This window comes from Rouxiella sp. Mn2063 (assembly GCF_049319665.1).
Classification (GTDB): Bacteria; Pseudomonadota; Gammaproteobacteria; order Enterobacterales; family Enterobacteriaceae; genus JBMOUD01.
Genome location: NZ_JBMOUD010000020.1, coordinates 1 through 57,671, shown reverse-complemented (window position 1 = coordinate 57,671; position 57,671 = coordinate 1). Strand labels below are relative to the sequence as shown.

At 42.7% G+C, this 57,671-nt stretch carries 46 protein-coding genes and 1 pseudogene (1 of these 47 running past the window's edge); 27 read left to right on the top strand and 20 right to left on the bottom strand.

Annotation, left to right across the window (positions count from 1 at the left end; translation table 11 throughout):
* From tssM to tssH, 12 genes are all read right to left on the bottom strand, one after another.
* Positions 1 to 2,260: the 5' portion of a type VI secretion system membrane subunit TssM gene (gene tssM, locus ACL9RG_RS20695; protein ID WP_422794539.1), read on the bottom strand. It extends 1,595 nt beyond the left edge of the window; 2,260 of the gene's 3,855 nt are visible here — the first part of the coding sequence; the start codon lies at positions 2,258 to 2,260; its stop codon lies off the left edge, out of view.
* Between the two features lie 11 nt (positions 2,261 to 2,271).
* On the bottom strand, positions 2,272 to 3,645 hold the full coding sequence (gene tssL / locus ACL9RG_RS20690; RefSeq protein WP_422794538.1) for a type VI secretion system protein TssL, long form: 1,374 nt from the start codon (positions 3,643 to 3,645) through the stop codon (positions 2,272 to 2,274).
* The gene (gene tssK / locus ACL9RG_RS20685; protein ID WP_422794537.1) at positions 3,645 to 4,991 is read right to left on the bottom strand and encodes a type VI secretion system baseplate subunit TssK; all 1,347 of its coding nucleotides are present in this window, start codon (positions 4,989 to 4,991) and stop codon (positions 3,645 to 3,647) included. Before tssK ends, tssL begins: the two co-directional genes overlap by 1 nt.
* Before the next feature lie 3 nt (positions 4,992 to 4,994).
* On the bottom strand, positions 4,995 to 5,537 hold the full coding sequence (tssJ, locus tag ACL9RG_RS20680; protein ID WP_422794536.1) for a type VI secretion system lipoprotein TssJ: 543 nt from the start codon (positions 5,535 to 5,537) through the stop codon (positions 4,995 to 4,997).
* Positions 5,538 to 5,813: 276 nt separating this feature from the next.
* Complete coding sequence (locus ACL9RG_RS20675; protein ID WP_422794535.1) at positions 5,814 to 6,299, bottom strand: Hcp family type VI secretion system effector; 486 nt, start codon at positions 6,297 to 6,299, stop codon at positions 5,814 to 5,816.
* Between the two features lie 181 nt (positions 6,300 to 6,480).
* Entirely contained in the window at positions 6,481 to 7,980 is a 1,500-nt protein-coding gene (gene tssC, locus ACL9RG_RS20670; RefSeq protein WP_422794534.1) for a type VI secretion system contractile sheath large subunit, read from the bottom strand.
* Between the two features lie 17 nt (positions 7,981 to 7,997).
* Positions 7,998 to 8,531 (bottom strand): type VI secretion system contractile sheath small subunit, encoded by a 534-nt coding sequence (tssB, locus tag ACL9RG_RS20665; protein WP_422794533.1) that lies wholly within the window; start codon positions 8,529 to 8,531, stop codon positions 7,998 to 8,000.
* Between the two features lie 151 nt (positions 8,532 to 8,682).
* Complete coding sequence (locus tag ACL9RG_RS20660; RefSeq protein WP_422794532.1) at positions 8,683 to 9,270, bottom strand: fimbrial protein; 588 nt, start codon at positions 9,268 to 9,270, stop codon at positions 8,683 to 8,685.
* Positions 9,258 to 11,894 (bottom strand): fimbria/pilus outer membrane usher protein, encoded by a 2,637-nt coding sequence (locus tag ACL9RG_RS20655; protein ID WP_422794531.1) that lies wholly within the window; start codon positions 11,892 to 11,894, stop codon positions 9,258 to 9,260. The genes ACL9RG_RS20660 and ACL9RG_RS20655 overlap by 13 nt, the downstream gene beginning before the upstream one ends.
* A gap of 86 nt (positions 11,895 to 11,980) precedes the next feature.
* On the bottom strand, positions 11,981 to 12,739 hold the full coding sequence (locus tag ACL9RG_RS20650; RefSeq protein WP_422794530.1) for a fimbria/pilus periplasmic chaperone: 759 nt from the start codon (positions 12,737 to 12,739) through the stop codon (positions 11,981 to 11,983).
* A gap of 138 nt (positions 12,740 to 12,877) precedes the next feature.
* Positions 12,878 to 13,456, bottom strand: a complete 579-nt coding sequence (locus ACL9RG_RS20645) for a fimbrial protein (protein ID WP_422794529.1) — start codon at positions 13,454 to 13,456, stop codon at positions 12,878 to 12,880.
* Between the two features lie 85 nt (positions 13,457 to 13,541).
* Positions 13,542 to 16,187: a type VI secretion system ATPase TssH gene (gene tssH / locus ACL9RG_RS20640; protein WP_422794528.1), complete on the bottom strand. Its 2,646-nt coding sequence runs from the start codon at positions 16,185 to 16,187 to the stop codon at positions 13,542 to 13,544.
* Between the two features lie 553 nt (positions 16,188 to 16,740).
* Between tssH and tssF the strand changes: the two genes are divergently transcribed.
* The 8 genes from tssF to ACL9RG_RS20600 all read left to right on the top strand — a co-directional run bounded on the left by tssF (position 16,741) and on the right by ACL9RG_RS20600 (position 25,817).
* The gene (gene tssF / locus ACL9RG_RS20635; protein ID WP_422794527.1) at positions 16,741 to 18,627 is read left to right on the top strand and encodes a type VI secretion system baseplate subunit TssF; all 1,887 of its coding nucleotides are present in this window, start codon (positions 16,741 to 16,743) and stop codon (positions 18,625 to 18,627) included.
* 2 nt (positions 18,628 to 18,629) lie between these two features.
* Complete coding sequence (gene tssG / locus ACL9RG_RS20630; protein WP_422794526.1) at positions 18,630 to 19,646, top strand: type VI secretion system baseplate subunit TssG; 1,017 nt, start codon at positions 18,630 to 18,632, stop codon at positions 19,644 to 19,646.
* A gap of 116 nt (positions 19,647 to 19,762) precedes the next feature.
* A complete protein-coding gene (locus ACL9RG_RS20625) occupies positions 19,763 to 20,836 on the top strand; it encodes an ImpA family type VI secretion system protein (RefSeq protein ID WP_422794525.1) in 1,074 nt (357 codons plus the stop codon).
* 6 nt (positions 20,837 to 20,842) lie between these two features.
* Complete coding sequence (locus ACL9RG_RS20620) at positions 20,843 to 21,841, top strand: fimbrial protein (RefSeq protein ID WP_422794524.1); 999 nt, start codon at positions 20,843 to 20,845, stop codon at positions 21,839 to 21,841.
* Between the two features lie 17 nt (positions 21,842 to 21,858).
* Positions 21,859 to 23,202: a GlcNAc-transferase family protein gene (locus ACL9RG_RS20615; RefSeq protein ID WP_422794523.1), complete on the top strand. Its 1,344-nt coding sequence runs from the start codon at positions 21,859 to 21,861 to the stop codon at positions 23,200 to 23,202.
* A complete protein-coding gene (locus ACL9RG_RS20610; protein ID WP_422794522.1) occupies positions 23,196 to 23,828 on the top strand; it encodes a hypothetical protein in 633 nt (210 codons plus the stop codon). The genes ACL9RG_RS20615 and ACL9RG_RS20610 overlap by 7 nt, the downstream gene beginning before the upstream one ends.
* 9 nt (positions 23,829 to 23,837) lie before the next feature.
* Positions 23,838 to 25,310: an OmpA family protein gene (locus tag ACL9RG_RS20605; RefSeq protein WP_422794521.1), complete on the top strand. Its 1,473-nt coding sequence runs from the start codon at positions 23,838 to 23,840 to the stop codon at positions 25,308 to 25,310.
* A gap of 12 nt (positions 25,311 to 25,322) precedes the next feature.
* Positions 25,323 to 25,817 (top strand): DcrB-related protein, encoded by a 495-nt coding sequence (locus ACL9RG_RS20600; protein ID WP_422794520.1) that lies wholly within the window; start codon positions 25,323 to 25,325, stop codon positions 25,815 to 25,817.
* A 128-nt stretch (positions 25,818 to 25,945) separates the two neighbouring features.
* On the opposite strand, the gene ACL9RG_RS20595 is transcribed toward ACL9RG_RS20600, so the two are convergent.
* The 3 genes from ACL9RG_RS20595 to ACL9RG_RS20585 form a co-directional block, all read right to left on the bottom strand.
* Positions 25,946 to 26,545 (bottom strand): LuxR C-terminal-related transcriptional regulator, encoded by a 600-nt coding sequence (locus ACL9RG_RS20595; protein WP_422794518.1) that lies wholly within the window; start codon positions 26,543 to 26,545, stop codon positions 25,946 to 25,948.
* A 351-nt stretch (positions 26,546 to 26,896) separates the two neighbouring features.
* On the bottom strand, positions 26,897 to 27,244 hold the full coding sequence (locus tag ACL9RG_RS20590) for a hypothetical protein (protein ID WP_422794517.1): 348 nt from the start codon (positions 27,242 to 27,244) through the stop codon (positions 26,897 to 26,899).
* A gap of 1,058 nt (positions 27,245 to 28,302) precedes the next feature.
* Positions 28,303 to 29,658, bottom strand: coding sequence for a 2-hydroxycarboxylate transporter family protein (locus tag ACL9RG_RS20585; protein WP_422794516.1), 1,356 nt, complete (start codon positions 29,656 to 29,658; stop codon positions 28,303 to 28,305).
* 414 nt (positions 29,659 to 30,072) lie between these two features.
* Here ACL9RG_RS20585 and ACL9RG_RS20580 point away from each other — a divergent pair, with 414 nt between their 5' ends.
* Both ACL9RG_RS20580 and ACL9RG_RS20575 read left to right on the top strand, forming a co-directional pair.
* Positions 30,073 to 31,725, top strand: coding sequence for an ATP-binding protein (locus ACL9RG_RS20580; protein WP_422794515.1), 1,653 nt, complete (start codon positions 30,073 to 30,075; stop codon positions 31,723 to 31,725).
* Complete coding sequence (locus ACL9RG_RS20575) at positions 31,725 to 32,417, top strand: response regulator (protein ID WP_422794514.1); 693 nt, start codon at positions 31,725 to 31,727, stop codon at positions 32,415 to 32,417. The genes ACL9RG_RS20580 and ACL9RG_RS20575 overlap by 1 nt, the downstream gene beginning before the upstream one ends.
* 252 nt (positions 32,418 to 32,669) lie before the next feature.
* Here ACL9RG_RS20575 and ACL9RG_RS20570 read toward each other — a convergent pair whose 3' ends face one another.
* Positions 32,670 to 33,515: an ion transporter gene (locus ACL9RG_RS20570; protein ID WP_422794513.1), complete on the bottom strand. Its 846-nt coding sequence runs from the start codon at positions 33,513 to 33,515 to the stop codon at positions 32,670 to 32,672.
* A gap of 210 nt (positions 33,516 to 33,725) precedes the next feature.
* On the opposite strand from ACL9RG_RS20570, the pseudogene ACL9RG_RS20565 reads away from it, so the two are divergent.
* The 12 genes and pseudogenes from ACL9RG_RS20565 to emrB all read left to right on the top strand — a co-directional run.
* Positions 33,726 to 33,950: pseudogene (locus tag ACL9RG_RS20565) on the top strand (response regulator); the annotation flags it as partial.
* A 526-nt stretch (positions 33,951 to 34,476) separates the two neighbouring features.
* On the top strand, positions 34,477 to 35,676 hold the full coding sequence (gene proV, locus ACL9RG_RS20560; RefSeq protein ID WP_422794512.1) for a glycine betaine/L-proline ABC transporter ATP-binding protein ProV: 1,200 nt from the start codon (positions 34,477 to 34,479) through the stop codon (positions 35,674 to 35,676).
* Positions 35,673 to 36,887: a glycine betaine/L-proline ABC transporter permease ProW gene (gene proW / locus ACL9RG_RS20555; RefSeq protein ID WP_422794511.1), complete on the top strand. Its 1,215-nt coding sequence runs from the start codon at positions 35,673 to 35,675 to the stop codon at positions 36,885 to 36,887. The genes proV and proW overlap by 4 nt, the downstream gene beginning before the upstream one ends.
* A gap of 29 nt (positions 36,888 to 36,916) precedes the next feature.
* Positions 36,917 to 37,924 carry a glycine betaine/L-proline ABC transporter substrate-binding protein ProX gene (proX, locus tag ACL9RG_RS20550; protein ID WP_422794543.1) on the top strand — a complete coding sequence of 336 codons (1,008 nt, stop codon included), beginning with the start codon at positions 36,917 to 36,919 and terminating at the stop codon, positions 37,922 to 37,924.
* A gap of 34 nt (positions 37,925 to 37,958) precedes the next feature.
* Positions 37,959 to 38,954, top strand: coding sequence for a glycine betaine/L-proline ABC transporter substrate-binding protein ProX (gene proX / locus ACL9RG_RS20545; protein WP_422794510.1), 996 nt, complete (start codon positions 37,959 to 37,961; stop codon positions 38,952 to 38,954).
* A gap of 294 nt (positions 38,955 to 39,248) precedes the next feature.
* The gene (locus ACL9RG_RS20540) at positions 39,249 to 40,451 is read left to right on the top strand and encodes an MFS transporter (RefSeq protein WP_422794509.1); all 1,203 of its coding nucleotides are present in this window, start codon (positions 39,249 to 39,251) and stop codon (positions 40,449 to 40,451) included.
* A 184-nt stretch (positions 40,452 to 40,635) separates the two neighbouring features.
* Positions 40,636 to 41,391, top strand: coding sequence for an AzlC family ABC transporter permease (locus ACL9RG_RS20535; protein ID WP_422794508.1), 756 nt, complete (start codon positions 40,636 to 40,638; stop codon positions 41,389 to 41,391).
* On the top strand, positions 41,384 to 41,722 hold the full coding sequence (ygaH, locus tag ACL9RG_RS20530) for an L-valine transporter subunit YgaH (RefSeq protein WP_422794507.1): 339 nt from the start codon (positions 41,384 to 41,386) through the stop codon (positions 41,720 to 41,722). Before ACL9RG_RS20535 ends, ygaH begins: the two co-directional genes overlap by 8 nt.
* Before the next feature lie 150 nt (positions 41,723 to 41,872).
* Complete coding sequence (gene mprA / locus ACL9RG_RS20525; protein ID WP_422794506.1) at positions 41,873 to 42,394, top strand: transcriptional repressor MprA; 522 nt, start codon at positions 41,873 to 41,875, stop codon at positions 42,392 to 42,394.
* Between the two features lie 22 nt (positions 42,395 to 42,416).
* Complete coding sequence (locus ACL9RG_RS20520) at positions 42,417 to 43,865, top strand: efflux transporter outer membrane subunit (protein WP_422794505.1); 1,449 nt, start codon at positions 42,417 to 42,419, stop codon at positions 43,863 to 43,865.
* 89 nt (positions 43,866 to 43,954) lie between these two features.
* Positions 43,955 to 45,130: a multidrug efflux MFS transporter periplasmic adaptor subunit EmrA gene (gene emrA, locus ACL9RG_RS20515; RefSeq protein ID WP_422794504.1), complete on the top strand. Its 1,176-nt coding sequence runs from the start codon at positions 43,955 to 43,957 to the stop codon at positions 45,128 to 45,130.
* A 14-nt stretch (positions 45,131 to 45,144) separates the two neighbouring features.
* Positions 45,145 to 46,683 (top strand): multidrug efflux MFS transporter permease subunit EmrB, encoded by a 1,539-nt coding sequence (emrB, locus tag ACL9RG_RS20510; RefSeq protein WP_422794542.1) that lies wholly within the window; start codon positions 45,145 to 45,147, stop codon positions 46,681 to 46,683.
* A gap of 78 nt (positions 46,684 to 46,761) precedes the next feature.
* Here emrB and ACL9RG_RS20505 read toward each other — a convergent pair whose 3' ends face one another.
* Entirely contained in the window at positions 46,762 to 47,775 is a 1,014-nt protein-coding gene (locus ACL9RG_RS20505; protein ID WP_422794503.1) for a zinc-dependent alcohol dehydrogenase family protein, read from the bottom strand.
* 110 nt (positions 47,776 to 47,885) lie between these two features.
* On the opposite strand from ACL9RG_RS20505, the gene ACL9RG_RS20500 reads away from it, so the two are divergent.
* Complete coding sequence (locus tag ACL9RG_RS20500; RefSeq protein WP_422794502.1) at positions 47,886 to 48,797, top strand: AraC family transcriptional regulator; 912 nt, start codon at positions 47,886 to 47,888, stop codon at positions 48,795 to 48,797.
* A 48-nt stretch (positions 48,798 to 48,845) separates the two neighbouring features.
* On the opposite strand, the gene ACL9RG_RS20495 is transcribed toward ACL9RG_RS20500, so the two are convergent.
* On the bottom strand, positions 48,846 to 49,967 hold the full coding sequence (locus tag ACL9RG_RS20495; RefSeq protein WP_422794501.1) for a tRNA/rRNA methyltransferase: 1,122 nt from the start codon (positions 49,965 to 49,967) through the stop codon (positions 48,846 to 48,848).
* Positions 49,968 to 50,201: 234 nt separating this feature from the next.
* Between ACL9RG_RS20495 and trxC the strand changes: the two genes are divergently transcribed.
* The 4 genes from trxC (at position 50,202) to pssA (ending at position 55,669) form a co-directional block, all read left to right on the top strand.
* Positions 50,202 to 50,621 carry a thioredoxin TrxC gene (trxC, locus tag ACL9RG_RS20490; protein ID WP_422794500.1) on the top strand — a complete coding sequence of 140 codons (420 nt, stop codon included), beginning with the start codon at positions 50,202 to 50,204 and terminating at the stop codon, positions 50,619 to 50,621.
* A 145-nt stretch (positions 50,622 to 50,766) separates the two neighbouring features.
* Positions 50,767 to 51,471 (top strand): tRNA-uridine aminocarboxypropyltransferase, encoded by a 705-nt coding sequence (locus ACL9RG_RS20485; RefSeq protein WP_422794499.1) that lies wholly within the window; start codon positions 50,767 to 50,769, stop codon positions 51,469 to 51,471.
* Positions 51,472 to 51,502: 31 nt separating this feature from the next.
* Positions 51,503 to 54,151, top strand: coding sequence for a GNAT family N-acetyltransferase (locus ACL9RG_RS20480; protein ID WP_422794498.1), 2,649 nt, complete (start codon positions 51,503 to 51,505; stop codon positions 54,149 to 54,151).
* Positions 54,152 to 54,313: 162 nt separating this feature from the next.
* Positions 54,314 to 55,669 (top strand): CDP-diacylglycerol--serine O-phosphatidyltransferase, encoded by a 1,356-nt coding sequence (pssA, locus tag ACL9RG_RS20475; protein ID WP_422794497.1) that lies wholly within the window; start codon positions 54,314 to 54,316, stop codon positions 55,667 to 55,669.
* Positions 55,670 to 55,734: 65 nt separating this feature from the next.
* Here pssA and ACL9RG_RS20470 read toward each other — a convergent pair whose 3' ends face one another.
* Entirely contained in the window at positions 55,735 to 57,033 is a 1,299-nt protein-coding gene (locus tag ACL9RG_RS20470) for an MFS family transporter (RefSeq protein ID WP_422794496.1), read from the bottom strand.
* Between the two features lie 292 nt (positions 57,034 to 57,325).
* A partial coding sequence (locus tag ACL9RG_RS20465) for a hypothetical protein (protein ID WP_422794495.1) occupies positions 57,326 to 57,671 on the bottom strand: 346 nt, incomplete at its 5' end.

The following is a 57,671-nucleotide window of genomic DNA, read 5'->3' as shown; positions in this document are numbered from 1 at the left end:
GCGCATCGGCTTCCGAAATGACTTTGATTCTTTCATAAAGCCTCGTTGCCAACGTCTTTTTGTCTATAACATTTCTGACATATTTAACCAATTCGGGATCCATAGGTTGCCCATAAATGTCCCAATTAGGATGACCAAATAAATTATTTAAATGCGAAACAAAAATGCTCTTCTCTTCGTATGGTTCTATTTTCCCTGATGTTTCCCATTGTTGGGTGATGTTATTGACCATGTAATTTTGATCAAATTTCCCATCATTGAAAACCATTAAATACAGTTTAAACTTTTCATATATATCAGCGCTATTATCCCCTTCAAATACGGAGTTCTGCAGAAAATCGCTCGCACTTTTTTGAATCAATGGAAATAGCAAACGCTGTAAAAGATAGTGATATAAACCATCAGAGTCTTTTACGACATCTGAACCGGCGTATAAACCGTATCTAAAGGCCAGGTCAGGGTTAAGTACATTCAAGCCAGTAAACTCTGGCAAGCTCATAGACATTTTTAACAGAGAAGGTAATAGACTCTCATTAGATTTTTTAACAAATCCTTGTAGTCCATCATTAAGGTCATCAACTTTAATGTCAACCGCTCGAAGATAACGGGTATTATTGTAGTAGCTATTAACTATGCCATATAACAAAAAAATAGCTGCCGCGATACAAGCAGCATGCCCAAAGATGTTTTGGAATCTATATTGTGATTCAACTTTTAAATTATAACGTGCAAGTCCAGCATCTTTGATGATGATTTCTGAGAAAAGTTTTTTAAGAAAATATTGCCGACCATAAGCAACACCCGTTACTAACATCTCTGTATCATCAACCTGTTGGGATAAAGATGCTATTGAAGACGTTTTCTTATGATCCGCATAATTACGCCACTTTTGGATCAGCGTGCTATTATTTAATAAAGAAAGGTTGGCAGGTTGGTTACTGCTGGTAAAGTATATGCCTCGCAAAGTAGTATAACGCTGGGTTTCGTCATACCGGGATACAGAAAATATATTTTGTAGTACATCAGCAACACCTTGCGATAAAGCCCTAAAGTCCTGCGGTAGTGAATACATTTTTTTTCTGTCCGCAGTTTCATACTCTTCTTGCTGGCGCACATTCATATCATTTTCGATACGATTCTCTAATAGAGTAAGCTCTGCAACTACATGCTCTCTAAGTTCTGCGACCGAAGCTGTCATTTCCTCACCATATGGGAAGGTAACGCCCCAGATTTGCTCACGGTCTTCAGAAGTTAATGTTCTAAAATATTCAACAAATCCTGGAATTTGGTCCAACTTTGTCATTAAAACATAAACAGGAAAACGAACACCTAGCACGTTGCGGAGATCATCCAAACGCGCTCTTATTTTTGAAGAGAGATCGACCAATTCTGTCTTATTTCGCCCCATGACATCTGAGGCTGAAATGGTCACAATAACACCATTAATTGCCTTTATTGGACGATATTTTTTAATAGATTTAACTAATGTATCCCACTCAGGTTTATTTTCTTGAGTGTTATCCAAGTACTTTCCGGCCGTATCAATAAAGAGGGCATCATTGGCAAACCAGCATTCACAGTTTTTGGTTGGTAAGCTTTCTTTGCAAACTCGATTTAACTGCTCTGGCAACGGGAAATCTTGCCCTGACGACAAAATAACGGATGTTTTTCCTGCACCTTCAGGGCCAATAACCATGTACCATGGCAATTCATTTAATGAACCTTTTGATGTGAAAAAAAACCGCCATCTTGAAACATTTTTATGAATGCTCTTGATATATTTAGCTGCATTACGAATCATGGCAGCAACTTCTGTTACATGCTGTTCTGATTTATTGCCTTTATCGATAATATAACTATCTAATAATTTTGGGTTTTTTCTTATTGCCAGCAATAATCTCCAACATCCATAAAGTAATGTAATAAAAATTATACAAGAAATTGCAATGACTCTTGGCATAACTCCAATGAACGGGTAATGATTTCCAATTAACAAAAATGGAGTAATAACCCACGTCAAGCCACTGAGGATAATCGCCGCTAAGATGAATACAGGCACACTGAACCAGCGTCCGATTAGACATATTAGCGCAAGTGCAATGAATACAACTCGGGCATCAATTTTTTCTAAAGGACGTGTTTGACCGAAACCAAAAAAAGGTCCAAGAAACCAGATCGACGCAATGATTAATAGATAACATGCGATGATCATCAACTTCTTAGTGAATCGTATTGAAAATAACCTATTTAAAGAAGACATATTTAAACTCATTAATAAGTAACAAAAATTTCCACACGCCGATTCTTCGCACGTCCCTGATTATCATTATTACTACTCACAGGCTGAGCATCTCCAGCTCCCTGAATTTTTATTCTATCTTTTGGAATTCCTTCCTCGATAAAGTATTGAGCGACATCTGCAGCACGTTTTTCTGAAAGAACTTTATTGTTAGGAAATTCTGGCTTATGAATAGGCATTGAGTCAGTATGTCCAATAATTAATACGCTTCCATTTACGCGACGTACTTCCTTAGATACACGCTTTAAAACCTCTTCCATTTCTGGCTTTATTTGTGCTGAACCGACTAAGAATGTTGAATCCCCTTTAAATGTGATTTTCCCGTGACCTTTCTTTTCATCAACACTCAATAGCTGCTTTTGTATTTCATTTTTGAGTAATACAGACAATCGTAATCTTTGAGCAATATTCGGTTTAGCTACATTTAAATTCTGCATTGCATAAACATCTTGCCCTATTTTTCTTTCGTTGACAGAGATCCAATATTTACACCAAATAAAAGCAGTAACGACCAGAATGCCAGAAAATAAGGCAGTAACGCGAACTGGCATGCTAAATCGTTCTTTTCTCTTTCCGATTCGAGTTGCCAGCCCATTAGGAGACAGTATCGAAGGAGTCGTATCCCTTGTGCTTTGAATTATAATCAATAAACGTTGGCGAATTTTTGTCAATTGCCTATCACCATCATCGATGATGCTATAACGCCCTTCAAAGCCTAGGCCAAGAATTCTAAGCAAGACCTCAAGTACATCCACATATTCATGTGGATTCATAGACAAACGGCCAATAAGTAAAAAAAACTTATTGCCCCCATCATTATCGCCTTCAAAATGGTTTAACAAATTACTTTGTGACCAGCCAGCTAACAGTCCCCATTGTGTTGTATGGGCAGCCTCGTCTAAGGCTGTACATATACAATAACGGACGATAGCCATTTTCTTCCAAGATATATCCACTTCATCACATACGACGCCAAATAAATTTATTTCATTCATGAGGCTTTTTTTTAATATTTCGACATTCTCAATAATAGGTATTTCTTCAGGCATATCGCTTAAAGCACGTAATAAAGGTTGCGCCGCTTCTAACAGTGGGTTTTCTGCTGTTTTAACACTCAATGCTCTCTGCTGAACCCCCTCGGTCTTAAAAACATACTTATTACGTGGGTTTTTCTCTGCAGACGTGAAACCAGCAAGATCGTCAATATCAGAGATTTCAGGCGTCTGATGATAGTTATTCTGCTCATCAAGCAAGAATTTCCCCAGAGCTTGAGGATTATCATTCTGAGTGAAACCTTGCTCAGTCCCTAATGGGCTCTCTTGGCCGAGCTCATCGCTATCTTTCATTAGTTTCTTACTCCCCAAAGCTCCATTTTCAAGGCAGGGAAGTCACCCGCCACATGCAGTGCCATTGCGCCGGTATTAGCAATTTTTTCCCAAAACTGCCCATCCTTCACCAGCTCAAAATAGACATAACCAGAGCTATAAGGTATTTGTCTTGGTGGAACGGGCAGACTCTGCAAGACCAAACCTGGTAGATGTGAACGAACCAATTCGTGTAATTGTTGTGGTGCACTTATTTTGGTTTGTGCAGAGAAGTGCTGCTGCAAAACATCCATTGGTAGCTGTGCATGTACAGCCAAAACCAAATTAGAAAATGAACGCAATTCGCTTGGTAAAACAGATGCCGACCACACTCCGTTTCCTTTGGTGTGTAGCGGGATCATTTGCCCAGCGCGGACCAATATCTGGTTCAATAAGTCATTAACTTCATCAACCAATGGACGGATAGATTGATAAAGCTCTGCATGAACATAACCTGGCGCTGGTTTTGGCCTACGTGTCTTAGTGCGAATAAATGTTGATAGTTCTCCAGAGAATTTGGCTAATTCTTGATACAACATAATGGGTGGCAACTCAGGGATTTGCCTTAAATGATCTAAAATGGGTTCATATTTATTGAAAATTTGCAGCAGTAGATAATCCACAATTTCTGCACTAGCACTCGCCTTGCCATCACTACTAGACAAACGGCTGGCCAACATTTCGGCTCTCATTTTCACTAACCCATTCAAATGGGTTAGCCACTCTCCTAGCAATGCATTCGCAGCATAACCAGTGACAGGGGGGATATAATCGTCAAAATGCAGTAATACACTTCCATCAGGCTGTATAGCGCGTACTTTAGTCAGCGGTAAACCTATCCATGACTCTGTCATTTCGCTTTCAGAAACGAGTTTCAACCTTAGCTTTGCAAGCTGCACAGGCTTTGGCCCCTGACGAATTGAGTTGGTATCGTTAAGGTCAGTTTCAAATGCATTAAATCTTGCTAACGAGCTCATATCACGATCATTAAAAATCGTTTCATCGCTATTATCCAAGCGCAACGGGACGGCTAAGTAAATCAGCTTACCGATGTGCTCGGGCGCAATAGTCAGCGGCTCGGGAAAGTCAGCATGACCAGGAATATCGAAAGGAGTGCCATCTGACAACACACCACGCCCGGAACGTAATACTAATTTCCCATAAGATAATGCTTCTCTATCAATCTCATATTGTGCAAACCCCCAAAAAAATGGATTTATCGTTGCAGCTCTTTTATGTGCGTAATATTCTAAATAACGCTCTTGTTGTTGAAAAAGCTGTGGACGTAAAAATAGTCCTTCACTCCATACGACCTTGTTTGTTCTCACGTATTAGTCCATTTTTTCGATTGAAATCGCAAGTTTATGAATACTTACCTGTAATCTTCTCTCATTTTTAGGGAGTATTTTTTTATACCAGACTCGATTTACCTTTACTGGCAACATATAAACCTTATTCCAATCGGATTTATTTATTTCCCTATATGCTGCAACAACGCCAATAGCAATAGTATCGGCCCCCGGTTTGATATCGAGATTTTTTGATTCTCCTGGGCGTAATATGAATTCATTCATCTTCGCTATATCATTATTAACCAAGGGATCATCCCCGCCTGAAATCGTAAAAAAATCACTATTTTTAAAATTATCAACAGATTTCAGTTCATAAATATATACATTTATAGGTGCAGGCTGCCCATTAGTATTCGGATTTACATCCTCAGCAGTTACAATAACCGCCCTCATAGCGCTAGTATCCACCTGTGCAGAGTTAGTCTGACTCCCACATGCACTTAGCATCAACACCGTTAACATTATCAGTATGCAATGTAGAATATGGTCTTGATATATTTCTATTTTATTAATTATTAACATGCAATCACCATAATCAAAGAAATCCCGATAAACAACATCCGCAATGGATCATGATTATTGCAAACCATTGAGCGATATCGCCTATTTAAGTAGACATAAGTCAAAGAGAAAACCTGCCACAAAATAGTGGCAAGCTTTTATATATACCCTTCGTATTTGAAATGTATTGCTATGCCAGCTAACCATAATGACTTAGCTGAACGACTTACTTTAGTAAGTTCATCGAGATACGTATCACGAATAACACTTCAATTACTTTGATATAGTTTTTATTTATTACCCATGCAAGTTGGCTTTCACGTCATAGCTTGCAGAAATAACACCACACTTGTGGCCTTCTGCATTTTGCATTACGTAATCTTGTGTCATCTTGGTAAAGGAGAATTTCACATTTTCACGCGGGCGACTTTCGTCATCGACAGAACCTTGCATATTCACTTTAGTGATAATGACATCAGTAAATTTAATCGTAAGATATTCCAGAGGATTTCCACCTGCTTTACGAATAACAAACTGAACATTTTTGATATGCTTACCGGTCAAGCAATAGCTTAGGAGATTAGGGCTCGCTTTATCGGTATAATGCACGAAGCAAAAATCATCGACACTGGCTTTACCAGAACCGCCACCAGAACCACTGTGCATATTAGAATGTTGAGACACATCCCAATTCCAGGATAGTACTTCTATTTCATTTTTATGGACAGAATCTAATGCTTCACCTTCGATTCCGTCGATTTTGATAAACATATCTTGTGCCATGATGTTCCCCTTTAGCACGTTTTAAAATATTACACCAAGTGTAATAACCATAATTAGGAATATAACCCTGCATTAAAAAACAATGAGTGATTTACTCCAAATTAATTCCATAACTTAAAAAATAAAAAAATTAAAATAAATTATAGAAACACATTTATACGTCGTATTAAAAACCGTTATATCACGCTGAATTTTTCAGCGATGGCAATTTTGCGACCATACGAAGCGAAACGGTTAACCCTTCCAATTGGAAATGAGGACGCAGGAAGAATTTCGCTTGATAATATCCTGGATTTCCTTCGACATCTTCAACAACAACTTCTGCTGCTGCCAACGGACGACGAGCTTTAATTTCCATAGATGAATTAGCTGGGTCGCCATCTACATAATTCATTACCCAGTCGTTTAACCATTTCTGCATATCATCACGCTCTTTAAATGTACCAATTTTATCTCTAACGATACATTTCAAATAATGAGCAAAACGCGAACATGCGAATAAATAAGGCAGGCGAGCAGACAAATTAGCATTTGCTGTTGCGTCTGGATCATAATATTCAGCTGGTTTTTGTAAGGATTGGGCACCTATAAATGCAGCATAATCCGTATTTTTACGATGAATTAGTGGAATAAAACCATTTTTAGCTAATTCAGCTTCTCGGCGATCGGAAATAGCAATTTCTGTTGGGCATTTCATATCAATGCCACCATCGTCAGTTGGGAAGGTATGACACGGTAGGTTCTCTACCACACCGCCACTCTCAACGCCACGAATCAAGGTACACCAACCGTAATACTTAAAGGAGCGGTTGATATTCACAGCCATAGCATAGGCAGCGTTGGACCAAACATACTTGCTGTGGTCGGCGCCATCTGTGGTTTCTTCAAAATGAAACGCATCGACAGGATTCGTTCGAATGCCATAAGGAAGACGCGCCAGGAATCGGGGCATTGCCAGACCGATGTAGCGAGAATCTTCGGACTGACGCAGAGAATTCCAAGGTGCATATTCGAGGTTCTGCGTAAAAATCTTGGTTAAATCACGTGGATTAGCCAACTCCTGCCAGGAATCCATCTGTAAAACAGAAGGTGACGCTCCAGTAATAAAAGGCACATGGGCGGAAGCAGCTACCTTGCCGATCGATGCTAATAAATCGACGTCAGGTGCAGTGTGGTCGAAGTAATAGTCTGCTACCAGGCAACCATAAGGTTCGCCACCTAGCTGGCCATATTCCTCTTCATACACCTGTTTGAATAATGGACTCTGATCCCACGCAATCCCTTTATAGCGCTTCATATTACGGCGCAGGTCATCTTTAGAGATATCCATAAAGCGCAGCTTTAGTTTTTCATCAGTCTCTGTGTTATAGACGAGATAATGTAGACCACGCCAAGCGCTTTCTAATGACTGAAATTCTTGATGATGCAAAATCAAGTTAATTTGTTCCGACATTTTCCGATCAATCTCGGCGATAATCTCGGCAATATTTTTATAGGCATCATCAGAGAACATGACAGTATTAGCCAATGCTTGCTCTGCCAGCGTTTTGACCGCTCCTTCAACTGCTGCTTTAGCCTGTTCTGATTTAGGTTTAAATTCCTTAGTCAGCAGAGAATTAAAGTCGCTATAAGATGTTGCCGCGACCGTAGCTGGTTTACTCGTTGCTTCTTGAATCGACATAATTTCCCTCTACTCGATCATTCCTCAGGAACTTCATCACTCGCTGCTTTTTCCGGCTTGGGTGCTGCTGCCAGAGTATTAAGAAGCGTTTTGTCTTTTAGGACTTTCATAACCAGATTTTCAGCCCCAGCCTTACCATCCATGTAGGTCTGTAAATTGGCCAATTGTGTCCGGGCTTCAAGTAACTGTGATAATGAATCAACTTTTTTAGCAATAGCATCGGGAGAAAAACCATCCATGCTATCAAAAGTCATATCAACCATTAACTGACCTTCACCCGTTAATGTATTGGGTACAGCGAAGGCAACGCGAGGTTTCATTGCTTTCATGCGCTCATCAAAGTTATCAACATCAATATTGAGGAACTTTCTATCAGTTACTGGTGGTAGTGGTTCTAACGTTTTTCCAGAAAGATCGGCTAATACCCCCATGACAAAAGGAAGCTCGACTTTTTTCTCACTACCATAGATTTCTACGTCATATTCAATTTGCACGCGAGGTGCGCGGTTTCTTGCAATGAATTTTTGCGAGTTATTTCTGCTCACTTTCATGATTACCCTTTCATTATGTATTGTGAAGGACTCTAAAAAATTAATTATCTAATTTTTGATTTTCTTATAGGACCTGTATAGAAAATTAGCCATATCAGCGACTATGTTATAAGTATCTAATATGCTGTAGATCCACATCACCCCCTCACAATCATTTATAAATAAGATCGATACCTGCAGTAGACTTTACCAATCCTGACGTTACGGCAGAGTTTCCCTTCGCATAATAACTGGCTGTATAAAAATGCTTAATTTCTTCACTCGAGGATGGAATCTGGTAATCCTGTCCACTATCTGTATCATCTATTTTTATTTGAGACCCATTCTCTTTACGGATTCTAATTTGTACATTACGACTATTTTCACTGCCGGCATCATTTTGTAGATTTCCGGTTTCATTATCTGGCAAAGATATATTGCTGATAAATCTAACGGTAACGATACGATCAGGAGGACAGTCCTTCAACGCGATAGAAAATTGTGTCCCACCGGCTTCAACACCATCATGACTTAATCTATTAGTCGATAATGTAGGCATTGTAATAGTTCCGGAATTATTTCCACTATTAACTGATATATTGCATGTTGCATCCACATACTCACCTTTAAACAATACATTTACCCGGCAAGTATCACATGGCTGTGCGAGCCCATTGTTGAAATAGGATAATAGAGCTGTAGCCAATAACACCAAAAAAATATGTTTTTTAGTTGTTAATTTCCAGATCACAGGATACATGTCACCTCCACTTGCGTAATATTATTGTTAGTGGAATTCGATGTATTATGCTGCAGTTTATTCTGAACTAAACGGCACTTACCTTTCGCATAATTAACATGCAACGGATTCTGTATTGGATCCCAACCGCGCACAAAGGCCATCCCACTTTGCCCAATAATTCCCTGGCTTATTCCTTTTTCATCAAATAGCTCAGTCCCAATAGGTAAATAAGCATTTTTTTGATTGCGAACAATTAGAATTGATGGAACACCGATGACGGTTTTCATATTGATAGCTATCGCAGAACCCATTCTTGGTACCACTGTACTTTCACTCTCTAATACATCAACGGTATCAGGCAAACCTCGCGCATCAATAGATACAGAGTTTTCACGATAAGGCGTTAATGAAGGCACAATCGCATAGCCAAACCGGTCTATTTGCGCACCATACCCATTAAGTAATTTGGCCCCTTTACCACCAGGAACATCAACAATTGCAAAAGGATAATCCCCTAATTGAGGTCCTAATGTCACCCCTCCTTTGTGAGCAACAATACTGCCATTAGCCGACCCGGATAGCTGCCTTTGCGTACGATTATCAGCCGATGTTGTGAGCCCAAACTGTCCCATTGGTGAACGATAGTCAATGTTTGCACTAACAGATTCTTGTCTGGCTTGAGAATTATATTTTCCAACTGATGAACCTACACCGTAGCTAAGCTCATTTTGTTCACCTTGACTACCACTGGCGTTAACCTGGAAAGCCGTATTTTTATCGTTATCATGGCTAACTGTCGTATAAAGTGAGTCAAACAATGGACGTTTATTAGAGCCTCTGCCAAAGGGTATATTGATTGACAGCATGAAGGTATTATTCTCTTTTCTATTATCACTACGCGTACGCGTTGCACTTAAAGAGTAAGAGAAGTACTTCTCAGATTTATTATAATTAACTGAGAATTGCTTCGCTGACGATCGACCATCCCAATAGTTATATAAACTACCAGAAAAAGTAATATAAGCATCGTTCCACAAGCGTTGTCCCAGATTTAAAGAAAAACGCTGCTTAGCGCGGTAATTCGCACTGTAAGAATCATCGTTGTTACCGTATCGTTCAACACTGGCCTCTCTAAAGGTATAGTAACCCTCTGTAGAATATCGGTATGCTGCCAACATTAAATCAGTACTCGTATATTCGAGAAACTTATTGTAACTAACACTAAAACTGTTACCCGAGGCCTTCTTGTTTTTATATAAATCACTCTTAGCATGAGTGACATCAATAGATACGCCACCAACTGGTGTATTAAAAGCATTACCAAGTGCAAACGCATTATAATGATTTGAAATCTGCGTCCCGCCGTACAAAGTATACAGATTATTTATGCCGTACTGATATATACCTTGTATTATCTTAGGTCTGCTTCTAAGGAAATCCTCTCTTAATTCACCAACAGTTACATTAAATTGAGATACACCTGGATGTAACAACATTGGCGGAGCAGAAAAAGCTATCGATTGGGTTCGTCTTCTCCCATCGGCTTCAATAACTGTCATTTCTAAATCACCGCCATAACCCATCGCCCCAATATCATTTAATTCAAATGGGCCAGGTGTGACAACTGTTTCATAAATTACCCGTCCACGCTGAGTGACTCGCACTTTAGCGTTGGTTTCAGCAATTCCTCGCAAAATCGGCGTATAGTTCCGTACTCCTTCAGGCAACATGCGGTCATCAGATTGCAATTGAATACCACGCAAGCTGAAGCTATCGAACACGTCCCCTCTGGTATTACTATCTCCGACGGTTAATTGGCTTTTTAGGATGGTAATATCTGTTTGCGCATAGGTGTATAAACTATCCGTATGCGTGCCACTTTTTTTATCCCATGTTGTATTCGATCGCTGTCGAATACGCCAACCGCCAATGTTTGCACCGGTGACTAATCCAAGGTTGCTATTATATTCTTTTTGATGTTTATCATTCCGGTCACCAGTAGAAGAACGCGTAGTATAAACATTAGCATTATAATCTAAAAATATTACCGGAACGCCAGAATCCCAAGTATTAGGATCTACATACCCTCTAGGATGCTTAACAATATTAATTTGTGGAATGACAATATCTAGATTGTAATCCCCACCATCATAATTGACCTTACTATCTTTAATCATCTCTTCAAGCATCATGCATTTCTGAGATGATGCTTTCTCAGCATCTTCTTTTATTTCTTTATCATTTCCAGATAGTTTTATGCCCAAGCGTTGCATATCGGCTATTGTAAAACAAGCATGAGCATTTGATTTTCCGTTAACTGATTTAAACGCAACATTATATTTCCCTCGCCTCTGACCATTAATACTAACATTAACTGGATAAGTTCCTGGCTCAATCGGGTTGCCTTCTGAGAATCGTGAAACATCAACACCAGAACCATGAAGGAATGCCGAGTTGTATTCCATTTCGGCTGGTTCAGCCTGTATATTTTGTTCCGGTTTTGTTGCCATCACAGCCCATCCCTCTGGCATCACACAACTGCATGAAATACTCACAACAATACTAATAATGCCTTTAATTGAAAAAATAGTTTTGTGGCCGGTTCTTGTCCCCTGTTCAGTTGTTATTATTAAATGACGCACAGTCAGAAAACTCCCTTTTCAGCCAAATTTATATTTCAGGCTAGAATTAATTTATTGTTTGCTTATGCACAAGAATTAATAAATTATTATTGTTTTTTTATTAAAACCCCTTGCCCATTTTTGAAACTTACCGTGCCATCTACAGCAGCACCGTAGTCATTCAGCAACCTAAAACTAAGCTCGGTGACATTTACACTCGATGATATATTATTCCTCGGGTGGATTTCATTGCTGGAAAATGGTGAGATCATATCGATCTCCAAAGCGCCACTCTTATTTCCTGATTTAATGGATGCACTATCAAATGAAAAATAATAAGGCGTCGGATTTTCAACTTTAATGCCTCCTCCTTTTTTTCCACCACGAATAACACTCCACCTCAGCTTATCTAACTGATAGGCACTACTGCTCCCTAGCATTTTAGGCCGATAAAATATTTTGATCCTTGTTCTAAAAGCCAATTCCAACTTATCACTATTTTCCTCACCTTTTTCTACCGGTGGAATTTCTAGCATATTAAACCAAAATACGGACTCTTTATCTTGAGGCAAAGGCATACCATTATAAATCAGTCTTACACTTTGTCCCTTTCTTGGTTCAACTCTAAATACAGGTGGAGTAACCAAAAATGGCACCTTCATTTTATTAACATCATTATTGGTGCTACCATCATCAACCCAAACCTGAACTAATTCAGGCTTATTACCTTGATTGTTAGTTCGAACAACTTGCTCTCTTTCACTGCCTGGAAAAATAACTCTTGTACCGCTAATCGTCATTCCAGCAGAAACGCTGTTAGATAATAAAGCTAAAAATAGTGATACAACAATTCTTTTTAAAGACATAATGGTCACTTAAAATATATATAAATCATTAAAAATTACAAAGTGTACTGCGTGAGATCAACTTACACGCAGCCACTTGTTATCTGAATATATAGAATATTCTTAATTATTTAATTAAGTATTTTCTAAAGATAACGCTTATTTATACACCAAGCTATAAACAACCTGAGCCTTCACATCACCAGCGGTTGTCTTACCGGTAGCATAATAACCACCTGCATAGTTCAATGTGGCAGTTCCGCCGGTGCCTTCAGGCGCTCCTGCAGGCGCAGCAGTTATAGCAACTGTTTTGCTTGCCGTTCCTAATGCCAATTGTGTGTTATCAGCATCATATAAACGAACTTGAACATTTTTGGCGCCAGTATCGCTGGCATCTGAGTTAATTAAATTGCCCGTGGCAGGATCTTTTCCTGTGCTACCAAGTGCCTCAAAATGTGCCCCAATTTCAGTCACGTCAGGAGAGCAGTTGATGACCTGAAGTTGGAAACTGGTTGTCCCAGCGTAGTTGCCAGCAGTGGTCAATTTTTGAGTTGATAATGTAGGTAGTGTTACCTTCTTATCTTTAGATTCAGTATCAACTTGACAAGTATTGGCAGTCAGCTTACCTGTAAATGTGACAGTACCATCCCCCCCCATATCAGTTGGCATATCTGCATAAGTATTGGATGAAACTACGCCGAGTGCGATAATGCACATAGCTGTTTTAAATTTATTCATAATTAACCTTTGATTTATATATTTCGGTATAAAACAGTCACGAAAGAAAATGACATTACCGGTCCCTAATTACTCACCAGAACATTTAACATAAAGAATTGCCCTGATGAAATACAATATCAATCCCTTGACTTTTATCTTGACTCAATACCAAGCGAATAGTTTCACCCGATATTTCCTGTCCATTTTTTAAAACATAACGACCTATTTTTGGTGAAATATTTTGCTCAATAAAACGAATTAACATCCTTGCCCCAATTTCACCAAACTGACACTGTTCAGCTATATGCGCTACAACTTTATCATTGTAAGTCAAAGTCACATTACGTTGCTGCATTAGGCGACTACCAATCTTATCGAGATGCATTTTTACAATATGCTGTAATGAATAATCTTGGAGTGGCAAATATGGAATAATTCCTAGCCGTCCCAGGAATGCAGCTGGGAATGTTTTCAATAATTCAGGCTGAAATATATTTCTTAATCCATCAAAGTCTGGTGCTGTATCAGGGTCTAAATATAAATTTGTTATTAGCTCACTACCGGCGTTACTCGTTAATAATAAGATGGTGTTTTTAAAGTCAATATAACGGCCTTCACCATCTTCCATCCAACCTTTATCAAAAACTTGGAAGAATAATTCATGGACATCTGGATGTGCTTTTTCAATTTCATCCAATAACACAACACTATAAGGTCTGCGCCGTACTGCTTCCGTTAATACGCCGCCCTCGCCATAACCAACATACCCAGGAGGTGAACCTTTTAGCGAAGATACCGTATGGGCTTCTTGATATTCACTCATATTAATGGTGATAAGATTTTGTTCACCACCGTATAACTGTTCCGCAATAGCAAGTGCAGTTTCCGTTTTACCAACCCCCGATGGCCCAACGAGCATAAATACCCCAATGGGTTTTTGAGGATCCCCCAAACCAGCACGTGCGGTTTGAATACTTTCACTTATTAAATCCAAGGCGTGTTGTTGCCCAATGACTCGCTCGGCGAGACGATGTGGGAGTTCCATCACTGCACGGACGTCATCTTTTAGCATTTGCCCTACAGGAATACCGGTCCAATCAGCTACTATGGCGGCAATAACTTCGGTATTAACTTCTGCCTGAACTAAGGGCTGTTCATGGCGGGTTAATTTGAGTTTCTCCTCCAGCTCAGCGAGCAAACTCCTATGAGCAACAATACTTTCAGGTAACGTCGAATCTTCCGCGCTCATCTGATGCAATTCTTGCCTGGCTGTAACTAAAGCAGAGACTAGCTCTCGTTCTTGCTGCCAGCGTAAATTAAGTGATTCGGCAAGCACGGACTGCTCACTAATGCCTGATTGCAATGCTTCTACACGGCTATTGTCACCTTTACCGAACTGTAATGCCTTCTCAATCAAAGAGAGCTCTGTCTGTGCAGTTTCCATCTTGAATTTAAGTAGCTGCAGCTCGGTTGGTAATGCGTGTTGTGCAACGGCGACACGGGCACAAGCGGTATCAAGAAGGCTAATCGCTTTATCTGGCAACTGCCGAGCTGGGATATATCGATGAGATAAACGGACGGCTGCTTGCAGCGCCTCATCCATTATCCAGACACCATGATGCTTTTCGAGCATAGGTATCAAACCACGTAGCATCGATGTTGCAGTATCCTCGCAAGGTTCAGCGATTTGCAGAACCTGGAAACGGCGAGTCAGAGCAGGATCTTTTTCAATATGTCGTTTAAATTCACTCCAGGTAGTCGCGCCAATAGTACGCAACTGGCCACGTGCCAACATGGGCTTTAGCAAGTTCGCGGCATCTCCGGTTCCGGCAGCGCCACCGGCCCCTATTAGAGTATGTACCTCATCAATGAATAATATAATTGGCACCGGGGAAGCAATGGCCTCTTCGAGCACCGCTTTGAGGCGCGCTTCGAACTCACCTTTCATGCTAGCGCCTGCAGACAGAGCAACAATATCCAATGCCAGCAGCTTTACTTTCGATAACGCAGGTGGAACCTCACCGGCAACAATGGCCAGCGCTAAACCTTCAACTACGGCCGTTTTGCCAACGCCTGCCTCACCAGTTAATAGAGGATTGTTTTGGCGGCGACGCAGCAGAATGTCCACCATAGTACCTATTTCAGGATTGCGTCCTAATACCGGATCAATTTTACCTGCATGTGCTAATGCCGTGAGATCGGTAGAATATTGCGATAAGTGATCGCTATTTTTAGCAGAACTAATAGCATTACTTGCCTCACCTGGCATGACACTTTCACCCAGCATACTACCATCGCTAGCCGTCTCACCTGACTCACAAGACGACTGGGTAATGTAATTTAAATCCTTACTTAAAAGCTCTAACGGAATGCGCTCAAATGCTGGAGATATGGCAAATAATGCCCGACGCAGTTCCATCGTTGTCAACATTGCTAACAAGAGATGGCCACTACGAATGCAATTGTCAAAACATTCTAGACTGGCATATATCCAGCTGCGTTCAATTGCCAGTTCAATTTGATATGAGAAATCAGAAATCGAGCTCGCCCCCATTGGCAAACCAGATAAAGCCTGAGCAAAGCCCCGCTCCATTAAATCAATATCGATTTCAAAATGTCTGGCAATATTTTTTAAGTCACTATTATCTTGTTGCCATAACTGATTTAACCAGTGAACCATCTCAACATATGGATTACCACGCAACTTACAGAGTGTCGTTGCGCTTTCAATACTTCTGAACAATGTCATGTTCAGTTTTCCAAATAAACTCTTCCTTGTGATGGCCAAGCTATTCACCTGAGTCCTTTTCTCAAACTAGTAATAAATACTAGTAATTTCGAATCCATGAATGATTCATTTATGCTAATCAATAATTACAAAAAAAAAAGAAAAAACATCGTCCACAATCATTTTTAGGAATATCGCCCGAATTATAATCCTATTTTCAAAAAGGAAAATAACGCAACATACTATTACTACAGTAGTTTTATAAAAAAATAAGAAAATATCTATAAAAAACACGAATGAAAATTAATTACTCATTGAGCCATTATTGATGACATGCTATAAAACCACCCACAAAATAGTCATGATTGAGGAGCTATCCATTTTCTTAAAATGATGGCATCTACCGTCAGGAAAAACCCATCAAAAACTGTTTAAAAGTATAATAACTAAAATTAATAAATAGGGATATTTCCACGACATTGGAATTTCACTCTAATGTATGCAGACATAGCGTGAACAATAGAGTTTGCGATAGATAATTGGATGGTAAACATGGAATTGTTGGGGAATGTAAGTGGATCATAAATTTCTTGATTATTACAATCAAGAACTCACCTTCATGAGAGAAATGGCGGGTGAGTTCGCCGAAAAACATCCTAAAATCGCCAGCCGTTTAGGCATGCATGGTATAGAGGTTGCGGATCCTTACGTCGAAAGATTGATAGAAGCATTTTGCTTTTTATCAGCAAGAACTCAGATAAAACTTGATGCTGAATTTCCCAAGTTTACGCAAAGGTTATTAGATGTCGTTTATCCAAATTACAATTCACCAACCCCTTCAATGGCCGTTGTTCAGCTAAAACCTAATTTGAAAGAAGGTGATTTAGCTCGCGGATATAAAGTACCTGGCAATAGTGCGTTTTATACTAAAATCGCATCCGGAGAAACGACCAGATGTGAGTTTCGTAATAGCCAAGAAGTAACCTTATGGCCACTAGAGATCAGCGATGCACGTTTAACATCCATTCCTCCTGATATGCCTAGCCTCGAAAAGTATCGAATCCCACAGTCCAAACTCAAAGGCGCCCTGAGAATTAAACTCAAACTTTTGGGAGATACAGATACCGTGTTCTCACAATTGTCAGGATTAGACCGCTTACCCATTTATATAGATGGAGATGAAAGAGTCGTTTCTCACATCTTTGAATTATTACATACCAGTAATGTTGCCACGATCGTCAGAACAGAAAAATCTACGCCCCCGCAAAGTGAGGTTATTAGTCAACAACCGTTATCATTTGAAGGGCTAGAACCAGAGCAGAGCTTACTACCATTATCGTGGAATATGTTTCATGGTCATAACTTGGTACAAGAATACTTCTCTTGTCGCCAGCGATTTTACTTTTTCACGTTGAATCATCTTGCCGAAAAACTTAAAAGCAATAACACCAATGAAGTAGAGATCATTATTCTGCTTGACCGATTACCTCAAGAGCTGATTGGTCATGTTATTCCTTCTAGATTTCAATTATTTTGCACACCGGTAATCAATCTATTTCCCAAAAAAGTAGACAGAATTGAAGTCAACAGATCGCTAAATAATTTTCATGTTGTTCCCGATAGAAGCCGTCCATTAGATTATGAAATTTACTCGGTAAATAAAGCATTGGGCCAACAAGCGGAAAAAAGCGAAGAAGTAGTATTTAATCCATTATTTCAGACTAGAAATTCTGATTATGGCAATTTTGGTCGTTACTTTTCTATAACAAGAGAAGCCAGAGGGCAAAATGAAAGTAAGAGAAAATATGAGACAAGGACACCTTATGTTGGCACAGAAGTATTTGTCTCATTAGTCGATCAACAGGAAGCACCTTACAAAGATAATATACGCTACCTTTCTATTGAAGCATTAGTCACGAACAGAGATTTACCCCGTTTAATTTCACGTAATGGTGGCGTTGATCTGACAATGTCTGATGCTGTGCCTATACATGGAGCTACCTTTGTTTGCCAGCCCAGTGCACCAAGGGCACCATTCGCTGTGGGCGAATCGGCCTGGCGCCTAATTAGGCAACTCAGTTTTAATTACATCCCTCTTTCAAATACGGATCATGGATTAGGGGGCGAATCACTGCGCAATATGTTGAGACTATTCATTAATGATTCCGATCATGAGTCGCTTGTTCAAGTCAATAGCCTGGTCGGTTGTAAAAGTGAACCCGTAATAAGACGTTTGCCTGGAGATGGTTTGCTAGTTTATGGCAGGGGTGTGAGCTGTATTGTAACAGTGGATGAAGAAGGATTTTCTGGCATCAGCCCTTATTTGTTTGGATTGATCATGGAAAATTATTTATCACGCCATGCCGCAATCAATGTTTTTACTGAAACTGAATTACATTCGATGCAAAGAGGATTGGTCGGACGTTGGAAAGCCCGCCCAGGAAGACGAGGAGCCTTATAGCCATGGAGGTTACTTTTTCAATGTCCGATTTGTCCTCAAAATTGAGCGTGTGGTATCAAGAAGAACAACCGTGGAATACTAGCTTTATAACGGTAATGCGCGCGATTGCAGCCAAGATCCCCGATATGCCTCCTATTGGCGAAGCCACGCTTCCTGCACAAGAGCCGTTTCGATTAGGCCAGCACGCGCATATGGCATTTTCACCGAGAGAGGTTTCCAATATATCTTGGAAAAATGGGAAACTTGAGCTGAAATTATTTAGCTTAGGCGTGTGGGGAGCCCAGGGAGCTATGCCCTTAAACCAATCTGAATTGGCTTATTCGCGCTCTGAATTACATGACCATACGTTAACCGATTTCTTGGATATTTTTCATCATCGCGCTATGTCGCAGTTATACCGTGCGTGGTTTGTATCACAAGATACCGCCTCTTTAGATCGACAACAGGATGAGCATTTCTCATTCTATATCGGTAGCCTCATAGGGCTAGATCCAAATGAGTTAGACGATACACGTTTACCTATTCATGCTCGCCTAGCCTCATCTGCCCACCTTATCCGTGAAGCACGTAACCCGGAAGGCTTACTCGGTGCATTACATTATTACTTTGAAGTCCCGGTTAAGATTGAGGAGTTTTCACTGCAGTGGATCTTCTTAGATAAAAATGATTGTAGCCTTTTAGGTGATTCAGCCTCGGCGATGCTACTAGGTGATGGCGCAATATTAGGTAATACGGTTCAGGATAGACAACACAAATTCAAATTAATATTCGGCCCATTAACTTTGCAGCAATATCTGCACTTTAGCCCATGGGGCCAGGATTTACCTACATTACGTGAATGGGTAAGAAGTTTTGTTGGGTACGAATACGCGTGGGAAGTACAACTTGTTTTAGCGCATGATGAAGTCCCCCAGGCAACATTAGATGGTTCACACAGATTAGGCTATGCAACTTGGTTAGAAAGATATGAGTGCATGAATCCCGTATCTGGTATGAGTTTTGAGCCAGAAATGTATTGATAGTAATAAACTTTACCCAGTTAATTAATCGTAGATAAGCGGTTACATAGCCCATCCATTATCATTTTTAATATAACGAATAGGCGCGAGTGAAATGTTCATAAAGGGATTTAATTATGAGTGAAGGAACCACAACTCAGACCTCAAACTATTATCAGCATGCACTTCAGGCCATTCACGTAGAAATGCCTTGTGGAGAAAGCCTCGAATATGATGCAGATTTTATTATGCTACAGTCTAAACTTCAGCCAAAGCACGATGTGGAATATGGTAGTTTTGTAGAAACTGCTGAGCCGGTTAATTGGACTGAAATTGAGCACGACGCTTTTAAAATATTTAAAAAATGTAAAGATATACGTTTAATTATCATATTAATGCGCTGTCGTTTAAGGCAAGTTGGGATCCTTGCATTACATGAAGGATTATTGACGTTAAAGTCTTTATTAGATATTTATCCAAACGACCTTCACCCGCAATTGGTAGATGAAGGAGAATTTGAACCATTGATGCGGGCTAATGCCTTTGCAGAATTAGATGATGCCAGTGGATTTTTAGCTGATTTTAGAAATCAATTATTACCTAAAGCCTCAGGACTACAAATATCTATAAGAGATTTTGAGAAAGCAACATCAACGCCGCGAGAAGAAAATGCTCTCAGCGATACCACATTGTCATCTTTACTTTATGAATGGAATGAACATAACGAAAAAGATGTTATCTCTTTAAATCACTCTTATCATATATTGTTAGATATTAAAGAATGTCTCATAGAGACACTTCGCGAAGATGCGCCTGACTTTATCAAGCTGGGAAACATATTACGTTTTTTCTCTAGAGAAGAAAATATTCCATCGCCGGAACATGCCAATTATGAGGTAGTAAATACCGCTAGTGAAAATAAAGACGTAGTTATTGAAGAGAGGATTGAAGCTTCCATATCTGATGAAAATATTAATCATATAGTAACAGAGAGAAAAGCATCACCGAAAGAATGCAGAAAGATCGTGAACAGAGATGATGCGATATCAAGAATGAAAGAAGTACGTTCATGGTTTACGACCATGGAGCCAAGCTCCCCAATCATCCCATTGTTAGAATTGGCCGAAAATAGTGCAGGAAAAAGCTTCTCTCAATTGTTAAAAAAATTTCCATTAGAAATAGTCTCAAATTTATATTTTGAAGAGGAGTAAGCCAGAATGCTAAGACATATACTAATACTAGTCGCAGGCATGTTTATAATGGCGAATGCAGGAGCCAGTTGCACACTAAAGAGAGGACACTCTACGGTATTAACAATACCAACTGAAACAATAATGATTTCTGCCGATGCCGCCGTTGATACTTCAAAACCAATTGTCCAATACGACTCAAGTAAGCTCTCGGCTAATATTGGTTACGATGATTGTACGAATGGGACTGCATTTGGAGGAAATACAACTGACCTCAATAGTTCAAATGGTGGGCTATTTGCAACAAACATCCCAGGTATTAGTGCGAAATTATTAGTGTTTTATAATGCTTCTCGTTCTGACACTATCCCATTCGAGAAACATATGCAATTTTCAGGAGGAGAAGGAACGGGAACGGCTGACTTCAACGCCGGTTTTTTTTATAGGGTAGAGTTTTATAAAACCTCAGCTAACCTTGGATTATCATCATCTCCAGACAGTAATAATATCGTATTAGGTACAGGTGAACGGGCATATTTCTATGTTATAACCCCATCGCCATCATCGTCAGATTTAAAACTAAATATTGGCGAAATAAAAATATATAGTACCCCGTCATGCACAATAGATAAGACAAAAAATATTGATTTTGGAATCGTTACGAAAAAAGACCTAACATCATCGGGTATAGAAAGAAATCTAGACTTTAATTTAACATGCAAAACTGATTATGGAAGTTACTCAGCGACAGCATCAATTTCAGCAACAGATCCATCCTCTGACTCCCAATACATAACAGTAAAGGATGCTACTGGTAAAAATAATTCATTAGGGATAAAAATAAGTGATAGTAAAGATCAGCCAATGCTGGTTAATGGAACATCAACAGAAATCAAAAACAACATAAATAGCAACACTCCGGCTCAATTTAACTGGAAAGCAAAACTAATACCAATTGACGGTGCCTCACAACCAACAAGTGGGAAATTCACTGCTCAAGCCGAAATTATTCTACAAGTAAAATAAATTATTATGAGGGAATTATGAAAACCACACCTTATATATTTATAAGTATAGCGAGCTATCGAGATTCGGAGTTGATCCCGACGTTATTAGATATGATAAAAACATCAGACCATCCAGAACGTCTGAGAGTGGGGATATGTTGGCAACATGATGAAAAAGATGCTTCATTATTCTTAGATGCTGGTATGAACATTCATAGGCAGGACAAACATCAAGGTTTTGATTTATACACATTACGTTATGAAAACGCTGTTATTAAAGCATTAAGCATTCATTATTTTGATAGCAAAGGAGCTTGTTGGGCCAGATATATGACAGAAAGCCTTTATCAGGATGAAGACTATTTTTTACAAATTGATTCTCATTGCAGATTTTCCCAAGGTTGGGATACTGAAATGATTTCTATGCAAGGCGAATTAAAAAACAAGAGTAAAAAACCTATACTTTCGGGCTACCCGCCGGCATACATACCAGAATTCGAACATGAAAAAAAACACTATGTAGGCCGTCTTATATTCAGAGAATTTAATAATGATGGCATTGTCATGCTGACATCAGAGCATCAAAGTGAAAGTTCTCCAGTACGTGGATGCTTTTTAGCAGGGGGATTTATATTCTCTGACGGTTCATTTGTCAAAGATATCCCTAATGATCCATTGATTTTCTTCGCAGGGGAGGAAATTTCTATGGCCGCTCGTGCTTTCACCCATGGATATGATGTTTATTACCCACATAAGCCATTGTTATGGCACTTTTATGAAAGACCTAATCATACAAAAGTTTGGTCTGACCATACGGGTGAAGCAAAAGAATCTGGCTCAATTGATCTTACCTGGTGGGATAGAGATAATATTTCTAAAAAAAGAATAAGAACACTTTTTGATTTAGAAACAGAAGAAAAAAGTGATCTAGGTAAATTTACTCTTGGCAATAAAAGGACACTAAAAGAGTTTGAGCATGTTTCTGGTGTGGATTTTAGAAAATGTGCAGTGCAACCAGAAGTTGTAGGAAAAGAACGCGTGGGATTTTTCATAAAAAAAACAGAAAATGATGAAGAGTGGCAAAATAAACTTATCGTCCCCAATACTAAAAAAGTAAGCTTTGAAAAATCAGAGATAGATGTTGAATTAGAAAAAATATCTTATTTATATATTGGTGCTTATAGCCATAACAATGTTCTTTTAGAACAAAAGAAAATTAACAAAGATGAACTAATTGAAATCATGAATAATGATGAAAAGAGTAAAATAGAAATATCATTGAACTTCAATACATCTTTGGGAGTAAAACCGTTTTATATAAGAATGTGTCCATTTATTGAATCACAAGGCTGGGGGAACACCACGGAGAAGTCATGGTGAAAAGTATTGAAATACACAATAAAATAGATTTTATAGACACTCTATTATCATTTGATGGGATCATTCCATCACTGCCGGACTTTCAGCTTAAATTAGTGACATTAATCGAACAATTTCATCAAACCTTGATAACCGGGGGAAGTAATAATAAAGAAAGTGATAACCTATGCAGAATAATATGCTTTTACCTAGATAAAAAAATTAATTCTCGGCTGGATAGAAACTTTTCTTCGTGGGACGGATTTCTGCTAGAAAATTACTTTTTTGGCTATGACAAAGAAAAGCACTCTATTTACGACAAAATCAACTCCCTGATGCAAACGTGTGATAATACTATTTATACATACTCCTATAAACTATTGTCTGACCTGGTAGATATCATTGGGTATGATGAAGAAATTACAGCATTGCTTTCTAAGTATAGTAATCAGAGAATTTCCCCTTATCTTCTCAATGAAATAACAACTCCTCAAGAGTTAATTGCTGACAACGAAACTGTCATAATAAACACATCAAAAAAAGAAAAAAGCTGGAAAATTAAAGCATTACTACAAGCTAGTATATCAATTACTATCGTCTTTATAGTTTGGTTGTATTGCAACTACTACATCAATAGCTTTCAATAAGTATTTATTATGAAAACAATAGAAAAAAATGTTCAACTTAATGGACGGCAGACTAAAAACTCTGAGAAAAGAAAGAGTTTAGTTATTTTTATAATTGGCCCTTATGCGGCCAAGTGGTTTGCAAATTTACAAACTGAAAATGCAGCAAGGTTTGATAATGAGATTGTATGGATACTCACTCCAACCGCAAATAGCTTAAATGATAGCCTGATAAAAATAAATGAAAAATATAAAAACGTTATCATAAAAGCATTATTTCCATTCCTGCCCGATGGCCATGAAAACATCCATGCCATGATATCTAGTATAATGAGCTGGAAACTTACCCTCGCCTCAATGAGCTTAATAAAGCCTATTCCATGTATATTTACTATTTACGCAAGATTTAGTGAGGAACGACTCTCCCACGATCCAGATCGGGCAGTATGGATAGGTAATTTAGATATATCAACCTCACATCCAACCTCTATTGATGATGAGTTCAATAAAATTAATAACGAATTGAAAAATCATGAAATTGGAACAGATAAATATATAACTCAGCGTCATATAATGATCGATGCTCTTTTTACATGGATGGATGAAACGACTCTTAAGAGAAATTTTCAAGATTTATTTTCTATATCTCCATTTTATTTAAGCAGTGTAATATTGGCAGATCATAGTAATGGATTTATTCGACACGGTGCATGGGCGCAGTGGATAGCAGAAAAATATGAAATATTGCCAGGTTTATCATCGGCAATTACGCTACCTCCGCTCCCCCCCCTTAAATATATTTCGGCACATGCTTATTTTAACACGCCAATCGCTTCTAAAAAAAAGTTTGGTTGGATCTGGGTTACAACAGCAGCAACATTACTTTTAACTATAAGTATCATTGCTGCTTCATTGCATGAAACTAGAACTATAAAAACCATTACCACACACATTAATAATTTTAATGAAGTTAATAATATTAATATACGAGAAAAACAAAATGCATTTAATACACTAATTGAAGATAAAAAATATTTATTATCCTGCATTAAAAAAAACAAAGTTCTAGGATGGTGGTTATCAAGATGCGATCAGCTATTTCTTAGAGTAAATAACAGCATTGAAAAATACAATGATTCTGAAAAATATATGATATCTGGTTCTCTGTCATTTTTTAAATCGGGTAGCTCGGAGCTAGTACCAGAAAATGATAAAGAACTAACATCTATTCTTCCGATCATAAATAATAATAAGGGAATGCGATTTCTGATTATTGGTCACTCGGATAATACAGGCTCATCTGAGGTTAATAAAAAACTATCTGAAAAAAGGGCAAAAGCAATACAAAAATGGATAACTGAACATAGTGATATTCCCAAAAATAACCTAATAGTTCAAGGTGCTGGTGATTCTCATCCTATAGCGAGTAATGAGACCATAGAAGGTCGAGAAAAAAACAGGCGATTTGATATTATTCCTTTGCCTTCAGAGGCAAAATATTAATTGAGAGAAAAAATGAATCAAGAAAACTCTAACTATTCAATCTATGAAGGTAGTTTTTTTACAAGAGAACCAATATTGGATCAAACAATAAACATCTTGATGTTTAGAGATGAAGATGATAATGAGTACAATATTTTTATTAATAGGGCAACGATGGATGATGATCAAACGGCTGAAAACTATTGTGAAGTAGAGATGGATAATATGAAAAATGAATTACCTGGGTTCCAAGTCGAAGGAAAATTGTTAAAACATGAACTCGGTCCTGCAAAACTACCGGTCGTACAAATTGCTAATCGATATCTACAAGATGGAAAAACAGTGAAACAGGTTCAATCAATTGTATCACTGCCCTATCATGAAATTTCTAATAATGAAATGAAGAGAGTTATTATTTTTACTTTACAAGCAAATGATGAATTTACTGAATATCAAAGAAAGCATTACGTACAAATCATCAATAGCTTTATGCCCGCTGTATCGCCATTAAATAAAAAACAAAAATAGTGAAACATTAATACCTTTATAAAGCCCGGCACTATCTTAGTTAACAATAATAACTTAATGCGGGCTTTAAAGGTTAATTTTCAAGACAAGCAATCTAACATTTAGTTCTTAACGGTGCTTTATAAAGATTATAAACATAGAGTGTTTCCTTCTTTGTTTGCACAATTGGCTATAAACGATGCATATCTATAAAACTCTACACGGTTAGTCATGCCCATTTTTCTTGTTGCATTACGGCAATGTACACTAATTGTTTTTTCTGACCGATCTAATAAGTTTGATATGTATTGATTATCATAACCTTTACCTATAAGGAACATTACCTGCCTTTCCATTACAGATAACTGTAGGTAATCTTTTAACCCCAAATTTTTGTAAATACTTTTTTTAATTAATGACTGATAATCGGTATTGGCTATAAGTAATATCTTCTCTATTTTGCTCATTATTACTGTCAGATTATCCTGTTTCCACATGAAAGGTATGTGAAGTGTTATCTTATTAACTTCATTTATATTCTTAGGTAAAGGAACTGGTTCTTTGTTCTTAAAAACGCTAATGCTAACAATAGAATCTCTTATAATAACATTCGCAATTCCTTTATTATTGGGTTCCGATTTCAACAAAAAAAACAGTTCAATATTCTTTTTATCTGCAAGAATTTTAAAGAGAGCATTTAGACCTAAAATGTAAGGGAAATTATCACTTATTGTTAAAATATTCAACATATTAAATATATCTTAATGAATTAATGGCAAAGCTCGTTTTCAGATTAGGCAGCATAAGATGTTTATCGATAAAAATCCAAAAACTCCCGACTCATAACATAACCATCTTTAAATATATTCATTAATTTAAAATCGACAAAAATATATGTAATCATACAAATCCACTAACCTATTTAAAATTTAAAATCAGTTAATTAAATTAATATAAATAACAACATGGATATATATTGAAGTAAATGATGTTATGCATTTTTGTTGAGTCTGTAGACTTATGCATGATATATTGAAAGCTATATAACTTAATCCGAAATTAGAAGTATATAAATACAATATTCATTTTGATAACTAAGTTCATTCATTATATATAACTTTGTTATCAATATATCTTCCAGGACTAGATGTTGTTTTATACAAAATCAACAAAAAAATGACGTTAACTGTAAAAAACAAAAGGAAACAATGCTTATTTTTCAAAGAAATAAAAATTAAGATCGTCAAAATTGATTTTATTTTTAAATAATTGATTATTAAATCAAAATAGCCACCTACTCCCTTCTCTGCTGTACAGTATAAAGAAAAAAAATGTATTAGCTCAGGCTGTAGATGACCAAAAAATCTAAAACGAGTAGTGGTAAAGCCGTTCGGATTACGCGATCTATTACCTAGTTTTAATAAAAGTTTGTTTTTAACATTTTTCATAAAACACCTAATTCCCTTTTATTCGATTGTCCGTATTCGATAAATCACAAGTGTTCTTTCAAGCTATACCATAATGTAAAATAAAACAAAACAATCAATACATGATTATAACTTTAGGAATAATGACCATCCCATATTCCTAAATAAATTCAATCCTTTTTAAAATCGAATAAAGAATAGTTATAACTATCTGAATTAAATGATTTTTCAAAGAAAATCAAGGAATTATTAGGATTTAACCTAAGAAAGATAAACGTCATAAGTTAAAATTTAATAGCAACTTAAAACAAATTATTAGAACATACAATTTTTAATTTCATAAAAATAATAAATTAACCTGATGTGGTTATGGCTTCATTGTCTCATTCTAAATATTAGTCAGCCTATTGCTTTAAAGCTCAAATAAAGGTGGGCTTGTCAAGTTTTTTCATGCTAATTCCTCTAATCATCTTACAACTAAAAATGCGAATTAAATAAGAGTTACCTCATTCTACTTAATACTATATTTATCTACTTTGATGTAAAACTGCAACTTAAGGAATTAGCCTGCCATTATATTAAAGTATTTTATAAAATATCTAGCTGCTCCCCTTACCTTTATCACAAAGCCAATGATGAACATAATAAATTCATATATCTAATACGTTTTCATATAATGAATAAGTTTCCTTCCATATTTACGCTTTACTAAAACCGATTAATACACACTGTGAAAATCATATAATACAACCTAGATAGCATTTATTTTATACAGAGTAGTATTTCTATAACACCTAGGATTTCACATTATTTAAACTAGCCAAAATGAGGGGAGATACAAACGACAGTACAATGTAATAATACGCAGGGGTTTTAAAGATAAGGTGACTATATAGATGGGATAGTTCAGCAAACAACACAGCAGTGCTATTGTTTTATCAATATCGGGTGATATTACGCACAAAGATTTTTAGTACTTAAGGAATTAAAGTAAGACATATTAAAAATAATATGTCTTACCTCTTCAAGAAAATACATCAATTTAAGAATTGCACAAAACTCATACTAGTTGAATACTGTTAGACAAAGAACTTCGCCAGTACTAATAGCCCCACAGTGACATTAATGGCTCCACCAATACGTGTTGCGATCTGAGCAAAAGGCATTAATGGCATCCGGTTGCCGGATGTGAGGATAGCAACATCACCGGTACCTCCCTGGCCACTCTGGCAACAAGAAACGATCGCCACATCAATTGGATGCATGCCAATCTTTTTGCCCACTAAGAAACCAGTACCGACCAGCGCACAAACAGTACTGATAATTACCAGCAGATTTTGCACGGTAAATGCATCAATCAGCTCCTGCCAGGGAGTAATGGCCACTCCAACGGCGAAAAGAATCGGATAGGTTACCGCGGTGCGGAAGAACTTATAAACCACCATCGAACCATGTTGGATAGTCGGTGATACACCGTGAACCAATTTTACCGCGACGGCCGCAAACAGCATACCGACAGGAGCAGGCAGGCCAATCAAACGCTGTCCCAGCATTCCAACCATATACAGTAGAATTGCCAATAATGCGCCACATGCTAAAGCGTTGACGGTAATTTTACCGGTAAACTCTTCAACGCTATTACCAATACTGCCGTCTTTCGTTGGCATCAATGTGCCTTCACCAGTTAGATGCGGATAACGCTTACCTATTTGGTTCAGTACACCAGCCAACACAATGGCGGTCAGGCTGCCGAGCATCACTATGGGTAAAATGCGTCCTAGCGCCACACCTTGTTCCATATGCAGCAAGGTAGCGTAGCCCATAGAGAGTGGGATAGCACCTTCCCCAACGCCGCCCGCCATCATCGGCAGGATCAAGAAGAAAAAGGTCTGGAACGGCGGTAAACCCAATGCCATGCCAACCCCCATTCCCACCAGCATGCCCACGATCTCACCGCACAGCATCGGAATAAAGATGCGCAGGAATCCTTGAATCATTACCTGGCGATTCATGCTCATGATGCTGCCAACAATGATGCAGCAAATATAGAGGTAGAGAATATTGGTCGATTTGTAGAATTTAGTGGTCGACTCAACCACGACATCTGGCAACCAACCGTAATGCACCATTGCAGAGGGAATAAAGGTCGCACATATTGCCGCAGCCCCCAGCTTGCCGACTAATGGCAGACGCTTACCAAATTCACCGCAGGCGAAACCGAAGAATGCTAACGTCGCGACCATCACGACGATGTCGCTGGGCAGCTTACCGCTGAGACAGTCGAGTAGAATTAATACTCCTGCCAAAATGAAAAAAGGCAAAGGAATGATGCCGATTTTGTAGGTATCCAACACATGCCACCACTTCTCGCGTGCTGTTTTGTGAACCCCTTGTTTTTCCGCTGTGATCAGGTAGGAATCATCGGTTGTGCTCATGACATTGCCCTCTTTTATATTTGTCATAGCAGCATAGAAAAAGTCATCTTCGTCCTGATGTGACTATCATCAAATTAAAACCGCAGCGTTAAAGGTTGTTATGGTTTTTATGGTTTTAATGTTAAAAAAAAGATAAAAGTTATAATGTTTTTAGTGATTTCTTAAATAAATCAAGAAATAATAATTATTCTCAATAAAGAATCGTTAAACATTTTTCCGTCCCTGCGGCCAAGTTCACAACTCTTCTTGGCAATAGATGGCTGACTCATTACCCCGTGTTAGGCTTAATGCTATTTACCGTGGGGGCAGATAATCGATTAGTTGCTTATCAATAACCTTCGCCAGTTATACCAAGCATCCGGGATAGTGAGTTGCATTGCCTCATACATGGGCTTTTACATCATGGCAAAGAAGATGACGCTGAGATTCAGCTTTCAAATAAAATTGTTTATTAGTCTGGTCGCATTTTCTTGCCTGGTCTTAGTACTAGTCGGTGTCTTTCTATTTCGTACCATGGATCTTCAACTCCATCAGGATTTAGGCAACAGGGCCCGATTACAGGCCAGCGAAATTGCCCAGATCCCCGAATTAGCCAAATCAGTAAAAGCACGCGATATCACGGCCATTGCACAGCTGATGGATGCCATGAGTGAGCACAGTGATGCCAGTTATATGGTTATTGGCGATAGCCAGCAGAAACATCTTTATCACTCCTACTCGCCAGAAAGCGTCAATACCCCAATGATTGGCGGCGATAATGCCGAGGTTTTGGCAGGGAAAACCATTATTTCTGAGCGTAAAGGCGGCATTGGCGTCTCTTTACGCAGCAAAGCCCCCATTTTTGATGAATACCATCATGTTATCGGCATTGTCTCTGTCGGCTATCTCACCTCTTACATTGATGATATTTCGCTCAAAAAACTGGCCCAAGTCGTTTTTTTCGGCCTGTTATTGCTGCTGTCACTGTTTATCTTCTCTTGGTGGTTTAGTAAGAACTTGAAGAAACAGATGTTTTGGTTAGAGCCTCAGGAAATAGCCTCGTTAGTGCGGCAAAAACAGGCGCTGATGGAAGCAATATATGAGGGCGTTATTGCCATTGACGATCGCTTGCAGATTATTGCGATCAACCGTGCCGCACGCGAGCTGCTTGGGTTATCGCAAACTGAGCAACAGCTTATTGGCCAGCAGGTTGATAGCGTGATCCAAACGGAACCCGGTTTTTTCAACACGCAAGCGGCAGCAGCTGATAGCCATGATGAAATTACCAGTTTCAACCAGCGCCCGGTGATCACCAATCGTGTCCGTCTCACTTCTCAGCCTGATACAGTAGCCGGCTGGGTCGTGAGCTTTCGCGATAAAAACGATATAAATACGCTCAGTAGCCAGTTGAGCCAGGTTACACGCTATGCCGATAATTTGCGGATCATGCGCCATGAGCAATTGAACTGGACGGCAACACTGGCAGGGTTATTACAGATGCGTCGTTATGATGAGGCACTGAGCTATGTTCAGGCACAGTCGCAAGGCGCGCAGGCGGTGTTGGATTTTATCTCTTCTCGTTTTTCGTCTCCGGCGCTGTGCGGTTTATTGTTAGGCAAATACGTAAGCGCTCGTGAGAAGGGCGTTGATCTGACATTTGATCCCGCCTGTCAGTTCACCCGTTTGCCCACTGACTTGAGTGAAAACGAGCTGATGTCAATTATTGGCAACCTGCTGGATAATGCGATAGAAGCCACCTTAGCCGGGCCACTGCCTTATCAGCCAATTGGGCTGTATCTTTCTGACAGTCATGATGAACTGCTCATTGAGGTATCAGACCAAGGCTGCGGTTTAGCCGATGAGTTACGTCCGCATCTGTTCGAGCAAGGGGTGAGCACTAAACCGCAGAACAGCTCGGTCCTGACCGGCGGAGAACATGGCATCGGCTTATATTTAGTCGCCAGCTATGTCCGCCAGGCGCAGGGAATAATCGAGATCTCTGACAATCAGCCCCGAGGCACTATTTTTTCGCTCTTTATTCCTAATGCTGTACCAGGCGGCACAGCAAATAATTTGGAAGAGTTATAATGAATAACCACAACATACTCGATGTTCTGATCGTTGAAGATGAAAGCCATCTTGCTGCGCTACACCGTGAGTTTATTGAGCAAAATTTTAATCTGCGAGTAATTGGTATAGCCGGTACGCTGGCTCAGGCAAAGTCATTGATTCAGCAATATCAGCCGCGATTGCTGCTGCTAGATAACTATTTGCCAGACGGCCAGGGCGTTGAGTTAATCAACACACCATTACTAAAAAACATCGACTGTTCGGTGATCTTCATCACCGCTGCCAGCGATATGCAAACCTGTAGCCAGGCAATGCGTAGTGGTGCATTTGACTATATTATCAAACCGGTCTCCTTCCAGCGTCTGCGCAGTTCTATCGAGCGCTTTTTGAATCTGATACATAGCTTGCGTAGCTTGACGGTTATCGATCAACAGGGGCTGGATAAGCTCTACAATCTTCCTGCCAGCGAAGGTGCTACAGCCCCCGCGGCCAAGGGTATCGAACCAAACACCCTGGAGTTGGTACAACAGGTTTTTATTACCCAGCCTCAGCGTAGCTGGTCAGTAGATGAAGTGGTTGCACAAGTCGGGATCAGTAAAACAACCGGTCGCCGTTATCTGGAATATTGTGTGGAAACACGTTTCATTGCGGTTGAGATGCAATATGGAAATATCGGCCACCCTCGCCGCTTATATCGGCTGGCAAAATAGTCGATATGAGACATAAAATATTCGTCTAAATAATCCGATGAGCGGAGAATAATCTATAAAATCTTTAGCATGATAGCCTGGATATTATCCCCCGGTGATAATTAGGATTATTCGACAAACATGGCATCATGCCTCATTGAACATGTCGTTAACCCCACAAATTAAAACCACTTCCCCCACAATTTCATTAAAAATAAAAATCATTAAAAATAAAATAGAATGAAGCGGTGCATATCGGCGATCGCATCGCCATTATTTTTCCTCATTCGGCGGTAAATGCTCCCCGCAGGTTTTGCAGTAATACGCGTTAGCGGCATGATCCTGCTGATGGCACCGCACACACTCTCTCGCCGATCTTCTTTGCATATCCTGCGACATTTGAGCCGTTAAAATCCCGGTGGGAATGGCTATCACCAAATAACCAATCAAAATCAGCAGCGAGGCAACGAAGCGGCCTAAGGCGGTATGTGGCACAATGTCGCCGTAGCCGACAGTTGTCACCGTCACTACCGCCCAGTAGACCGCGACGCCCAGGCTGGTAAAGCCGTTGGCCTTCCCTTCTATGCCGTACATCAGCGCACCCGCCGCGACCATCACAATGGCAATAAACGAGTAGAACAGGATCAACTGGTTGCTGGCGTTAAGCAGACTACGCCACAAGCTTCTGAGCGCCGGCATGTAGCGCAGAAGCTTCAGTATGCGCAGCACGCGAATGGCGCGCATGGCTCGCCAGGCAAAATAGTAGTGGATAGTAAATTCGGGCCACAGCCACAGCACATACAGCGGCAGCATGGTTGCCAGGTCGATAATGCCCCAGAAGCTGAACACATAGCGGGCAGGTTTAGGCCAGGTCAGCACTCGCAGCAGGTATTCGCAGGTGAGCAGCAGCGTGAAGATGATTTCCAGCCAGATAAAGAGCTGCCACTCACCGAGCGTGAGCCTCGGATCGCTTCCCACGCTCGATTCGGTAAATACAACGGCAACGCTGAGCAACGCCAGCAGGCCGCAAAACGCCTCAAACTGGCGCCCGGAACGGGTATTTTGATCAAACAGAAAGTGGTAAAGCAGCGCTCGAAGTGAAGAGATGTTCCCTGACACGGCAATCCTCGAATAAAGAAAGGGCCAGCTCGGTGCTGGCCCCTGACGAGATTATAGCGGATCGACCTTCAGACAGGAAACCGCATGACGGAAACGGCCTTATCAGCCGATTGGGCTGTATCTTTCTGACAGTCATGATGAACTGCTCATTGAGGCATCAGAGCAAAGCTGCGGTTTAACCGAGATTGCTGCTAGATAACTGTTTGCCAGGCGGCCAAAAGTATCGAACCAAACACCCTAGAGTTGATTCGACAGGTTTTTATTACCCAGCCCCAGCGTAGTTGGTCAGTAGATGAAGTGGTTGCACAAGTCGGGAGCAGTAAAACAACCGGTCGCCGCTATCTGGAATATTGTGTGGAAACACGTTTTATTACGGTTGAGATGCAATATGGAAATATCGGCCACCCTCACCGCTTATATCGGTTAGCAAAATAGTCTATATGAGGCATAAAATATTCGTCTAAATAATCCGATGAGCGGAGAATAATCTATAAAATATTTAGCATGATAGCCTGGATATTATCCCCCGGTGATAATTAGGATTATTCCACAAACATGGCATTATGCCTTCATTGAACATGTCGTTAGCCCCACGAATTAAAACCTCTTCCAGCATAATTCCACTCAAAACAAAAAACAATTAAAAATCAATAAAATGAACACAACCCTCATTCAATCATCGTGAGAGGCACATATTAATTATTAATCACTATTTTAATAAAAAAACAGAATAATAAGAGTCTCTTAAAAACACATAATATCGCCAAATGATAAGATGAAGTAACCAAAATAATCTTGACATCGATTTACACCCACAGAGAAATATTAAAAACATTAAGACTTGTCTCAGATTCTTATTGTGCTAGGTTATAAATGACCACAGACACCGCAACTAGGAAAAAATTTATAGAACAATCAAGATAAAAACACTCTAAATACAACGAAGGAAACGAAAAATTGCATGGCAATTAAAATCGAAGTTAAAAATCTATATAAGGTATTTGGCGAGCATCCCGAGCGAGCATTTAAGTTAATCGATTCCGGCAAAGATAAAGCCGAAATTTTTGAAAAAACCGGTCTGTCTCTTGGCGTGAAAAATGCCAGTCTGGCCATTGAAGAAGGCGAGATCTTCGTCATCATGGGGCTTTCCGGTTCAGGGAAATCCACCATGGTACGCCTTCTCAATCGTCTGATAGAACCTACTCGGGGTGAAGTACTGATTGATGGTGAGGATATTGCCAAAATATCGGAATCTAAATTACGCCAAGTACGCAGAAATAAAATCAGCATGGTGTTCCAATCCTTTGCATTAATGCCACATCTGAGCGTGCTAAATAATACCGCGTTTGGTATGGAGTTAGCGGGTGTATCCGTTAACGAACGCACAGCTAAAGCCTTGGATGCGTTACGCCAGGTTGGGTTAGAAAATTATGCCCATTCATATCCCGATGAGCTGTCCGGCGGTATGCGTCAACGCGTTGGTCTTGCCCGGGCCATGGCGAATAATCCTGACATTCTTCTGATGGATGAAGCCTTCTCGGCGCTCGATCCGTTGATCCGCACTGAGATGCAGGATGAGCTGGTTAAATTACAGGCTCAACATCAACGAACCATCGTATTTATCTCCCATGATCTTGATGAAGCGATGCGTATCGGCGATCGCATCGCCATTATGCAGGGGGGGGAGGTTGTACAGGTCGGCACTCCCGAAGAGATCCTCAACAATCCCGCTAACGATTACGTGCGTACTTTCTTCCGTGGCGTCGACATCAGCCAGGTTTTCAGTGCCAAAGATATTGCCCGCCGCCGCCCAGTAACATTGCTACGTAAAACCCCCGGTTTTGGTCCACGCTCGGCACTTAAAGTGCTGGAAGAAGAAGACCGCGATTATGGTTATGTGCTCGAAAAGGGATACAAATTTATCGGCGTAGTATCGATAGATTCCTTGAAAGGCGCGTTGAAAGCGAATCAGCCGCTAGAAAGTGCTTTGCTGGCTTTGCCAGCAGCCGTGCCGGCAGATATGCCGCTTAGCGAGCTGATTTCCCAGGTTGCAGCGGCTCCCTGTGCCGTACCTGTGGTCTGCGAAAACAATAACTATATCGGCATTATTTCCAAAGCCATGCTGCTTCAAGCGTTGGATAAGGAAGGGGGTAACGAATGAGTCAATCAACGATAACCACTCAAACAGCGACGCAGCATGCTCAGGCCACGCAGGCGGCAACTGACAGCAGCGACCCTTGGGCTGCGGGTAGCGCGGATGCGGTGCAAAATCCGACATCAGGAGATGCAGCCACCAGCAGCACTACTCCTGCTGATGCCGCATCAGGTAGCGATCCATGGGGCGGTAGCAGCGATGCCGCCAGTACAGCACCAGATGCAACACATCACGCCGCCGCCTCAGCCGGCGACAGTTGGCTAAATGTTGCGCCGGAGCAACATCAGCACTTTACTCTGCTTGATCCCTTCCATAATACGCTCATCCCTCTGGACAGTTGGGTGACTGAAGGTATTGATTGGCTGGTTCAACACTTCCGCCCAGTATTTCAGGGGATCCGTGTACCGGTAGATTTCATCCTCAGCGGTTTTCAGCATGGTTTGGAATCCTTACCCGCGCCTATCGCCATCATTATTTTTGCCCTGCTTGCCTGGCAAATGGCCGGGCTTGGCATGGGTGTGACCACCTTTATCTCGCTGATTCTAATTGGCGCTATCGGTGCTTGGTCACAGGCAATGGTTACGCTGGCACTGGTGCTGACATCGCTGTTCTTTTGTGTGTTGATTGGTCTGCCGCTAGGCATTTGGCTGGCACGCAGTAAAGGAGCAGCCAAGATTATCAGGCCGCTATTGGATGCGATGCAAACCACACCTGCGTTTGTTTATCTGGTGCCTATCGTGATGCTGTTCGGTATTGGCAATGTACCAGGTGTAGTAGTCACGATTATCTTCGCCCTGCCGCCTATCGTACGCCTGACTATTCTGGGCATTAATCAAGTACCGGAGGATTTAATCGAAGCCGCCGAGTCTTTCGGTTCCAGCCCAAGTCAACTGCTATTCAAGGTGCAGTTACCGCTGGCTATGCCGACAATTATGGCTGGGATTAACCAAACTCTAATGCTGGCACTGTCGATGGTAGTTATTGCCTCAATGATCGCCGTCGGCGGTTTAGGTCAAATGGTGCTGCGTGGTATTGGCCGCTTGGATATGGGACTGGCGTCTGTCGGTGGCGTTGGGATTGTTATCCTGGCCATCATTCTTGATCGACTTACACAGGCGCTAGGGCGAGATCGTCGCAGTAAAGGCGGACATCGCTGGTTTACCCACGGCCCGATTGGTTTGTTGACCAAACCCTTCAGCAAAAAAGCGAAGCCATAGGAGGAATGATGATGCGTAGCAATAACGTTATGCGTAGCACCCGAATCTGCTTCGCAGTTCTGAGTTGCCTCTTTGGTGGCCAGGTTATGGCCGCCAATTTACCCGGCGCAGGTATCAGCGTTAAGCCGCTACAAAGCCCTATCGCCGAAGAAACTTTTCAGACCGAGTTGGTCAATCGCGCGTTACAAAAGCTTGGTTATGACGTTAAGCCGATTAATGAAGTCGATTACAGCGTGGCTTACACCACCATTGCCAGCGGTGATGCGACTTATATGGCGGTGAATTGGGATCCACTGCAAAGGGATGAATACAACGCGGCCGGCGGAGATGCCAAATTCTATCGTCAAGGCACGTACATCAGCGGAGCGGCCCAAGGGTATTTGATCGATAAAAAAACTGCGGAAAAATACCATATTCACGACCTGTCACAGCTCAAAGATCCCAACATTGCCAAGCTGTTTGATGCAACCGGTGATGGCAAAGCCGATCTGGCAGGGTGCGATCCGGGTTGGGTATGTAATTCGGTGATTGATACGCAAATTAAAGCTTATGGTCTGAGTCATACCGTCGAGCAAAATTCGGGTAATTACTCCGCCATTATTGCCGATACGTTATCCCGCTTTAAGCAGGGCAAACCGGTGCTCTATTTCACCTGGACACCTTATTGGGTCAGTAACGAGATGAAACCAGGCAAAGATGTCGTCTGGCTAACCGTTCCATTCTCGGCGAATCCCGGCTCGCTCAATAATCTCAATACTGCGTTACCCAACGGTAAGAATTATGGTTTTACCGTCAGCAATGAGCATATCGTTGCTAATAAACAATGGGCCGAAGCCAATCCTGCGGCGGCAAAACTCTTTGCCATTATGAAACTGCCGCTCGCTGACGTGAACGCACAAAATTTGCGTATGCACGAAGGTGAAAATAGCGCCGCCGACATTCAACAACATGTTAATGGCTGGATCCGCGCCCACCAGGCCACGTTCGATGGCTGGATAAAAACCGCGATGGCGGCGACACAAAAGCCGAATGAATAACACATTAGCATCGCTCAAATTACGAGGAGTTATCATGCGTAAGACCAGCACGTGGGCCATTGCAGCCCTGACTACATTTGCGGCCACCGGCACCTTTGCTGCGGACCTTCCGGGTAAAGGTGTTACCGTGGTGCCGATTCAAAGCACGATCAGCGAAGAAACCTTCCAGACCAAACTCGTCGATAAAGCACTGGAGAAACTCGGTTATACCGTGCAACCAATCCGCGAGGTGGATTACAACGTTGGCTATACCACCATTGCCGAGGGCGACGGGACATTTACCGCGGTCAACTGGACGCCACTGCATGACAATATGTATGCAGCCGCCGGTGGGGATAACGTATTTTATCGCGAGGGGACTTATGTCACCGGTGCCGCACAAGGCTATTTGATCGATAAAAAAACCGCCGAGCAATACCACATCACCAATATTGAACAGCTTAAAGATCCGAAAATCGCCAAGCTATTTGATACGAATAACGATGGCAAAGCCGATCTGACCGGCTGTACGCCTGGATGGGGCTGCGAAGCCGCACTCAACGCCCAGCTTGACGCTTACGGGCTGAACGCGACGGTAGAGCATAATCAGGGAAATTACTCTGCGATGATCGCCGATACGATTACCCGCTATAAAGAAGGTAAACCCATCCTGTACTACACGTGGACACCTTATTGGGTCAGCAATGTGTTGGTGCCAGGTAAAGACGTAGTTTGGCTGCAAGTACCGTTCTCGGTAGTGCCTGGCGAGAAGGATGCCAATACTCAGTTGCCTAATGGTAAGAATTACGGATTCCCAGTCAGCACCATGCACATTGTTGCTAATAAAAAATGGGCGCAGGCTAATCCAGCAGCAGCCAAGCTGTTTGCAATCATGAAATTACCGCTGGCTGATATCAATGCTCAGAATGCCGCCATGCATGCCGGTAAAAATTCAGAAGCCGATATTGAAGCGCAAACCAATGGCTGGATCAAAGCGCATCAGGCGACCTTTGATGGCTGGGTAAAAGAAGCCGCGGCGGCGGCTAAATAACGAGGTTCGAACATCACCGAAAGATGATGTAACGCCTAATGGGTGTGGTGAATTCCACACCCATTTTTATTTGAGTCACGTCGAGCTTTTAGGCATGTATTCTTCTTATAGAGAATAAAACACGCGGGAATGTCGTGGGTAATTTCGTGTGTTTACAGGTATCAATGATCAGATTTATCGCTGAATGTAATAGGCAACATGAGAATTATACATTGGCTTATTATTGCCGACTGCTTGATACTTCGCGCACTCGGCAAGATGTCTTTGCGTGCATAAATAAAAAATATCAGGCTTATGAATACGTTAAATAAATCTCAGAACAAAGATACCCACACATCGCTCAGCCCTTTACTCGTGTTAGTGATGGCCATCGCGACTGGTCTGGCCGTCGCCAGTAATTATTATGCCCAGCCGCTTTTAGAAACCATCGCCCGCGCTTTTAACCTTTCAGTGAATCAAGCAGGTTTTATCGTCACTACGGCACAATTAGGTTATGCCTGTGGTTTGATGTTCATCGTGCCCTTGGGGGATATGTTTGAACGACGCAAGATGATTGTCATCATGACTGCACTGTCGGCCGCAGGATTATTGATCATTGCTAATGCCACAACGCTGACCACGATGCTACTTGGTACCGCGTTAACCGGCCTGCTTTCAGTCGTTGCGCAGCTTTTAGTTCCGCTGGCCGCAACCTTAGCAAAACCAGAAAAACGCGGGAAAACCGTTGGTATGATCATGTCAGGTTTGTTGCTTGGCATTCTACTCGCACGTACCGCTTCCGGCGCTCTGGCTTCACTTGGCGGTTGGCGCACTATTTACTGGGTTGCCAGTATCTTGATGCTGGTAATGGCATTAGTGCTATGGCGTGCGTTGCCTACCAGCAAGCAGCATAACAGCCTTAATTATGGGCAGTTGCTCAAGTCTATTTTCAGTCTGTTTTGGCATACACCGGTACTGCGTACGCGTGCATTAATCGGCATGTTCTCTTTCGCTAATTTCAGTATCTTGTGGACGTCAATGGCCTTTTTACTTGCAGGCCCGCATTACCATTATTCTGAAGGCGTTATCGGGCTGTTTGGATTAGTCGGTGCCGCAGGTGCACTTGCAGCGACACGCGCAGGACAATTGGCTGATAAAGGTAAAGCGCATCTCACTACTAGCGTTGGTTTAATTTTATTACTGCTGTCGTGGGCGGCAATTGCTTACGGTCAATACTCAGTAGTGTCACTGATTGTAGGTATTATCGTGCTCGACCTCTGTGTGCAAGGCGTTCATATTACTAATCAAAGTGTGATTTATAAATTAATGCCAGAAGCGCGTAATCGCCTGACATCAGGATATATGACCACTTATTTTATTGGCGGTGCCATTGGTTCAATTGCCTCAGCCAGCGCGTTTGAAGCTGCCGGTTGGTACGGGGTATGTGGTATTGGTGCCTTGTTCAGCGCACTCAACATGTTGACCTGGCTATTTGGTTATCGCCATAAAATCAATTAAGTAGCAAAAAATCCAGACAATCTATTCGGGCGTGTTCTTCACGCCTCTAATTAGCATGCAAATAGTCAGCGCAGGAATTTATTTACCCTTAAGGGTATTAAGACTACTCCCACTCTGATAATATTTGCGCCTCAAACTATATTTAGCTGAACCTTTTCTCTCAAAAAAATATTTAGAATTTCTTATGCAAAGTCATACAGAGAAAGAAGATCACTCCCCATCCAGTGTTGCGACATTTAGACAAGGTATTATCGATAGCCTCCCGATTGTGATTGGCTATCTCCCCATTGCCTTCGCCTTTGGTTTAAGTGCCGTAAAATTGGGTTTCAGCCCAATCGAAAGCCTGCTTTTTTCCATGATTATCTATGCCGGTGCTAGCCAATTTGTCATTACCGCATTGCTCAGTGCAGGTATGTCATTATGGGTTTGTGCTTTTACTGTCATGGCGATAGATGTCCGCCACGTATTGTATGGCCCCTCCTTACGCAATCGCCTAATCACTCGGCTCAATGGACGTAAGACGGCTATATGGGCGTTTGGCCTGACAGATGAAGTTTTTGCCGCAGCCACCGCTAAATTAATTCGCGACAAGCGTAGCTGGAGCGAGAACTGGATGTGCGGTATCGCACTGAGCTCTTGGGTTTCTTGGTCGTTTGGCACCGGCATTGGCACATTGTTTGGCAATGGCCCACTGCAAGCCTATCCCGCAATAGAAGCCTCGTTAGGCTTTATGCTACCCGCCCTATTTTTAAGCTTCCTTCTTGCTGCCTTTAAGCGTCAACAAAGCCTGATTTTTGTAGGTTCACTAGCTGGCGCATTAGCCGGGTTGATTTTTTATTCCGTCCCTGCCGCTATTCTTTGCGGTATTGGCGCTGGTTGCTTGGTTGCTTTATTGCAGCCTGCACCTGCTCCCTCAGTAGCCGAGGCGTCAGATGCATAGCAGCGTTATTCTAGTCTGTTTGGTTGTTGGTACAGCTAATTATCTATTCCGTTATCTGCCGCTACGTCTGGGCGCTAAGCGCCAGGCACAAACGAGTAAATCAGGAAGAATGAGCCGGGTGCTCGATAGCATCGGCGTGGCTTCCATTTGTTCTTTGCTCGTGCTCTCTAGTGCGCCAGAAATTATTAAAGACAGCCAAAGGTTGTTACCAACATTGGTTGGTTTTGTCGTGTTAGCCATTACTTTTTGGAAAAGTAAAAGCATCATTCTTTCTACCTTAATCGGCGCCGTCTGTTACGGGCTGGTATTTAAGTTGATGTTGCCGGGCTAAAACCATTTTCGTCGTCATATATGGCGGAAATAACACGTTCTTATCGCGATTATGCATCACACGAATTGCTAAGTGATTCGATGGGCATAATATTTACATCATTAATTACAGCCGTTACTATATCGTTCGTAACAAATGAGGTTGCTCATCATGGATAGTTCTTTCGCTCCAATAGAAAACATGCTGAATATTCGTGCTAAAAAACAGAAAGATTTCCCTTATCAGGAGATCTTGCTGACGCGCCTATGCATGCATATGCAAAGTAAACTGTTGGAAAATCGCAATAAAATGCTGAAGGCCCAAGGGATTAATGAAACGCTTTTTATGGCGTTATTAACTCTTGATGCTCAGGAAAGTCACAGTATTCAGCCTTCAGAGCTGAGTTCTGCGCTGGGCTCTTCTCGTACAAATGCGACGCGTATTGCTGATGAACTAGAAAAGCGTGGATGGATCGAGCGACTGGAAAGCGATAATGACCGCCGCTGTCTGCATCTGCATCTGACCGCAGACGGTGAGGCATTCATTCAAAAACTGTTGCCACCTCAACATAAGTGCCTGCATTTTCTTTGGTCAACCTTAGAAGCTGATGAACAAAAACAGTTAGAAACGCTTACTCGTAAACTGTTATCACGCCTCGACCAAATGGATGTCACCGCAGCACAATTACTCTAATTTTGTTCAGGTAACTTAATCCATGTCACTCCCAGTCAGGTGGAGATTTACGCCGTTGTTCGGCGTTTTATTGCTGGCAGGCTGCGCCTCCAGCAATAATATTGCACCGCAATCAACGCTGCTGGATAACCAGCAATTACACTTAGCACAGCCGAAAGTCAGTTCACTGTCTATTAGCCCACAATGGTGGCGCAGTGTGAATGATCCGCAGCTTGATACATTGATGGCGGAGACATTAGAAAACTCGCCGTCTTTACGCCAGGCCGCTGCTCGCGTGCGTGAAGCGCAAAGTATTGTCGGTGAAACTAATGCAGCTAATGGTCCTTATTTGGATCTCAATGGCAGTGTAAATCGTCAAAAAATTTCGCAGAACACGTTCGATATCGTTGGCTACCCAACCGGTCCTCAATACGAGAACACCAATACGCTCGGCCTGAATTTAAGCTATGAGTTTGATTGGTGGGGTAAATATCGTAATCAAGTAAACGCTGCCAAAGCGCAGGTTAATTCAGCACGTGCTGAACAGCAACAAGCTGCGTTGACGTTAACCAGCACCGTAGCCGCAGCCTATTATCAGCTGCAAAGCCGTTATGCGTTAGAAAAGGTACTGCAACAGGAAGTCGATGACAATCAGCATTTAGCCGATTTACGCAAGGCTGAATATGAGGCTGGCATCTCTGGTATTGCGGTACAGCGCCAAACGCAAGCGCAGACAGATGGTATTAAACAACAGCTCGTTGATCTGCATTCGCAGATTGAGCAGTTAAAACATCAATTATCGGCTTTAGCGGGCAAAGGGCCGGATGCAATGAACAATTTGCATGCTGTGCCATTGCCGGGCATCGATCAACTTGCACCGCAAGGTAATCTGACCGTCGATTTGTTAGGTAAACGCCCTGATATTGAAGCACAACGTGACTTGGTTGAGTCTTATTCACAGCAAATTGCTGTGGCAAAAAAAGATTTTTATCCTAGTCTTTCAATCAGCGCTTTCGGCGGATTTAGTACTACCGACTATGGTGTAACCCATCCTAACTTTTTTGAAGCCGCTAGCCAGGCTTGGAATATTGCCCCAGCCATTTCTCTGCCAATTTTCCATGCCGGTGCGTTGCGTAGTAAATTAGGTGAAAAATCAGCACTCTATGATGAAGCCGTTGAGTCTTATAACCAAACTATCTTGAATGCTGTTCAACAAACAGCAGATGCGATCACCATCCAAAAAAGCAGTGCAGATCAATTGCAATTGGCCTCTTCTGCCGTTCAGGCATTAAAGGATGCTTACCGAGTGATGAGCGATCGTTATCAGGCTGGTACCGTTGGACGAGATCAACTGCTCGATCGTCAATCACAACTTTTACAACAGCAACAGGCTGAGGTTACTGCCAGCAGCAATTTGCTTCAGGCAAAAATTAGTTTAATCCGTGCGTTGGGCGGTGGTTATCAAGCCCCAACAACAGAATCAAAATCATAATAATTAACTATACCTAATAGACTTCAAGATGCAGTTAATAAGCCTGCAGCTTGAAGTGTGGCGGGTATATATAGGGTGGAGAAAGAACCATGAGCGCAAATGAGGCAACTCAAGTTACGCCGCAAGAACCGACCAAAAAAAAGCGCTCTCGTAAAGCCGCGCTTCTGGTGGTAACGGGTATTTTTATTATTATTGCCATTGCTTATCTGATCTATTGGTTCTTGGTGTTGCGCCACTACCAAGATACCGATGATGCTTATGTTGCCGGTAACCAAGTACAAATCATGGCTCAGGTTTCAGGCAGTGTAACTAGCGTTAATTTTGATAATACTGATTTCGTTAAGAAAGGCGATACGCTGGTCGTTATCGATCCTACCGATGCGGAACAAGCGTTTGAAAAAGCAAAAACTGCACTGGCCACCAGCGTACGTCAGATCCATCAAGCAATGATCAATAGCAAACAGTACCAAGCGAATATCGCACTGCGTACTACTCAATTGAATCAAGCGCAGGCTGACTTAAAACGTCGTGTTGTTTTAGGCAAACTTGATGCTATTGGTCGTGAAGATTTGCAACATGCCCATGATGCCGTCGATAGCGCTAAAGCCCAGTTAGACGTTGCACAACAACAGTACAATGCCAACCAAGCCGTGGTGCTAAATACGCCGTTAGATCAACAGCCGCAAGTTTTACAAGCTGCTGCTCAAGTACGTGATGCTTGGTTATCACTGCAACGTACGAAAGTTGTTAGCCCGGTTGATGGTTTTGTTTCGCGCCGTGCAGTGCAGCTCGGACAACGTATCACACCAGCAACGGCGATGATGGCTGTGGTTCCAGCGACCAATGTGTGGGTTGATGCCAACTTTAAAGAGACGCAACTGGCCAAAATGCGTATTGGCCAATCCGCCACAGTGGTGAGTGATATGTACGGTGACGATGTCGTTTATCACGGTAAAGTTGTGGGTCTGGATATGGGTACCGGCGGTGCCTTCTCTCTGTTGCCAGCGCAAAATGCCACCGGTAACTGGATCAAAGTCGTTCAACGTTTACCTGTTCGTATTCAACTAGATGAACAAGAAGTGGCGAAACATCCGCTACGTATCGGCTTATCAACGCTAGTGACGGTTGATACTCAAGATCTGAATGGCAAGGTAATGTCCGATACTGTACGTTCAACGCCATTGTATGAAACCTCAGCATTGACGTTAGATCTGGCACCGGTTAACGCCATTATTACCGATGTGATCAATGCAAACGCCGGTTGAGTCCTTCGGAGGTCATCGTGGCTAGAAAACCGCTAGAAGGCGCACAGTTAGCCTGGATGACAGTAGCCTTAGCAATGGCTACCTTTATGCAGGTGCTAGATTCAACTATCGCCAACGTGGCAATCCCGACGATTGCCGGTAATCTCGGTGCGTCGAACTCACAGGGCACCTGGGTTATTACCTCTTTCGGGGTGGCGAATGCCATCTCGATCCCAATTACCGGTTGGCTTGCCAAACGCATTGGTGAGGTCAAACTGTTTCTGTGGTCAACGGTGCTTTTTGCCCTCGCTTCCTGGGCCTGTGGGATGTCAAACAGCCTTGAAATGCTGATTTTTTTCCGCGTTATTCAAGGCGTCGTCGCAGGTCCATTGATCCCGCTATCACAGAGTTTATTGCTCAATAACTATCCTCCCGCCAAGCGCAGTATTGCGCTGGCGTTGTGGTCAATGACCGTCATTGTCGCACCAATATTTGGGCCAATTCTCGGTGGCTATATTAGTGATAACTATCACTGGGGCTGGATTTTCTTCATCAACGTACCAATAGGCATTGGTGTTGTATTAATTGCCTATAACACCTTGAAAGGAAGAGAAACAGAAACCCAAATCAGGCCAATTGATACCGTAGGATTGGTGTTGTTAGTGCTGGGGATCGGCTGCTTGCAGGTCATGCTGGACCGAGGTAAAGAGCTAGATTGGTTTAACTCGACCGAGATCGTTGTTCTGACAGTAGTGGCAGTGGTGGCGATTATCTTCCTGATTATCTGGGAGCTTACCGATGACCATCCGATTGTCGATTTATCGCTATTTAAATCGCGAAACTTCACCATCGGGACATTGAGTATTAGTCTGGCCTATATGCTCTACTTCGGCTCAATTGTCTTATTGCCGCAGCTATTGCAGGAGGTATTTGGCTATACCGCAACCTGGGCAGGTCTGGCATCAGCACCGGTAGGGATTTTACCTGTGGTGATGGCCCCTATTATCGGCCGTTTTGCCCATCGGCTCGATATGCGCTGGCTAGTCACATTTAGCTTTATTATGTATGCGATCTGTTTCTACTGGCGTGCCTATACGTTCGAACCTGATATGGATTTCGGCGCCTCAGCGTGGCCGCAGTTTATTCAAGGGTTTGCGGTTGGCTGCTTCTTTATGCCATTGATCACTATTACCTTGTCAGGACTTGCGCCCGAGCGGATGGCTGCGGCATCGAGTTTATCTAACTTTACTCGTACGCTGGCAGGCTCGATCGGTACCTCGATCACGACCACCATGTGGACCGATCGTGAATCGATGCATCATGCGCATTTAGTAGAAAACGTCACGCCGTATAATCCGGCCGCACAGCAGACTTATTCTCAGTTAGAAGGTTTGGGGATGAGCCACCAGCAAGCTTCAGGCTGGATAGCGCAACAGATTACCAATCAGGGGTTGATTATTTCAGCCAATGAAATTTTCTGGGGTGCCGCGGGCGTGTTCTTGATATTGCTAATATTGATTTGGTTTGCTCGCCCACCGTTTACTGCCGGTGGTGGAGGCGGAGGCGCACACTGATATCAGTGCGAGCTTCTGTATCATAACGAGTTAAAGGGCGCTTTGGCGCCCTTTGTTCTTTTCTCTATTCTTCGCCTTTTAATGATGGGCAATGACCACTTTTCCCACTTGTTTGCGCTGTTCAAAGTACGCCCAGGCTTCTTTTGCCTGTTCAAAAGGAAAGACACGAGAGATGACCGGTTTGAGTTGATGCAACTCTACTGCCCGATTCATTTGGATAAAATCTTCGCGGCTACCTACGCTAAAACTTCTAATAGTGGCAGCACTTTTAAATAATGTCATAAAATCGACCGGCTCACTGCTTTGTGCCACAAATCCCAACAAGCTAATCTCGCCGCCCGCGGCACAAGAAAGAATGGAGTTTTGCAGAGTTCCTGGCCCGCCAATTTCAACAATACGCTCAACGCCCTTTCCTGCCGTTAACTCTCTAACCCGAACGTGCCAGTCTGGCAGTTCCAGATAGTTGATCACCTCATCTGCCCCCAGCGCTTGTAGCGTCTCGGCTTTCTGGCTTGAAGAGGTCAGCGCAATGACTCGTGCTCCCATCCGTTTAGCAAGCTGTAGAGCAAATACGGCCACCCCGCCGGTTCCCTGCACCAACACGGTTTCTCCTGGACGAATAGGTTTGGGCTTCATCAGGCTATTCCATGCAGTGACCGCCGCACAAGGCAGCGTGGCCGCTTGCTCGTAGCTCAGATAATCAGGTATGGCGACTAAGGCGCTTTCATCCACCACCTTATATTGCGTTAACCACCCGTCGCTGCGGCTACCATAAGCACCACGACTGGCTTCTTCAGTTATGTCTCCGGCTATCCAATAAGGAAAGAAACTTCCAGCCACCCGTGAACCTATATTAAATAATGAAGCCTTTTCACCAAGCTCAATCACCTCACCCGCACCGTCAGAAAGCGGAATAAGCCCTGCGAGTGGCGATAATGTGCCGGTTTGATGCAATATCGCCAGATCACGATAATTCAACGATGTTGCCATGACCTTAACCACGACCTGACCTCGCCCCGCTTTCGGCATAGGTTCTTCTACCTGCTGCAAATGCGCTAAGGAGCCAAATTCCTGTAAACGATAACTTTTCATCTTCCCTTCCCAGAATATTGAATGAAGTAGCAGACTACTGAGGATGACTTGGACTTATAATGACTGAAAAGGTAGTTTTACTGTCTCATCGTCTAAAAATAGGTTAATGCATGGATCCTCTCGACGATATTTTTTCGGGTATGCGAGTCAAAAGCGCGCTTTATTCAAGGCTTAAACCGACCGCGCCTTGGGGGGTTAGCTTTGTGAAAAGCCAGCTGATTCGTTTTGGTTTTGTGATCAACGGCCACTGCTGGCTAGATACCGGTCAAGGCCACCAACCCGTTAAATTAGCGCAAGGTGACTGCTTTATTGCTCGCCCCGGTATTCTTCTTACTCTGCGTGATAATCCCGAGAGCAAATCTGTGCCTTGTGAAGAGGTTTTTGCCAATGTTGAGGGACAGAGTGCGGCTTTTGGCGGTGAGGGTGAAAATGCAGATATTCTTTGCGGCTATTTCAGGTTTGACGCCGCAGGTGCGGTGCCGCTGCTTTCACTTCTGCCCGACATCGTGATAATCCCCGCCGATGCAGAACGCTCGCCATTATTACAAGCCACATTAACAATGCTGGCGATGGAAACAACGCATCCCCATTTTGGTTCGACTATTATGGTAAGTCGCTTAGCTGACATATTGCTGGTGCAAGCAATTCGTACTCATATTGCTTGTGAGCAACTGACGAGCGGTTGGATGGCAGCCTTGACGGATAAAAAATTGGGTCATGTCATACGCCAGATTCATGAAAAAATTGCTGATGCATGGACGCTGGAAAATTTAGCTACGCTGGCTGGGATGTCACGCTCCGCCTTTGCCGCCTATTTCAAGCAGGTGGTTGGCGAGCCGCCGATGGAATATGTTACGCATTGGCGAATGTACCGGGCGCGCTGTCTGCTCGGTCATGCCAATTTGTCTCTCAGCACCATTGCCACTTGCGTTGGCTATGATTCTGATATCACTTTTGGCAGAGCCTACAAACGTTGTATGGGGATTTCACCCGGACAGTATCGCAAAACGCTGAATCACTAAACGTCAAAAGGGCGCTTACGCGCCCTTTTGGATTGCTTCACTGCTTGATTACGCCTTGTTTTGCCGCCACCATTCGGCCAGCAAAATACCCGTCGCAACGGAAACGTTCAGGCTTTCTACTTTACCTGTACCGCCAATTGAGATGTTAACATCACCTTGTTGCCACGCGCTGTCGGACAGGCCATCACTCTCTTCACCCAGCACCAGCACCATTTTGGCAGGCAACTCGGCTTTACCTAAGGCAGTGCCTTTGTGGCTAGAAGTGGTGACGATGGTGTAACCGGCTTTACGGAAGCTAGCTAACACGTCAAGGAAGTTGTCTGCATTGATGGCCTTAACATGCTCAGCACCACCTTCGGCGGTACGTACTGCAGCACCGGACTCCAGCTGTGCCGGATCTTGTACCAGTAAACCGTTGATACCAAAGTGTGCGCAGCTGCGCATGATGCCACCGAGGTTATGCGGGTTACCAACATTCTCTAAGGCCAATACGCAGTCCGTCGCTGGTGCAGTTTGCAGATAAGTTTCTGCATCCAGACCTTGGCGCTTTTTGATTAAGAAGCAAACACCGCCGTGGTGTTCAGTCCCCGATGCTTTCGCCAGTTCGTCATCTTCAACAACATGATAAGCCTTGCGATTAGCAGCCATCCAACGCAACGCTTCACGAAAACGTGGCGTGACCGACTGAACAAACCAGGCGCGAACAATTGAGTCTGGACGGCTGGCAAACAATGCCTGACAAGCGTTTTCGCCGTAAACACGGGTTTCTTCCTGACGCTGACGACGCAACTGTTCAGGATCGATGAAACTTTTACCACTAATGCCACCGTGATCGGGTGCTGATTCATCGCTAGGTGCGCGGGAAACGGTTTTCCACGGTGAACCTGCCCAAGGTGAAGCATCACTACCTTGTTCATCACGAGCTGGACGACGAGGACGTGAATCGCCTCGTCCAGCATCACCGCGACGCGAATCTGGACCACGAGAATCACTGCTGCGACGCTCATTGCGGCGTGCATCGTCAGGACGGGAACCCTGGCGAGGTTTATCGCCCGGACGTCCTTTATTACCAGAAGGACGTTTATCGTTATTGCGGTTATCGCCGTCGTCGTCACTGCGGACGTACATCACTTTGACTTTGCCGTTTTTGCCACTGAATGAATCGTTCATTTTTCTCTCCACCTACGCGCAGGGCGCGAAGATTACCTGATGTCTGGGGGCTAAGCTACTCGCTTTATCGCCAACGCTTAAAACTATATGGGCAAAGCTTAAAACTATCGCATTCATTGAGTAAACCACATTGCTGGAGTAGAGACTCCATCCCATACTTGTTGCATATTAGTCACCACTCAGCCGCGCTCAAAACCGGCGTTGGTTCATTACTTTTAGTATAAGGGCTCTTATATGAATACCGTATGTTCATCTTGCCAAGCGACCAATCGCCTGCCAGAAGATCGTATTAATGACGGTGCCAAATGTGGTCGCTGTAGTCACCCACTCTTTGATGGCGACGTGATTCATGCCACCGCCGCTACGCTCGACAAATATCTGCAAGATGATTTGCCAGTAGTGATCGATTTCTGGGCACCGTGGTGTGGTCCTTGTGTAAACTTTGCGCCTATATTCGAAGATGTTGCTAACGAACGAGCGGGCAAGATACGCTTTATCAAGGTAAATACCGAGGCTGAACCTGAGCTGGGTGCGCGCTTTCGTATCCGCAGCATTCCTACGATTATGGTGTTCAATCAAGGTAAATTGGTCGATACCATGAGCGGTGCAATGCCAAAAGCACCGTTCAATAGCTGGCTTAACGAGTCATTGTAACGCATAACGCATCATTAAGCCTCTCCTCTCTAGCGGCCTGTTTATCTCTTAATGGGCCGATTTATTTCTAGCCAGATGAGATGCTAGCTATGCCTGACGCCCACTGCGCATTAGAATACCCCCCATTTACTTCAGCGGAATTCTTATGCCATCCAACGCCGTCCTTCGCTTGCGCCAGCAGCGTCTTGCCCAGTCTACGCGCCCTTTTCTGGCACGCGGCTCTCGTGCTATTCGTTGCCAGTTATGTCTTTTACCTACCAGAAACTGTCTATGTGGGCACATTACCTCGCAATCTGCCACCAGCCGTTTTTGTTTGGTGATGTTTGATACCGAACCGCTGAAACCGAGCAATACCGGTAGATTGATCGCCGATATATTGCCTGATACGCAGGCTTTTATGTGGTCACGCACTGAAGTGGATCCGGCGCTCCTTGCAGCGATTGCCGATCCTTCACGCCAAGCCTATGTGGTTTTCCCCGCATCATTCGTGACACCACCACGCCAAGTATTTACCGAACTACCAGCCAATAGTAAGCCGCCGCTGTTTATCATGCTGGATGGAACCTGGAATGAAGCACGCAAAATGTTTCGTAAAAGCCCTTATCTTGACCAGCTACCAGTATTCTCACTGGACGTTAGTGCAAAATCAGACTATATCCTGCGTGAGTCTCCGCGCGCCGATCAACACTGTACGGTAGAAGTTGCGGCGGCATTACTGGAAAAAACAGGCGATATACAGGCATCTCATAATATGACTGAACTTTTTACGCTGTTCCGAACCAGATATTTAGCTGGAAAACCTCATCATCCGGTGCATCAGCTCACAGCAAATGTTGAAGGAAGTCTTTAAGATCAGTTGATAATTGTCGACAGGAGGTACAATGAGCCAAAGTGGATTAGAAGCCCTATTACGACCAAAATCGATAGCGGTACTTGGCGCTTCTGATAAGCCCGGGCGGGCGGGTAATCTGATGATGCGTAATTTACTGGCGGGCACTTTTAATGGCCCGATTCTTCCGGTGACGCCCACCTATACGGCAGTCTGTGGCGTGCTAGCCTATCCAGATGTCGCCAGCTTACCCATCAGACCAGACTTGGCGATCATTTGTACTCACGCCGATAGAAACCTGGATTTATTGATCCAACTAGGTGAGAAAGGCTGTAAGACGGTCATTGTTCTTTCCTCGTATCCTCAGCAATTTTCTGAACTGAAAGCCTGCGCACAACGTTATGCCATGCGACTATTGGGGCCAAATAGCCTCGGGTTGTTTGCTCCCTGGCAAGGGCTAAACGCCAGTTTTTCCCCTGTACCGATCATTCCTGGGAAGCTGGCTTTTATTTCGCAATCGGCTGCTGTCGCCAATACTATTTTGGATTGGGCGCAGCAACGGGCAGTAGGATTCTCCTATTTCATTTCCTTAGGCGATAGCGTCGATATCGGCGTTGATGACTTGCTCGACTTTCTGACCAAAGATAGTAAAACCAGCGCGATTTTACTTTATCTGGAACATATAAGTGACGCGCGACGCTTCTTGTCAGCTTCACGTAGTGCATCGCGTAATAAGCCAATCTTGGTGATTAAAAGCGGGCGAACCGGGCAGGCACAGCGTTTACTCAATAGTCCACCTAGCCTGGATGCAGCTTATGATGCGGCGATTCAACGCGCGGGCCTGCTGCGAGTTCAGGACACACATGAGCTGTTCTCAGCAGTAGAAACCTTAAGCCATATGCGGCCGCTTAGAGGTGAGCACTTACTAATTGTCAGCAACGGTGCCGCACCAGCAGCGTTGGCATTAGACCAGTTGTTACTACGCAACGGTAAACTGGCCAAATTGACAGAAAATAGCTGTGAGCAGTTGCGAGCTATGCTGCCGGAGAATATATCGGTCTCCAATCCTATTGATTTACGCGATGATGCAACGCCACAACGATATAAGTCAGTGCTTACAAACCTTCTAGACTCGAAGGAATATGACGCAATACTGCTTATTCACTCACCTAGCGCTGCGGCTGAAAGCTCAAATACCGCCAAATTGTTGATAGAAACCATCGCTAATCATCCGCGTGGTAAACGTGTTCCGTTGCTCACTAACTGGAATGGCGAGCACTCTTCAATTGAGGCGCGCAAACTCTTTACCGAGGCAGGTCTTCCCACCTATCGCACGCCGGAAGGTGCAGTAACTGCCTTTATGCATATGGTGGAATACCGCCGTAACCAGCAGCAATTGAAAGAAACACCGACACTACCACAAGATTTAAAGAAAAATACCGGCCGAGCACATAGCTTGATTGCGCAAGCGTTGGCAGAAGGTACAACAGAGTTAGATACACACGAAGTTCGCAGCATCTTGCAAGATTACGGTTTATCTATATTGCCAGCCTGGATAGCCAGTGACAGTGCCGAAGCGGTGCATATTGCCGCCCAAGTAGGTTACCCGGTAGCGCTTAAGTTACGCTCTCCTGATATCGATCATAAATCGGACGTGCAAGGCGTTATGCTTTATCTGCGTACCGCTAGTGAAGTCGAACAAGCTGCCGAAGCTATTTTCGATCGCGCTGCATTAGCCTTCCCACAGGCACGAATTCATGGTTTGTTAGTACAAACTATGGCTAACAGGCCTGGTGCTCAAGAGTTACGTATAGTCGTCGAGCATGATGCTGTATTTGGCCCGCTGATCATGTTTGGCGAAGGTGGGATTGAGTGGCAGCCTGAAACACATGCCACCGTTGCTCTGCCTCCGCTGAATATGGCACTGGCGCGTTATTTAGTCTTACAAGCGTTAAAAAGCGGCAAAGTTCGCGAACGTTACGCACTACGGCCATTAGATATCGCCGCTATCAGCCGCCTATTGGTACAGGTTTCTAACCTGATTATTGATTGCCCAGAGATCACCCGGCTAGATATCCATCCACTGTTGGTATCCGGCAGTGAGTTAACGCTGCTTGATGTCTCTATCAAATTAGCCAATGTCAGCGATTCTCCATCACGTTTGGCTATTCGCCCTTATCCTCAGCAATACGAAGAGCAAATTACGCTAAAAGATGGGTCTAGCTGTCTTTTCCGCCCTATTTTGCCGGAGGATGAACCGCTGCTGAAAGAGTTCATTCGTCAGGTAACCTCGGAAGATCTCTATTATCGTTATTTCAGTGAGATCAATGAGTTTACTCATGACGACTTAGCGAATATGACGCAAATTGACTACGATAGAGAGATGGCATTCGTTGCGGTACGCGGACAAATTTATGACCTTGAGATCATCGGCGTAACGCGGGCGGTCTCGGACCCAGATAATATTGACGCTGAGTTTTCTGTGCTGGTTCGTTCCGACCTCAAAGGTAAAGGCTTAGGACGTCGGCTATTGGAAAAAATGATCGATTACACGACCGATCATGGGCTTCAGCGGCTAAGCGGCATTACCATGCCTCATAATAGTGGGATGATTGCTTTGGCTCATAAACTAGGCTTTGAGGTGGATGTCCAGTATCAAGATGGGATAGTCAACCTGTCTCTGATGCTCAACCAACCTTAATATAGCGAGCATTATCAGGCTGTCGGGATAATGCTCCAGCGAGATAAAGGCAAAATTTACGCACATTGGGTCGAGTAATGGTATTATTGCCCACTTGTGCGGTAAATATCCTTGTCTGTGCCGCTATTTGTTATTCCATAAAGAGAGAAGAAGCGCACTGTGATGTTGTCAAAATTTAAACGGAATAAACATCAACAACACCTTGCTCAACTGCCAAAACTCCCCCAGTCGGTTGAAGCTGTACAGACATTATACAGCTCCACAGATTTTCGTACGACGCTACTAGAGGCCATTGCCCAAGCGACACAACGGATATATCTGGTCGCACTCTATTTAGAGAACGATGATGCCGGGCGAGACGTTTTGTCAGCGCTATACGAGGCTAAACGCCAACGCCCAGAGCTGGAAATCTGTGTCTTGGTTGACTGGCATCGTGCTCAACGTGGCCGTATCGGTGATGCAGCTGCCAGCACCAATGCTGATTGGTACTGCCGCATGGCACAACAACATCCTGATATTCTGGTGCCAGTCTACGGCGTACCAGTAAATACACGTGAAGCGTTGGGCGTCCTGCATCTTAAAGGCTACATTGTCGATCAAACGGTGATTTATAGCGGAGCCAGTATCAACGATGTGTATCTGCATCGTCATCAAAAATACCGCTATGACCGCTACCATTTACTGACTAACCCTGCGTTGTCAGACTCGATGGTCGATTATATTAAAAAATCGCTGTTAAGCGCAGCTGCCGTACAGCGCCTTGACCGCGAAGATCGTCCTAAAAGCCCTGAAATTAAAAACGAAACCCGCCAGTTCAGACAGGCTTTACGTAGTTGTAGCTATCAGTTTTTGCCACAGGCATCCAATGACGAATTAGCGGTCACACCGATTGTGGGCCTCGGTAAACAAAACTCGCTTAATCAGACTATTTTTCATCTGATGGCCAGTGCCGAAGAAAAACTGACCCTGTGCACACCTTACTTTAATATGCCCGCCTTGCTGGCTCGCAATATCGTTGGGTTGTTACGCCGAGGAAAAAAGGTAGAAATTATTGTCGGGGATAAAACGGCTAATGATTTTTATATTCCTCAGGATCAGCCATTCAGAATTATTGGAGCACTGCCCTATCTTTATGAAATCAACTTACGCCGTTTCCTTGGGCGTCTGCAGCGTTACCTTGATACTGGGCAGCTTATCGTGCGTCTTTGGAAAGACGGCGACAACAGCTATCATTTGAAAGGCATGTGGGTTGATGAACATTGGCAGCTGATTACTGGTAATAACCTGAATCCTCGAGCCTGGCGACTCGATCTAGAAAACGCTATTTTGATCCACGACCCACATAAAGAGTTAATGGTACAGCGCTCTAAAGAACTCGATAATATTCGTGAACATACGCATATCGTATCGCACTATATGGAACTGGAAAGCATCCCTAATTATCCGGTTAAAGTGCGTAAGCTGATACGCCGCTTACGTCGCATTCGTATCGATCGGCTAATCAGTAGAATTTTATAATTCCGTATTTTTAAGCCCGGTTTACACACCGGGCTTTTTACTTTAAGACTTTTGATTGTTCGGGTTTATAGCTGAATTTCTTTGCCTTTTGTATGCAATCTTAGTGAAACGATGAAGGCTAACAAGCACATCGCTGAAACGTACCAGAAGAAAGCTGACTCCATATCCCACGATTTAAAGGTGAGTGCTACATATTCAGCTGAGCCGCCGAATAGCGCATTCGCCACCGCATAGGAAAGCCCAACCCCCAACGCTCTGACTTCAGGGGGGAACATCTCCGCTTTTAATAACCCGCTTATTGAACTATAGAAAGTGACAATTGATAGTGCAACAACGATTAAGACGAATGCTAAATACGGGCTGCTGACATCCTGAAGCGTATAGAGAATAGGCATCGTCAGTAATGTGCCTAGTCCACCAAATATTAACATCGAATTGCGGCGACCAATTTTGTCAGATAAACCTCCAATGATCGGCTGCAATAACATATAAACAAACAGTGCAACGGTCATTAACCCACTGGCGGTTTTGGCATCCATCCCCGCACTATTGACGAGATACTTTTGCATATACGTCGTGAAGGTATAGAAACTCAGCGAACCACCGGCAGTAAAGCCAACTACCATTAAGAAAGCTTTCTTATGCTTCCACAGGGCAGAAATTTTACCGGCATCTTTATGATTACGACTCTTCTCGTCGGAAGTTTCATCCAGAGAACGACGCAAAATCAAAGCAACAATGGCTAATGCAGCCCCTATTGCAAAAGGAATGCGCCAGGCCCACTCTTTTAATTCTTCAGTAGAAAAGATTTGCTGCAATATGACCAAGACGAGTAGAGCCCCTAATTGCCCACCGATTAACGTGACATATTGGAAGGAAGCAAAGAATCCACGACGATTTTTCACGGCGACCTCACTCATATAGGTCGCACTGGTACCATATTCCCCACCGACAGATAATCCCTGGAATAATCGCGCAAGCAATAACAATGCGGGAGCCCAACTGCCAATACTGGCGTAAGTTGGCACGCAAGCTATCGCTAAAGATCCGGCGCACATCATACATACAGCAATTAACATGGATTTCTTTCGCCCATGCTTATCCGCGATATAGCCAAATAACCACCCACCTATTGGGCGCATAAAGAAACCTGCGGCAAATACGCCAGCAGTCTGTAGCAATTGGGTTGTCGTGTTTCCACTCGGGAAAAAAGCGGCAGAAAAGTAGATGGAACAGAATGAGTAAACATAGAAATCAAACCATTCAACAAAATTTCCCGATGACGCGCCTACGATTGCAAATATGCGTTTCTTCTTATCCTGCTCAGCAGTAAGCCCCTCAGAAAACTGCTCTGACTGTTCCATAGTTCTGTTCCCCAGTATTATTGTTATGTAAATTCACTAAATGGAATATTTAGCAATATTCTGTAAACATTAAGTTAAATCATGAGAACTCGGGTGGAAAATATTAACTTGTCTATCGCCGGGGAAATTCGCTGTTTTGTGATTAGTATCTGAAAAATAAGTAATGAAAAGGTAAAAGCAGCAGGAAGAATATAATAGTGTTAACTATTTAGGCAGGGACTGGGAATATAGGAAATAGCCTATTTCAAATAAGCCAAATATATAAATAAGACAATTTTTATGCCTTATTTTACTAAATAAAGCGTGATCGATAGGTAAAACCATAAAGATCGGCATGTTTTATATCCAGGTTTTCATCTTTTCCCCAATAGAAAAAGCCCTTCACTTGCATGAAGGGCTTCGTCTTTATTTGATGCCTGGCAGTTGTCTGGCCCACGTCCCTGTGGGCCACCCTCCGGGCAGCGCGTTGCGCTGGGCAAAAATGCTCCCGGCATTTTTGTCCTACTCTCTGTCGAGTAGCGAACCTGCCGTTTGAATGCAATAGAAAAAGCCCTTCACTTACGTGAAGGGCTTCGTCTTTGTTTGATGCCTGGCAGTTCCCTACTCTCACATGGGGAGACCCCACACTACCATCGGCG

Coding starts and splice junctions, on each gene's coding strand:
- tssH (WP_422794528.1), bottom strand. CDS start 16,187: ATGACATTGTTCAGAAGTATTGAAAGCGCAACGACACTCTGTAAGTTG.
- proW (WP_422794511.1), top strand. CDS start 35,673: ATGAGTCAATCAACGATAACCACTCAAACAGCGACGCAGCATGCTCAG.
- ACL9RG_RS20535 (WP_422794508.1), top strand. CDS start 40,636: ATGCAAAGTCATACAGAGAAAGAAGATCACTCCCCATCCAGTGTTGCG.
- ACL9RG_RS20595 (WP_422794518.1), bottom strand. CDS start 26,545: ATGTTGAATATTTTAACAATAAGTGATAATTTCCCTTACATTTTAGGT.
- ACL9RG_RS20480 (WP_422794498.1), top strand. CDS start 51,503: ATGAGCCAAAGTGGATTAGAAGCCCTATTACGACCAAAATCGATAGCG.
- proX (WP_422794510.1), top strand. CDS start 37,959: ATGCGTAAGACCAGCACGTGGGCCATTGCAGCCCTGACTACATTTGCG.
- ACL9RG_RS20575 (WP_422794514.1), top strand. CDS start 31,725: ATGAATAACCACAACATACTCGATGTTCTGATCGTTGAAGATGAAAGC.
- ACL9RG_RS20495 (WP_422794501.1), bottom strand. CDS start 49,967: ATGAACGATTCATTCAGTGGCAAAAACGGCAAAGTCAAAGTGATGTAC.
- ACL9RG_RS20605 (WP_422794521.1), top strand. CDS start 23,838: ATGAAAACAATAGAAAAAAATGTTCAACTTAATGGACGGCAGACTAAA.
- tssG (WP_422794526.1), top strand. CDS start 18,630: ATGGAGGTTACTTTTTCAATGTCCGATTTGTCCTCAAAATTGAGCGTG.
- ACL9RG_RS20610 (WP_422794522.1), top strand. CDS start 23,196: ATGGTGAAAAGTATTGAAATACACAATAAAATAGATTTTATAGACACT.
- ACL9RG_RS20470 (WP_422794496.1), bottom strand. CDS start 57,033: ATGGAACAGTCAGAGCAGTTTTCTGAGGGGCTTACTGCTGAGCAGGAT.
- ACL9RG_RS20660 (WP_422794532.1), bottom strand. CDS start 9,270: ATGTATCCTGTGATCTGGAAATTAACAACTAAAAAACATATTTTTTTG.
- ygaH (WP_422794507.1), top strand. CDS start 41,384: ATGCATAGCAGCGTTATTCTAGTCTGTTTGGTTGTTGGTACAGCTAAT.
- ACL9RG_RS20505 (WP_422794503.1), bottom strand. CDS start 47,775: ATGAAAAGTTATCGTTTACAGGAATTTGGCTCCTTAGCGCATTTGCAG.
- ACL9RG_RS20485 (WP_422794499.1), top strand. CDS start 50,767: ATGCCATCCAACGCCGTCCTTCGCTTGCGCCAGCAGCGTCTTGCCCAG.
- tssL (WP_422794538.1), bottom strand. CDS start 3,645: ATGAAAGATAGCGATGAGCTCGGCCAAGAGAGCCCATTAGGGACTGAG.
- ACL9RG_RS20615 (WP_422794523.1), top strand. CDS start 21,859: ATGAAAACCACACCTTATATATTTATAAGTATAGCGAGCTATCGAGAT.
- tssC (WP_422794534.1), bottom strand. CDS start 7,980: ATGTCGATTCAAGAAGCAACGAGTAAACCAGCTACGGTCGCGGCAACA.
- ACL9RG_RS20645 (WP_422794529.1), bottom strand. CDS start 13,456: ATGAATAAATTTAAAACAGCTATGTGCATTATCGCACTCGGCGTAGTT.
- ACL9RG_RS20600 (WP_422794520.1), top strand. CDS start 25,323: ATGAATCAAGAAAACTCTAACTATTCAATCTATGAAGGTAGTTTTTTT.
- tssJ (WP_422794536.1), bottom strand. CDS start 5,537: ATGTTAATAATTAATAAAATAGAAATATATCAAGACCATATTCTACAT.
- ACL9RG_RS20500 (WP_422794502.1), top strand. CDS start 47,886: ATGGATCCTCTCGACGATATTTTTTCGGGTATGCGAGTCAAAAGCGCG.
- proV (WP_422794512.1), top strand. CDS start 34,477: ATGGCAATTAAAATCGAAGTTAAAAATCTATATAAGGTATTTGGCGAG.
- ACL9RG_RS20650 (WP_422794530.1), bottom strand. CDS start 12,739: ATGTCTTTAAAAAGAATTGTTGTATCACTATTTTTAGCTTTATTATCT.
- tssB (WP_422794533.1), bottom strand. CDS start 8,531: ATGAAAGTGAGCAGAAATAACTCGCAAAAATTCATTGCAAGAAACCGC.
- pssA (WP_422794497.1), top strand. CDS start 54,314: ATGTTGTCAAAATTTAAACGGAATAAACATCAACAACACCTTGCTCAA.
- ACL9RG_RS20540 (WP_422794509.1), top strand. CDS start 39,249: ATGAATACGTTAAATAAATCTCAGAACAAAGATACCCACACATCGCTC.
- trxC (WP_422794500.1), top strand. CDS start 50,202: ATGAATACCGTATGTTCATCTTGCCAAGCGACCAATCGCCTGCCAGAA.
- ACL9RG_RS20520 (WP_422794505.1), top strand. CDS start 42,417: ATGTCACTCCCAGTCAGGTGGAGATTTACGCCGTTGTTCGGCGTTTTA.
- ACL9RG_RS20620 (WP_422794524.1), top strand. CDS start 20,843: ATGCTAAGACATATACTAATACTAGTCGCAGGCATGTTTATAATGGCG.
- ACL9RG_RS20590 (WP_422794517.1), bottom strand. CDS start 27,244: ATGAAAAATGTTAAAAACAAACTTTTATTAAAACTAGGTAATAGATCG.
- ACL9RG_RS20675 (WP_422794535.1), bottom strand. CDS start 6,299: ATGGCACAAGATATGTTTATCAAAATCGACGGAATCGAAGGTGAAGCA.
- ACL9RG_RS20625 (WP_422794525.1), top strand. CDS start 19,763: ATGAGTGAAGGAACCACAACTCAGACCTCAAACTATTATCAGCATGCA.
- ACL9RG_RS20580 (WP_422794515.1), top strand. CDS start 30,073: ATGACGCTGAGATTCAGCTTTCAAATAAAATTGTTTATTAGTCTGGTC.
- proX (WP_422794543.1), top strand. CDS start 36,917: ATGCGTAGCACCCGAATCTGCTTCGCAGTTCTGAGTTGCCTCTTTGGT.
- emrA (WP_422794504.1), top strand. CDS start 43,955: ATGAGCGCAAATGAGGCAACTCAAGTTACGCCGCAAGAACCGACCAAA.
- mprA (WP_422794506.1), top strand. CDS start 41,873: ATGGATAGTTCTTTCGCTCCAATAGAAAACATGCTGAATATTCGTGCT.
- ACL9RG_RS20585 (WP_422794516.1), bottom strand. CDS start 29,658: ATGAGCACAACCGATGATTCCTACCTGATCACAGCGGAAAAACAAGGG.